At 71.5% G+C, this 40,454-nt stretch carries 42 protein-coding genes, 1 tRNA gene and 2 pseudogenes; 21 read left to right on the forward strand and 24 right to left on the reverse strand.

All coding sequences use genetic code 11. The annotated features are described in order from the left end of the window. Nucleotides 1-127: 127 nt before the first annotated feature. From ACFOX0_RS31160 to ACFOX0_RS31170, 3 genes are all read right to left on the reverse strand, one after another. Complete coding sequence (locus ACFOX0_RS31160) at nt 128-1,705, reverse strand: RHS repeat domain-containing protein (protein WP_377552713.1); 1,578 nt, start codon at nt 1,703-1,705, stop codon at nt 128-130. 228 nt (nt 1,706-1,933) lie between these two features. Continuing rightward, a complete protein-coding gene (locus ACFOX0_RS31165; protein ID WP_377552715.1) occupies nt 1,934-2,308 on the reverse strand; it encodes a YciI family protein in 375 nt (124 codons plus the stop codon). Beyond that, the gene (locus ACFOX0_RS31170) at nt 2,305-3,093 is read right to left on the reverse strand and encodes an HAD family hydrolase (RefSeq protein ID WP_377552717.1); all 789 of its coding nucleotides are present in this window, start codon (nt 3,091-3,093) and stop codon (nt 2,305-2,307) included. The genes ACFOX0_RS31165 and ACFOX0_RS31170 overlap by 4 nt, the downstream gene beginning before the upstream one ends. A gap of 108 nt (nt 3,094-3,201) precedes the next feature. On the opposite strand from ACFOX0_RS31170, the gene ACFOX0_RS31175 reads away from it, so the two are divergent. The 6 genes from ACFOX0_RS31175 to ACFOX0_RS31200 all read left to right on the forward strand — a co-directional run bounded on the left by ACFOX0_RS31175 (nt 3,202) and on the right by ACFOX0_RS31200 (nt 7,556). After that, complete coding sequence (locus tag ACFOX0_RS31175; protein ID WP_377552719.1) at nt 3,202-3,624, forward strand: hypothetical protein; 423 nt, start codon at nt 3,202-3,204, stop codon at nt 3,622-3,624. Continuing rightward, a complete protein-coding gene (locus tag ACFOX0_RS31180; protein ID WP_377552721.1) occupies nt 3,618-3,845 on the forward strand; it encodes a helix-turn-helix transcriptional regulator in 228 nt (75 codons plus the stop codon). Before ACFOX0_RS31175 ends, ACFOX0_RS31180 begins: the two co-directional genes overlap by 7 nt. Before the next feature lies 1 nt (nt 3,846). Then, complete coding sequence (locus tag ACFOX0_RS31185; protein WP_377552723.1) at nt 3,847-4,821, forward strand: NAD(P)-dependent alcohol dehydrogenase; 975 nt, start codon at nt 3,847-3,849, stop codon at nt 4,819-4,821. A gap of 140 nt (nt 4,822-4,961) precedes the next feature. Continuing rightward, the gene (locus ACFOX0_RS31190; RefSeq protein ID WP_377552725.1) at nt 4,962-6,203 is read left to right on the forward strand and encodes a sensor histidine kinase; all 1,242 of its coding nucleotides are present in this window, start codon (nt 4,962-4,964) and stop codon (nt 6,201-6,203) included. Between the two features lie 41 nt (nt 6,204-6,244). Next, nucleotides 6,245-6,841, forward strand: coding sequence for a LuxR C-terminal-related transcriptional regulator (locus tag ACFOX0_RS31195; protein ID WP_377552789.1), 597 nt, complete (start codon nt 6,245-6,247; stop codon nt 6,839-6,841). A 10-nt stretch (nt 6,842-6,851) separates the two neighbouring features. Then, nucleotides 6,852-7,556, forward strand: coding sequence for a hypothetical protein (locus ACFOX0_RS31200; RefSeq protein ID WP_377552727.1), 705 nt, complete (start codon nt 6,852-6,854; stop codon nt 7,554-7,556). 19 nt (nt 7,557-7,575) lie between these two features. Here ACFOX0_RS31200 and ACFOX0_RS31205 read toward each other — a convergent pair whose 3' ends face one another. The 8 genes from ACFOX0_RS31205 to ACFOX0_RS31240 all read right to left on the reverse strand — a co-directional run bounded on the left by ACFOX0_RS31205 (nt 7,576) and on the right by ACFOX0_RS31240 (nt 12,056). Beyond that, a complete protein-coding gene (locus tag ACFOX0_RS31205) occupies nt 7,576-8,172 on the reverse strand; it encodes a PIN domain-containing protein (protein WP_377552729.1) in 597 nt (198 codons plus the stop codon). Between the two features lie 3 nt (nt 8,173-8,175). After that, the gene (locus tag ACFOX0_RS31210) at nt 8,176-8,634 is read right to left on the reverse strand and encodes an excisionase family DNA-binding protein (RefSeq protein WP_377552731.1); all 459 of its coding nucleotides are present in this window, start codon (nt 8,632-8,634) and stop codon (nt 8,176-8,178) included. 299 nt (nt 8,635-8,933) lie between these two features. Continuing rightward, the gene (locus ACFOX0_RS31215; protein WP_377552733.1) at nt 8,934-9,128 is read right to left on the reverse strand and encodes a hypothetical protein; all 195 of its coding nucleotides are present in this window, start codon (nt 9,126-9,128) and stop codon (nt 8,934-8,936) included. Then, complete coding sequence (locus ACFOX0_RS31220) at nt 9,125-9,319, reverse strand: hypothetical protein (protein ID WP_377552735.1); 195 nt, start codon at nt 9,317-9,319, stop codon at nt 9,125-9,127. The genes ACFOX0_RS31215 and ACFOX0_RS31220 overlap by 4 nt, the downstream gene beginning before the upstream one ends. Continuing rightward, nucleotides 9,316-9,531 carry a hypothetical protein gene (locus ACFOX0_RS31225; RefSeq protein ID WP_377552737.1) on the reverse strand — a complete coding sequence of 72 codons (216 nt, stop codon included), beginning with the start codon at nt 9,529-9,531 and terminating at the stop codon, nt 9,316-9,318. The genes ACFOX0_RS31220 and ACFOX0_RS31225 overlap by 4 nt, the downstream gene beginning before the upstream one ends. A 213-nt stretch (nt 9,532-9,744) precedes the next feature. Then, nucleotides 9,745-10,977, reverse strand: coding sequence for a helix-turn-helix domain-containing protein (locus tag ACFOX0_RS31230; RefSeq protein ID WP_377552739.1), 1,233 nt, complete (start codon nt 10,975-10,977; stop codon nt 9,745-9,747). 128 nt (nt 10,978-11,105) lie between these two features. Then, complete coding sequence (locus ACFOX0_RS31235) at nt 11,106-11,417, reverse strand: hypothetical protein (protein WP_377552741.1); 312 nt, start codon at nt 11,415-11,417, stop codon at nt 11,106-11,108. A gap of 180 nt (nt 11,418-11,597) precedes the next feature. After that, nucleotides 11,598-12,056: a hypothetical protein gene (locus ACFOX0_RS31240; RefSeq protein ID WP_377552743.1), complete on the reverse strand. Its 459-nt coding sequence runs from the start codon at nt 12,054-12,056 to the stop codon at nt 11,598-11,600. Nucleotides 12,057-12,299: 243 nt separating this feature from the next. Between ACFOX0_RS31240 and ACFOX0_RS31245 the strand changes: the two are divergent. Further along, nucleotides 12,300-12,560 (forward strand): annotated as a pseudogene (locus tag ACFOX0_RS31245) (transposase); the annotation flags it as partial. Nucleotides 12,561-12,619: 59 nt separating this feature from the next. Here ACFOX0_RS31245 and ACFOX0_RS31250 read toward each other — a convergent pair. The 3 genes and pseudogenes from ACFOX0_RS31250 to ACFOX0_RS31260 all read right to left on the reverse strand — a co-directional run. Continuing rightward, nucleotides 12,620-12,739, reverse strand: a pseudogene (locus ACFOX0_RS31250) (hypothetical protein); the annotation flags it as partial. 519 nt (nt 12,740-13,258) lie between these two features. Beyond that, nucleotides 13,259-13,330 (reverse strand) — tRNA-Val (locus tag ACFOX0_RS31255). 51 nt (nt 13,331-13,381) lie between these two features. Beyond that, on the reverse strand, nt 13,382-13,873 hold the full coding sequence (locus ACFOX0_RS31260) for a TIGR02611 family protein (RefSeq protein WP_377552747.1): 492 nt from the start codon (nt 13,871-13,873) through the stop codon (nt 13,382-13,384). A gap of 349 nt (nt 13,874-14,222) precedes the next feature. Here ACFOX0_RS31260 and ACFOX0_RS31265 point away from each other — a divergent pair, with 349 nt between their 5' ends. Beyond that, complete coding sequence (locus ACFOX0_RS31265; protein WP_377552749.1) at nt 14,223-14,654, forward strand: SsgA family sporulation/cell division regulator; 432 nt, start codon at nt 14,223-14,225, stop codon at nt 14,652-14,654. 6 nt (nt 14,655-14,660) lie between these two features. Here ACFOX0_RS31265 and ACFOX0_RS31270 read toward each other — a convergent pair whose 3' ends face one another. Next, entirely contained in the window at nt 14,661-15,437 is a 777-nt protein-coding gene (locus ACFOX0_RS31270; RefSeq protein ID WP_377552751.1) for a glucose 1-dehydrogenase, read from the reverse strand. 239 nt (nt 15,438-15,676) lie between these two features. Between ACFOX0_RS31270 and ACFOX0_RS31275 the strand changes: the two genes are divergently transcribed. Beyond that, nucleotides 15,677-16,636, forward strand: a complete 960-nt coding sequence (locus ACFOX0_RS31275) for a helix-turn-helix transcriptional regulator (protein WP_377552753.1) — start codon at nt 15,677-15,679, stop codon at nt 16,634-16,636. Nucleotides 16,637-16,702: 66 nt separating this feature from the next. After that, nucleotides 16,703-16,888 (forward strand): DUF4236 domain-containing protein, encoded by a 186-nt coding sequence (locus ACFOX0_RS31280; RefSeq protein ID WP_377552755.1) that lies wholly within the window; start codon nt 16,703-16,705, stop codon nt 16,886-16,888. A gap of 76 nt (nt 16,889-16,964) precedes the next feature. Here ACFOX0_RS31280 and ACFOX0_RS31285 read toward each other — a convergent pair whose 3' ends face one another. Beyond that, nucleotides 16,965-17,897: a hypothetical protein gene (locus tag ACFOX0_RS31285; RefSeq protein ID WP_377552757.1), complete on the reverse strand. Its 933-nt coding sequence runs from the start codon at nt 17,895-17,897 to the stop codon at nt 16,965-16,967. Nucleotides 17,898-17,941: 44 nt separating this feature from the next. Beyond that, nucleotides 17,942-18,463 carry a VOC family protein gene (locus tag ACFOX0_RS31290; protein ID WP_377552758.1) on the reverse strand — a complete coding sequence of 174 codons (522 nt, stop codon included), beginning with the start codon at nt 18,461-18,463 and terminating at the stop codon, nt 17,942-17,944. Between the two features lie 59 nt (nt 18,464-18,522). Between ACFOX0_RS31290 and ACFOX0_RS31295 the strand changes: the two genes are divergently transcribed. Both ACFOX0_RS31295 and ACFOX0_RS31300 read left to right on the forward strand, forming a co-directional pair. Then, nucleotides 18,523-18,987 carry a MarR family winged helix-turn-helix transcriptional regulator gene (locus ACFOX0_RS31295; protein WP_377552761.1) on the forward strand — a complete coding sequence of 155 codons (465 nt, stop codon included), beginning with the start codon at nt 18,523-18,525 and terminating at the stop codon, nt 18,985-18,987. A gap of 58 nt (nt 18,988-19,045) precedes the next feature. Next, complete coding sequence (locus tag ACFOX0_RS31300; protein ID WP_377552762.1) at nt 19,046-20,755, forward strand: tetratricopeptide repeat protein; 1,710 nt, start codon at nt 19,046-19,048, stop codon at nt 20,753-20,755. A gap of 29 nt (nt 20,756-20,784) precedes the next feature. Here ACFOX0_RS31300 and ACFOX0_RS31305 read toward each other — a convergent pair whose 3' ends face one another. Both ACFOX0_RS31305 and ACFOX0_RS31310 read right to left on the reverse strand, forming a co-directional pair. Then, nucleotides 20,785-22,254, reverse strand: coding sequence for a sensor histidine kinase (locus ACFOX0_RS31305; RefSeq protein WP_377552791.1), 1,470 nt, complete (start codon nt 22,252-22,254; stop codon nt 20,785-20,787). A 53-nt stretch (nt 22,255-22,307) separates the two neighbouring features. Further along, nucleotides 22,308-22,964 carry a response regulator transcription factor gene (locus tag ACFOX0_RS31310; RefSeq protein ID WP_377552764.1) on the reverse strand — a complete coding sequence of 219 codons (657 nt, stop codon included), beginning with the start codon at nt 22,962-22,964 and terminating at the stop codon, nt 22,308-22,310. A gap of 166 nt (nt 22,965-23,130) precedes the next feature. On the opposite strand from ACFOX0_RS31310, the gene ACFOX0_RS31315 reads away from it, so the two are divergent. The 4 genes from ACFOX0_RS31315 to ACFOX0_RS31330 all read left to right on the forward strand — a co-directional run bounded on the left by ACFOX0_RS31315 (nt 23,131) and on the right by ACFOX0_RS31330 (nt 28,628). Further along, nucleotides 23,131-24,312 carry a LolA family protein gene (locus ACFOX0_RS31315; RefSeq protein ID WP_377552766.1) on the forward strand — a complete coding sequence of 394 codons (1,182 nt, stop codon included), beginning with the start codon at nt 23,131-23,133 and terminating at the stop codon, nt 24,310-24,312. After that, nucleotides 24,309-25,238 carry an ABC transporter ATP-binding protein gene (locus ACFOX0_RS31320; RefSeq protein ID WP_377552767.1) on the forward strand — a complete coding sequence of 310 codons (930 nt, stop codon included), beginning with the start codon at nt 24,309-24,311 and terminating at the stop codon, nt 25,236-25,238. The genes ACFOX0_RS31315 and ACFOX0_RS31320 overlap by 4 nt, the downstream gene beginning before the upstream one ends. Beyond that, nucleotides 25,225-26,097, forward strand: a complete 873-nt coding sequence (locus tag ACFOX0_RS31325; RefSeq protein WP_377552768.1) for an ABC transporter permease — start codon at nt 25,225-25,227, stop codon at nt 26,095-26,097. The genes ACFOX0_RS31320 and ACFOX0_RS31325 overlap by 14 nt, the downstream gene beginning before the upstream one ends. A 149-nt stretch (nt 26,098-26,246) precedes the next feature. After that, a complete protein-coding gene (locus ACFOX0_RS31330) occupies nt 26,247-28,628 on the forward strand; it encodes a HelD family protein (protein ID WP_377552770.1) in 2,382 nt (793 codons plus the stop codon). Here the strand turns inward: ACFOX0_RS31330 and ACFOX0_RS31335 are convergent. Then, nucleotides 28,615-28,989 carry a hypothetical protein gene (locus ACFOX0_RS31335; protein WP_377552771.1) on the reverse strand — a complete coding sequence of 125 codons (375 nt, stop codon included), beginning with the start codon at nt 28,987-28,989 and terminating at the stop codon, nt 28,615-28,617. The two genes, ACFOX0_RS31330 and ACFOX0_RS31335, sit on opposite strands and share 14 nt — an antisense overlap. 701 nt (nt 28,990-29,690) lie before the next feature. On the opposite strand from ACFOX0_RS31335, the gene ACFOX0_RS31340 reads away from it, so the two are divergent. Further along, nucleotides 29,691-30,101 carry a hypothetical protein gene (locus tag ACFOX0_RS31340; RefSeq protein ID WP_377552773.1) on the forward strand — a complete coding sequence of 137 codons (411 nt, stop codon included), beginning with the start codon at nt 29,691-29,693 and terminating at the stop codon, nt 30,099-30,101. A 121-nt stretch (nt 30,102-30,222) separates the two neighbouring features. On the opposite strand, the gene ACFOX0_RS31345 is transcribed toward ACFOX0_RS31340, so the two are convergent. The 3 genes from ACFOX0_RS31345 to ACFOX0_RS31355 all read right to left on the reverse strand — a co-directional run bounded on the left by ACFOX0_RS31345 (nt 30,223) and on the right by ACFOX0_RS31355 (nt 33,697). Continuing rightward, nucleotides 30,223-31,275 (reverse strand): sporulation protein, encoded by a 1,053-nt coding sequence (locus tag ACFOX0_RS31345; protein ID WP_377552775.1) that lies wholly within the window; start codon nt 31,273-31,275, stop codon nt 30,223-30,225. A gap of 233 nt (nt 31,276-31,508) precedes the next feature. Next, complete coding sequence (locus ACFOX0_RS31350; protein WP_377552777.1) at nt 31,509-31,781, reverse strand: GlsB/YeaQ/YmgE family stress response membrane protein; 273 nt, start codon at nt 31,779-31,781, stop codon at nt 31,509-31,511. Nucleotides 31,782-31,876: 95 nt separating this feature from the next. Beyond that, nucleotides 31,877-33,697, reverse strand: a complete 1,821-nt coding sequence (locus ACFOX0_RS31355; protein WP_377552793.1) for an ERAP1-like C-terminal domain-containing protein — start codon at nt 33,695-33,697, stop codon at nt 31,877-31,879. Nucleotides 33,698-33,725: 28 nt separating this feature from the next. Here ACFOX0_RS31355 and ACFOX0_RS31360 point away from each other — a divergent pair, with 28 nt between their 5' ends. Then, a complete protein-coding gene (locus ACFOX0_RS31360; RefSeq protein WP_377552779.1) occupies nt 33,726-34,193 on the forward strand; it encodes a GNAT family N-acetyltransferase in 468 nt (155 codons plus the stop codon). Between the two features lie 120 nt (nt 34,194-34,313). Here ACFOX0_RS31360 and ACFOX0_RS31365 read toward each other — a convergent pair whose 3' ends face one another. Further along, nucleotides 34,314-35,888 (reverse strand): DUF6119 family protein, encoded by a 1,575-nt coding sequence (locus ACFOX0_RS31365; RefSeq protein WP_377552781.1) that lies wholly within the window; start codon nt 35,886-35,888, stop codon nt 34,314-34,316. A 148-nt stretch (nt 35,889-36,036) separates the two neighbouring features. On the opposite strand from ACFOX0_RS31365, the gene ACFOX0_RS31370 reads away from it, so the two are divergent. The 3 genes from ACFOX0_RS31370 to ACFOX0_RS31380 are packed head-to-tail and all read left to right on the forward strand — an operon-like array spanning nt 36,037 to nt 40,391. After that, the gene (locus tag ACFOX0_RS31370) at nt 36,037-38,016 is read left to right on the forward strand and encodes an N-6 DNA methylase (RefSeq protein WP_377552783.1); all 1,980 of its coding nucleotides are present in this window, start codon (nt 36,037-36,039) and stop codon (nt 38,014-38,016) included. A 3-nt stretch (nt 38,017-38,019) separates the two neighbouring features. Then, nucleotides 38,020-40,026 (forward strand): type I restriction-modification system subunit M, encoded by a 2,007-nt coding sequence (locus ACFOX0_RS31375; protein ID WP_377552785.1) that lies wholly within the window; start codon nt 38,020-38,022, stop codon nt 40,024-40,026. Beyond that, complete coding sequence (locus tag ACFOX0_RS31380; protein WP_377552787.1) at nt 40,023-40,391, forward strand: hypothetical protein; 369 nt, start codon at nt 40,023-40,025, stop codon at nt 40,389-40,391. Before ACFOX0_RS31375 ends, ACFOX0_RS31380 begins: the two co-directional genes overlap by 4 nt. The last annotated feature ends 63 nt before the right edge of the window (nt 40,392-40,454 follow it).

Here is a 40,454-nt window from a genome sequence, read left to right on the forward strand (position 1 = left end):
TCGGCGTTCACCCCGGCCGGCAGGCCAGGCTCCTGCTGCTTCTTCTTCGCCACCGCGGCAGTATCCACGGCGTCAGTCGTCACGGTCATCAGGTGCGTCTCCTTGATCAGGAGTTACACCGTTCTTTTTACAGTCCCTCGGCGATCTCGTCGGCTTTCCTCTGCAGTGCGGCGATGGCTTCGTCGGCTCGGGCGATGGCCTGCTCCGCCAGCCGGATCGCCTTCTGCCATGCCTTGTACGTCTTGAAAGCCCGGTTGATTCCGGACATGATCGCCTTGCCGGCCTTGAAGACCTTGCCCCAGGGGATCAGTCCGACCAGGGTCTGGACGCAGGCGCCGATGTCGCCCTTGGTGAAGCAGTTGATGATGTCGGTGATGCCGAAGAAGTCGAGCAGGAACGCCAGGCCCTGCTCCTTGATCATGTCGAGCAGGGACTTCTTCTTGACCGCTGCCGCCCGCTCCTTCTCCGCCTTGGCGTTGGCGAGGTCGTTGGCGATCTGCTGAGGCGTGGGCGGGGTGGCGGCCGTGCCGGGGTCCGGGCTTGACCCGTTCACCTCGGTGGTCGTGCCGCCGCAGGTGTAGTCGCCGTTACCGGTGCCGCACAGTTCCCGCAGCCCGGTCGCGTCGACATAACTGGTGGGCGAGTTCGACGCGTAGGCGTAGCCGTGCATCTGCTGCGGGTCGGACGGGTCGATGATCGGGTCGACGGAGATGAACCGGCCGGTTTGCGGGTCGTACTCCCGCGCGCCGAGGTGGGTGAGGCCGGTGCCGTCCTTGGTGCCACCGACGAAGCCCTTGTCGTCCGGCCAGAACGTCGGTGCGGCGCCGCGGTCACCGCCGAAGGGCGTGGAGTAACGGCGCTGCAGGGTCTGGCTGGTCGCGTCGACGGTGACGGTGTTGGTGCCGTGGTTGTCGGCCAACTGCCAGGTGAGCTTGTTGTCGTTGGTACGGACTCCGACCGTCTGATCGCCGTGGGTGTAGAAACGGGTCGCGGTCTTGTTGCTTCCGCCGGTGGAGTTCAGTTCCATCCCGGGGAGGTAGACGGTGGTGCCCGAGCCGTCCCGGCGGGCGAGCCGGTTGCCGTCGGCGTCGTAGACGAAGGTGCTCACGACTCCGTTCTCGTCCACCTTCTCCAGGTGACCCTCGGCGTCCCAGGTCAGGGTCTGCCGGTTCGCGCCCGTGCCGGGGCGGCTGGTGGTGTTGCCGGTCTTGTCGTAGCCGTAGGCGATCGTCTTGGTGCCGGCGGGGCCCACGGTCTTGACCTGCGTCAGAGTGTGCGGTTGCGGTTGGCCGGCCGCCGGATAGGTGTACGTGGAGGTGGTGTCGCCGCCAGCGGCGTGCACGACCTCGGTGCGCCGGTTACCAGTGGTGTCGAAGGTCCAACTGTTCCAGTACTTCGCCGGGCCGCCGAGAGCGCCGACACTCCGCACCGCGTCGCAGTCGCCGTTACCGGGCGTCCAGGCTTCGGTGAGCCGGTTGAGGTAGTCGTAGGTGAAGCACTGGTGGTCGGCGGTGGCACCGACCGGGGCGTCGGATGCCTTGAGGACGTGCCCGACCGCGTCGTAGCTGTAGGTGGTGTCGGTGATGTAGTTCAGCGTGCCGGCGGTGCGGGTCGCCGCCCGGACGTTCTGCAACCGGCGGGTGCCGGGCTCGTAGAAGAATTCCTGCTTGATCCACTTGCCGTCCGCGGTGGTGCGGCCGACCACCGAGGGCTCGGCGTAGGAGAGTACGTGGTGGTGTTGACATACGTGGTCGTGCCGGTGCTGGTAGTTCCGTCAGGGTGGTGGGCAACCCGAAGGCTAGTGTCGACCCGGTTCATCCCGGTGTAGGTAGATCAAAGCGATCATGAGAAACAACTGACACCGCGTTGCGCCGTCGGTCGGGCCTCCGGAATGCCCGACCGACGGCGCCTCAGCCTTCCCGCCCCGCCGTCCTCACCATCGCCGGTCGGCCTTGCGGAGCATCGCGTCCTGCTCCTCGTCGGGCATGAGTTCCCGGACCTCCTGCGCACAGCGGCAACCGGCGGCGATCTTGGCGGCCCACCTCAGCGCCTCCTCGCGGGAGGCCACGTCGAGGATCGCGAACCCGCCGATGACCTCCCTGGTCTCCGGGTACGGGCCGTCGGTGACCGTGCCGTCCGCGCCCACGACGCTCGCCTGCTGCCGTTCCAACCCGCCGCCGAACACCCACACGCCGGCGTCCACGGCCTCCTGGACCACCGCGTGCGCGGACTTCGCCACCTCGGGCATCTCCTCGGCGGGGATGTGGTCCATCGCGCCGTCGTTGAACGAGACCACGTACCGCGTCATGCCATGACTCCCTCTGTCCCGGCGGCCCGGTCCGACCGCCTCTCACCCGTGCTACGAACGGCCCGCCCCGGATTCGACACCGTGCCGGACAGATCTTCCGGATCCGGTCGGCGGGTCCGGCCGGCGTTCCCGGCCAGTTTCGCCAGGACGACGTCCAGGGACAGGTCCGTGGCGCTGGTGAGCAGCAGGTCCGCCGCCGTGAAGCGGGCGCCGTCCGCGTACGGGTTCGGCACCGCCACGCAGGGCAGCCCGGCGGCCCGCGCCGCCGCCACGCCGTGCGCGGTGTCCTCGAACGCGACCGCCTCCGGCGCCGGCAGGCCGAGCCGTTCCAGCGCCAGCAGATATACGGCCGGGTCGGGTTTGTGGGCGGTCACCTCCTCGCCGGTCGCCAGGACCTCGAACCGCGCGCGAAGCCCGGCCCGGTCGAGCATCGCGCCCACATGGGTGAGCGGGGAACTGCTCGCCACCGCCAGCCGCAGTCCCAGCTCACCGGCCCGGTCCAACCACCGGACGATGCCCGGTGCCGGCTCCAGTGCCGCGTTCAGGTCCGCCCGGTACGCCATCCGCAGCGCGTGACTGGACGCACGGTCGTAGGCCGGCCCCACCGCCGCGGCGAGCGCGGCGTAGCGCGACTCGTTCGCGTCGCCGCCGTGGTCGGCGAAGAAGCCGTCCAGGGCGAGTTCCAGGCCGTGCCGCCGCCACTCCCAGCGCCAGCTCTCCAGCAGCGTGGTCTCCGTGTCCATCAGCAGGCCGTCGAAGTCGAAGATGAGCGCCTTGACCGTCACCACGGCAGTATGTCAACCCGGTCGGTCGATGTAAAAGAAGCTAGACATCGGGTCAAGTAAGCCTTACATTGGTGGTGTCAAAGATTCTATACATCGAAGGGCTGGGTCATGACGCACCAGGAGAAACGCGCATGGATCATGCTGGTGGTCGCGGTGATCGCGTACGCCGCGTACACGATCATCGTTCTGGGTCGCGCGGCCGGCCGGCCGCTGACCGACGTGCCCTACGCCGCCACCATGCTGTGGAGCATCGGCGCCGCGATCCTCGCCAACATCGTGCTCGACATGGTCACCGCCGGGCCGCGCCGCGCCCGGGTCACCGACGTACGGGACCGGCAGATCGGCCGCCTGGGCGAGCACATCGGACAGTCGTTCGTCGTCATCGGCGCCACGGCCGCCATGTTCATGGCCCTGGCCGGATGGCACCGGTTCTGGATCGCCAACGTGATCTACCTGTGCTTCGTCCTGTCCGCGGTGCTCGGCTCCATCGCTAAAATCGGCATGTACCACGGCAGGCTCCCCCAGTGGTGAAACCGACCCGCGTCACCAACAACATCCGCGCCCTGCGCTTCGCACACGGCGAGATGACCCAGGCCGACCTCGCCGAGCGCATCGGCGTGACCCGCCAGACCGTCATCGCCATCGAACAGGGCCGCTACTCGCCGTCGCTGGAGGTCGCCTTCCAGATCGCCCGCGTCTTCGGCGTCCCCATCGACAACGTGTTCTCCTACACCGATCCCGGGGAGGAATGAGATGAAAGCCATCGTCCAGGACCGCTACGGCTCCGCCGACGTCCTCCAGTTCCGCGACGTCGACCCGCCCACCCCCGGCACCGGCGAGGTCCTCGTCCGGGTCCGCGCCGCCGGCGTCGACCCCGGCGTGTGGCACCTGATGACCGGCCGCCCGTACCTCGTGCGCGCCCTGGGCTTCGGACTGCGCCGCCCCAAGGCCGCCGTCCGCGGCCGGGACCTGGCCGGGGTCGTCGAGGCGGTCGGTGCCGGCGTCACCGGCTTCCGGCCCGGCGACGAGGTGTACGGGACCAGCGACACCGGCTCGTTCGCCGAGTACGCCACCGCTCCCGTCAGCCGCCTGGCCACCAAGCCCGCCCGGCTCTCGTTCGAGCAGGCGGCGGTCACCCCCGTCTCCGGCGTCACCGCGCTGCAGTCCCTGCGTGACTTCGGCCGGGTACGGGCCGGCCAGCAGGTCATGGTCATCGGCGCGGCCGGCGGCGTCGGCAGCTTCGCCGTCCAACTCGCCACGCACTTCGGCGCCGCCGTCACCGGCGTGTGCTCCACCGCCAAGGCCGACCTGGTCCGCTCGCTGGGGGCGGTCGACGTCCTCGACTACACCCGCCAGGAAATCGACCGGGACCCCGGCCGGTACGACCTGATCGTCGACACCGCCGGCAACCGCCCCCTGTCGCTGCTGCGCCGCGCCCTGACCCGCCGCGGCAGCCTCGTACTGGTGGGCGGCGAGCACGGCGGCCCGCTGCTCGGCGGCTTCGACCGGGCGCTGCGCGCGCCACTGCTCTCCGCGTTCGTGGGACAGCGGCTGCGCGGGGCGATGGCCAAGGAGAACGCCGAGGACCTGACATTCCTGGCCGGGCTCGCCGAATCCGGGGCCCTGACGCCGCACCTGGACCGCACGTACCCGCTCGCCCGGGCGGCCGACGCGATCACCTATCTGGCCGCGGGTCATGCCGCCGGGAAGATCGTCCTCACCGTGTGACCTGGCGGTCCGGACCTCGTCAGGATCCGTCGCCGGGCGGGCGGTGGTCCCGGTCCCGGCCGGTTGGTAGGGCCAGGTCTACCCCAGGGGTCGATCCAGCATGCTGTCGGAGATCATGGGCGGCCGCCTAGCCTGGGCACATGACAGACACGCTGCTGCGGGCGGTGACCGGGCGACGGTTCCTGGTGTCGGCCTGGCCGTGGCGTGGGGTCGCCTACTCGGCCACGACGGCGGTGGCCGCCGGCCTGCTCTGGCTCCTGCTGGCGGTGCCGCTGACGCCGGTGCTCTCGGCCGTCGTGGTGCTGCTCGCCGGGCGTACGGTTGGTTATCTGATCGTGGCGGCGGGCCTCGGGCTGGTCGGGGTGGGTCTGCTCGCGCTGTGCGGCCCGCGGCTGGCGCTCGCGACGGCCCGGGCCGAACGGTGGCGGCTCCGGCTGGTCGGCGACGCCCCGCCGTCGCCCGGGCCCGGCGGCCGCCTCTACACCGACCCGGCCACCTGGCGCGCGGTGGCCTACATGGTGCTGCTCGGCGTCGTCGGCCCGATCTGGCTCGGGGTGCTCGGGATCGTCGGGCTGATCATCGCATCGACGCCGATCTCCGTGCACTACCGGCTGTCGGTCATGGACTCCCCGGCCGGAATCGCCGGCCGGATCGGTGGCGGGCTGCTCCTCATCCCGGTCCTGCTCTACCTGACCGCGCTGTTCGGCGGGGCGCACGCCGCGCTGGCCCGGACGCTGCTGTACCCGGAGCCGTCCGAGGAACTGGTCGAGGTGGCCCGGTCCCGGACCCGGCTGACGCACGCGTTCGACGCCGAGCGGCTGCGCATCGAACGCGACCTGCACGACATCGCCCAGCAGCGCCTGGTCGCCCTGACCATGCAGATCGGGATGGCCCGGCTCGACCTGCCGCCGTCGTCGCCGGCCGCCGCCACGCTGGCCGCCGCGCACGACCAGGCCATGACGCTGATGACCGAGCTGCGTGACCTGATTCGGGGCATCAGCCCGCGCACGCTGCGGGAGCTGGGGCTGCGGGCCGCCGTCGAGGAGTTGGCCGCCGCGAGTTCGCTGGACGTACGCGTCGACATCCCCTCGTCGCGTTTCCCGGCGGAGGTGGAGTCGGTCGCGTACGCGGCCATCTCCGAGGCCCTCGCCAACGCCGTGAAACATGCCGCCGCCACCGAGGTCACCGTCACCGTCCGGCGCCGGGCCGACCGGCTGCTGGTCGAGGTCCGCGACGAGGGCGGCGGCGGTGCCGACCCGGTACGCGGATCCGGCCTGACCGGGCTCGCCGACCGGGCCGCCGCGGCCGGGGGCCGACTGCTGCTGTCGAGCCCGGCCGGCGGCCCGACGACCCTGCGGGTGGAGCTGCCGTGCGCGTCGTGATCGCCGAGGACTCGGTGCTGCTCCGGGAGGGGCTGAGCGCGATGCTGCCCCGGTTCGGGATCGAGGTCGTCGCCGCGGTCGGGGACGCCCCCGCGTTGCTGGCCGCGGTCCGCGAACACCGCCCGGAACTCGTGGTCACCGACGTCCGGATGCCGCCGGGCTACACCGACGAGGGGCTGCGGGCGGCCATCGCGCTGCGCGCCGAGAATCCCGGGCTCGCGGTGGTCGCCCTCAGCCAGTACGTGCAGCACAGCTACGCCGGGGAGCTGCTCGCCTCGGGTTCCGGCCGGTCCATCGGCTACCTGCTCAAGGACCGCATCGGCGACGTGTCCGAGTTCGCCGGGCAACTGCGCCGGGTGGCCGAGGGCGGCACGGTGGTCGACCCCGAGGTCGTACGGCAGCTGATGCAACACCGCCGCGACCCGCTCAAACAGCTCTCCCCCCGGGAACGCGAGGTCCTCGCCCTGGTCGCGCAGGGACACTCGAACGCCGCCGCCGCCGGGATCCTGCACCTGACCGAGGCCGGTGTCGTCAAACACATCGGCAACGTCCTCACCAAGCTGAACCTGCCGGTCAGCAACGACACCAACCGGCGGGTGCTCGCCGTGCTCGCGTACCTGCGCAGCCGATCCGACTAGGAGTCCCCTTTTGCTCACCACCACCGCCCGGCGGCGTGACGCCGGGCTCCTCACCATGGCCGTGTTCCTGACCGCCGCGTTCTTCCTCGCCCCGCCGCTGCTGCTGGGCCCCGACCGGCTCGACGAGTTTCCGCGCGCCTTCGTCGCCTACTGGTCCTCGGGTGGTCCGGACTTCCCGGCCGACCTGCAGCACCTCGTCGACCACCAGTTCTCCTACCACCTGATCCGGGTGCTGATCGCGGTGCCGCTGCTCGCGGTGCTGGTGACGCTGGCCGTCCTGCTCCGGCGGTTCCGGCTGCCGATCGGGGTGCTCGCGCTCGTCGCGGCGGTGCTGCTGATCGCCAACGTCCAGGGGGCCGTGTCGCCGTTCGGCACGCTGCTGTGGATCCTGGCCGGCTCAACCGACGCCGAGGTGACCGCCGCCCTGGCCCAGATCCACGACCAGCTCGCCAACGGCCCGGCGTCGCCGGCCCTGACCGTGATGCTGGACGAGTACGTGCGTTGGCACGTGTGGAAGGGTCTGCTGGTCGGCCTTTTGGCAGCCTTTTTCATCGGCCTGTCGGTGGTGACGTGGCGCCGACGCCGGCGGTGGCTCAGCGTGCTCGCGGCGGTGGCGGCCGTGGCCGCACTGGTGGTCGTGGCGGCCAACGTGAACGTCGTGGTGAACCCCGTCCCGGGCTTCCTGATCCTCCTGGAGGTCCCGGGCAGTTGGTGAGGCGCTGCCGATTCGTCGGTCACCTGTCGGGGCGGCGTCCTAGAGACGTGACTGGGACGTCGTCCACAGGCGGCACGTCTTGCCGAACCGCCGCAACGAACCGACGCGCCCCAGCGTTCGCCAGGTAGTCGAGCACCTGCTGAACCGTCAGCTGGTTACCGCGACGGCCGGTGCTTGCCGCCTGTTCGCCGAGAACTCTCAGCAGGGTCCGTCGCTCACGGGCCCACAGATCCAGCAAAACAGCGTCGGGATGCTCGGCGACCACCCCGTGGGGCCGGCAGGCGTCAAGCGGGAAGTCGCGGAGGTTGCAGGTAATGATCGAGTCCGCTCCGCAGGCTACCGCCGCGGCCAGCACGTGACGGTCCTTTGAATCGTTGCGCATTTGGTCGATCAACGGCTCATAGCCGGTGACCAGGGCGTCTTCGAACGCGGCGTTCATGAACGCGATGCGCCGTTCGATAGCCGCCACCGAGACCGGCACATGCCGTCGAACCTCATCGAGTATGGCCGTTGACCATCGCGGTTGGTACAACTCTTCCTCGGCCAGCCGCAGCAGGAAGTCACACAATGCGTTGGGGATCAGAACGTTGGCGTCCAGGACGGCGATCGTTGTCACGTGTCAGGCCGCGTCGTCCGTCTCGGCCGGTGCGGGCTGGCCGTACATGCCCATTTCGACCGCGTCCGCGGTCAGCTCGTCGAGGATCGCCCGGCGGGCTTGACCGCGTCTGTCTCGGTAGGCCAAGACTTGGTCGAGCGGAATCCTGCGGGACGAGTTGGGCCGCGAGTAGCCGATCTCACCGGCTTCCAGCAGCTTGATCAGGGTCGGACGGGACACTCCGAGCAAACCTGCCGCCTCAGTGGTCGTCAACTCCCGGTCCACCGGCACGATCGCAACCCCACGCCCGGACGCCAAGACGTCGGCAATCCTGGTCAACACGTCCCGCACCGACACCGGAACCTCAACCTGAGCCGCACCACGGCGGACGGCCAGCTCTCCCGAGCCCTCATGAAGCAAACTGGCCAACTCGGCCAGCGAAGCACCTTCATCATCCGCTGGCACAACCGCGTCCGTGGCCATGGCCCCTCCTCTCATCCCACGCCAACCACCATCATCCCTCGAAGTGAAAAAAGTGCAACCGCCTTGCCAATTCAGGCGCCGGCTTCACCGTTCGGATGGGTGGGCGTTCGCGTCGCTCGTATCCTCCGCTCGGTGGGGGTGAACGACGCAGGGCCCACCCAGCTTCGTCCAGGCCGGCCCCGTGGGCGCGTTTCGGGCCTACCGACTGCCGCCGGTACCGCGCACGTCCATCACGGTGCCGACCACGACCAGCACCGTGAAGATCAGCAACATCACCCAGAACGGCACCCGGTCGCGCGTCACAGCCTCTCCGTTCGGATGATCGCCGCCGGTGCCGGACCGGCATGCTCTTCCAGGTACCGCCGGGCTGTGGCCCGGGCCTCGCAGTTGTGAACCCTGCAGATCGGGCAGCCGTCCGGCCCGGACCAGTGCTCGGTGACCATCTTCTTCGCCGCCTTGACCAGGTCGGCATGCACCTTCGACGGGTCACTCACGACGCCAACACCCGGGCCGCGAGCCGGTCCAGGTACCGGTGCGCCGACTCCAGCCGGGGGCATCCGTCGTCGGTGCAGTCACCGCAGACCGGTCGCCAGGCGGTGCCCGGTCGCTGCCAGTGTTCGTCGACGGTGGCGTTGGCGGTGGCGACCAGGTCGGTGATGCTGACCGGCACGACCATCGCGGTCACCGGTCGCCGCCGATCCGGCCGGTCGGCGTGGGAGTCCGGTCGCCGTTCTCGGCGCGGGCCAGGCGCAGCAGGCGTTCCTTGGCCTTGGCGGCTTCCTCGGCGTCGGCCTGGCGGGCCGCTCGCAGGATCTTGTCCGGCGTGGGTCGCCGGCTGAACAGTCCCCTCGCGCTCTCCCGGGTAGCCGGGGGCGCGGCGGTGGAGGAAAGGACCACTCCGGATCGAGACGGAGGGAGCACACCGCCGCGCCCCGACGGCCGGGCACGGAGCGTCACGCCGCGAAGCGAGGCGCCGCACCCGGTCTAGGGGCGACCAGCGCACCTATCCGCTGGCCGTGGCTCAATAGTCCGGGTGCGGCGACAGAGAGTGAATGTACGGGCCGTACCGGACCGGACTGAACGTTACGAAGCCGGTACAGTACGTACCAGTTACGCCTCGGCACCCACCAGCGACGCCAACTCGGTCAGCTCGGTCGACATCGCACGCCGCCGAGGCCGTGCAATCGTCTCGACGATGTCCCGCGCGTACCGCTGCTGCCGCAACCACGCCGGCGCCGAGCGCTTGATGCCCGACAGGACCTCCGTCGCGTCAGCGTGCTGGCCCATCTCGGCGTGCGCCCACGCCACATCCAACAGATGCCGATGCCAACTCGACGTCACCGCCGTGCCGCCCCGGACGTCGCCGGCCAGTTCCAGCACCCGACCCGGCTCGCCCGCGACGGCCGCTGTTTCGACCCGCTGCATCTCGACCCGCTGCCGGTCGAACCCGGACACCATCATCAGATGCGCGCCGTCGGGATGCCGTTCACCGATCCGTACCGCGGCTGCGGCCGCTGAGTCGATCATCGTGCTCGCGTCGTCCGGCCGATTGTCGCGCGCCGCAGCGGCAGCGGCGCTCATGAGCAGCCACCCCCACGCCGCCAAGTCATCCGGCCGGGCACGGGAGAACCGCGGTTCGATCGCGTCGGCCGCGCTGACCGCGACGTCCTCCGCCTCACGTAGCCGCCCCTGCCGCAGCAGCAGCCACGTCATGCCTTGCAGCACCGTGGCGCTGATGACCTGGTCGCCGGACCGTTCGGCCGCGTCCAAGGCGGCGGTCAACGCGGCGTACGCCAGGTCACCGGCCCGCAGTTGGATCAGCAGGTTCCCGGTCAGGTGATGCGCCCGGGCGACCAGCGCGTACGCCTGCTCGCGGTGGGTGTCGTCGGCCTCGCCGGCGGCGGTCCGGGCGGCGGTCAGCAGGCCGGGCAACGCGGTGATCGTGGCCGCGTAGTCGTTGCGGTGGTACGTCTGGTCGACGCGGCGCAGCTCGGCCCGGACCGCGTCGAGCGTCGGTGGCTGGTCGGGCTGCGGGCCGGCCGGCCGGTGTCCGGCAAGCCCGCGTGCGGGCATCAGGACGCGGCGCAGTTCCAGCAGTGCCAGCGGTCGCTGGGTCGGTTCGGCTCGGGCGGCGGCCGAGGACGCGTCGCCGATCAGGGCCGTGGTGGGGACGTGGAGTGCTCGGGCGATCCGATGGAGGGTTTCCATCCGGGCCGAGGTGCGTTCGTTGCGCTCCAGCTTGCGGATCGTCTCGACGGAGATGCCGGCGTTCTCGGCCAACTGCTCTTGGGTGAGTGGTAGTGCCCTTCGTATGCGGGCAAGGTTCTCGCCGATCGTCGGCATGGCGCACGCTCCCTGCGATGGTGGACCGGCTCCCGCACGGCCCGGTCCCTCTACTTCGCACGGTACGACCCTGGCTTCAGGGCTGCCAGCCGCTGCGTGGTGTCGCCGTTAGGTGGTCGCGTACGCAGTCAGCCGATCTGCGGGCGTTCGTTTCCCTGCTGTACCGCGCGTTGGTGATCGGTCTTCTCCACCAAGGCCAGCAGGCTCCCGTGGAAAGCTTCATGGGCCGGCCGTTCATCGGCGAAGGTACGGCTGTGATGCACGAGGCGCTTGGCCTCGCCCAGGTCCACGCTCAGCAGCTCGCGGACGGCCTTGATGCACGGGATCATCGGGTATCCCCGCGATCGCATCAGCGAGAGCACAGCCTCGATATCGTCGGCACGGTCAAGCATGTCACGCCCCGCAGCAAGGGCTTCATCGAAGCTCGCCGACCCGTCCATCCGGCAAGAGTACGACCGGTTCGTGTGGTAGCCCTACCCCTCCGACGCCGTGCCACGCTGTGCTTCGCTGCTGTACGGCTCGCCGCTAACGGCATCGTTGGTCTGATTGCCTCGGCTGGGCCCGATGCCGGTGTGCTCCGCTGCTGTGCCGTGGGCAGGGCTCGGACTGGCACTCCTCCGCTATCCGAGTGTCTTGTTGATGAACTCGTCCCGGAAATCCTCGAAGAGCGCGGCCGCGAAGCGCACGCATTCGCGGAGCTGCTCCGCGTTCGCGAATGGAAGCTTGGGCGAGAAGGGCTCCGGAGTGAAATCCGGATCCACCGCCTGGACCACCTGTCGGGCGAGCCTCGGGTACGGGCCGCCGGCGACCACGTCACCGGCGGTCACATAGAGCATGAACTCGGCCGACGAAGTCCGGAACGAGGCCGTCATGACGATCTCGAAGCCGCCGTGCGTCTCAGCGTGCTCGAAGAAGCACTCCCGCGCGGAGTAGACGAAGTCGAGACCGGTCTCCGCCAACACCGCCGCGAGCTCCGCCCGGTCGGGATGGTGGCCCTGCCTGCCCGCCCGTTCATCCAGGCTGGCCAAACGCTCGTAGTAGCGGCGGCCGAAATTGATCCGGCCGGCGAGCTCGATCACTCTGTTGACGAGTTGGTGCGGATCTTGACCTGCACCCACCGCGCCCTCCTCCGTTCAGCCGACCGGACCAGACTATTAATCCAGCAGGAGATCCGTTCTGGCCTGCTCTGACGGTGTGGTTTTGTCCGTGGACGGCAAGCAGCCACCGTCGAGCCTGAGGTTGTGTGGACCAAACAGGATACGGCGGTGGCGGCCGCCTACAGAGTAGACGCTGCACGGTGGTCTGGGCTGTTCGACGAGCTGATGGATGCGATCGGGTCGCGTTCTAGCCGGTCTGAGCCCCGCAGGCGGGTGCGGGACTTCCTGGCCGGACTGCTGGCGCCGTTGCCGACCAAGAATTGCTGGACGATCGCGGAGCACGCCGGTGACGACGGTCCGGGCGGTATGCAGGATTTCATCGGTCGGGCAAGCTGGGACGACGCCATGGTTCGCGCGGACGTGCAGGACTTTGTCGTGGCTCGTCTCGGGCACCCCGACGGTGTCCTGTTGATCGACGAGACGGGTGCGAGCAGGTTGGCGAAGGAGTAGTTCGAGGTGTTGTAGAACGGCCGGCTGGTCGCCTTCTTGACCTCGACCCTCAGCCGGTTCGGGTTGTCGTACTTCGCCGCCAACTCCCGCACCGTTTCCCGGTCTGGCTCGAGGATGCAGTCGAGGCGGCGCAAGATCGTGAGAGGGAGGATCACTTGCCGTACTGGTTGGGGCGGTAGGGGCCCCGAAGCTGGTCCGCGATCGACCAGATGAAACTACCGAGGGTGCTCACGAGGCTCGCTCAACGAAATCTTGGACGCCCAGCGCGAGCCCGCGCGCCGTCCGAACAGGCGTCGCACAGTCTACGACCGATGCCCTCGCGCGACGGGTCCGTCATGGTGCTCTGATCCCCGAACGCTGCCTTTCGCCCCATAGCTCGATACACGACCCCGCCGTCTGGAGCGGCGAATAGACAATCCACCGAACCGGCGGCCGCCAGCAGGCCCGTAAGCCACAACTGGCGCCCCATGATGAGCGCCGGTAGCGGTAGTCCGACTCCTCAAGAGACCAACCGGCGCGCTGATGGGTAACGCCCGGCTGCCGGATGGGTCCAACGCAACGCACACCAGCGCCGGAGGCCCTGCTCCCAATCTGCTTCCAATTAAGGGGTAAGACGTCAGGAGCCCGTTACCGGCTACTCCGGTGACGGGCTCCTGACCTGCATACATGCACGGTGGGCGATACTGGGATCGAACCAGTGACCTCTTCGGTGTGAACGAAGCGCTCTCCCGCTGAGCTAATCGCCCTCAGCGCCGGGAACTCTACCCGATCGCCCCGCCCGCGCGCACATCCGGGGGTCAGTGTGTTGCCAGGTACGCCAGCGCGCGCTGGACCACGTCGATGCCGAAGCTGTACTTCAGGGATGCCCAGACGACCGCCGCGACGAAGGCGAGACCGACGGTACCGAGCAGCGCCCGGACCGGAATGGACTGTCGACCCACCCATTTTGTCCAGCCGCGCACGTTTCGTCGGGTGAATTCGAGCAATCGGCGGGCCCAGATGAATTCGACCGCCCAGATGGCCAGGCCGGCGATGACGATCAGCCAGCCCGGACCGGGCAACGGGATGAGGGCCAGGCCGACCGCGACCACCAACGCTCCGAGGACGGCCACCGTGATCTTGAGCACCACCCGGCCGGTCGGGTTGGCCCGGAGCAGGTCCAGGGTGATCCGTACCCGGCCCCGGCGGGGCTCCCGGCCCGGCGCGTCCCGGACGGTCGTGCCGGAGCCGGCGCCGTCCGGGGGCGGCGTCGACCGCTCGCCCCGGTCGGCCCGCTCATGATTCGACACGTCTCCCCCGCCCCCAACCGCCGCTCGCGGGCCGCGTGACTCTAGGTAAATGCTCCATTGAGGAGATTCATCGCCATTTCCCAGGCCAGTGTCGGCCGCGCCCGTCACTCGACGGGACGACTGGACGTTACCGGAGTGAGTCACTGTCCGGACCACCCACTCCGGGCGGGCTCACCAACTTGGGCAAAACAGATACTTTACATGATTCTTTCCATGCGCACGGCGTTTCCGGACCGCCATCCCACCACCGGGTGAGATCAGAGCATGGCGGAGCGTAGCCACGAGTATCACCTGAGTATGGAAACGCGGAACACGCGCGTTCCGCAGCGGTGCCGGGGGGAGAACGTCCATGAGTGTCATCCGACCGACGACCGTCGAGGTCGAGACGTCGCTAAGGCTTGTCGCGCCTGACGCTACCGCGCTGCCGGTACGCGCCAGTCTACGCTACGATCCTTCTGATCCGTATGCGGTTCATGTCCTGTTTCATGCTGAATCGGCCGGTGGCGAGGCGGTGAGCTGGTCCTTCGCCCGGGAGCTGCTCGTCACCGGGCTCGACGAGCCGGCCGGGATCGGCGACGTCCGGGTCTGGCCGTGGGCCACCCCGCGCGGCGACTTCGTCGCGCTGGCCCTGTCCTCGCCGGACGGGAACGCCCTGTTCGAGGTGCCGCGCAGCGTGCTGGTGCGGTTCCTGCGGCGCACCTACGTGGTGGTGCCCCGCGGCCGCGAGGCCGACCACCTCGACGTCGACACGGCGGTCAACCGCCTGCTGGCCGGTCGCTGACCCTTCTCAGCCGTGCGTGGTGATCCCCCCGTCGACCGGGATCACCGCGCCGGTCAGGTACGAGCCGGCCCGGGACGCCAGGAAGATGGCCGCGCCGGCCATGTCGTCCGGTCGGCCGATCCGGCCCAGCGGGACCTGGTGCTCGATGGTGGCCCGGGCGCTCGGGTCGTCCAGCGCGAACGCCATCATCTTGCTCTCGAATGGTCCGGGCGCGATCGCGTTGACCGTGATCCGTTCCGGCGCCAACTGGTGGGCCAGGCTGCGGGTGAGCATGTGCACCGCCGCCTTGGTCGCCGAGTAGGCGTACACCTCCATCCACGGCACCCGGATCCCGTCGATGGACCCGATGTTGATCACCCGGGCCGGGTCGTCGGCGCTCGCCGACGCCCGCAGCGCCGGCAGCAGGGCCGTGGTGAGGGTGAAGACCGCCTTGACGTTCACCGCCCAGAGCTTGTCGAAGGCGCTCTCCGGGTACGCCTCCAGCGGCGCGCCCCAGGTCGCTCCGGCGTTGTTGACCAGGACGTCCAGCCGGTCGTGCCGGGCGAGCACCCGCTCGGCGAGCCGGCCGGCGCCCTCGACGGTGGACAGGTCGGCCGGGATCGCCTCACACGTCCCCACGGCGGACAGTCGCTCGGCGACGGCCTGGCAGACCTCCGCCTTGCGGGACGACACGATGACGTGCGCGCCCGCCTCGGCGAAACCCTGGGCGATCATCAGTCCGATCCCGCGGGACCCGCCGGTGACCAGCACCGTCTTGCCGTCGACCGCGAACAGGCCAGGCATGCGCACCCTCTCTCCACCACCGGCGACCCGGTGGAACCGGCGACCTGGGCGGGCGGTGGTCGGTCCGCCGGAACTCCGACTACCGCTCGGTAACCTAGTCCGGGCGGCCGGCCCGGACAAGCTGTCCGGACATTACCGGACGCTTTCGTCCGGACCGGACGTGCCCCGTCCGGGTGGACCTGCCCGGTTCGGTCGGCGATCCGCTGCGGGGGCGCCGGCCGGCGGCTACCGTCGGGCGGATGGTCAGCTCAGGTCGCCTCTCCCCCGACGTCGACGGGCGGCCGTCCGCGTCGGACCGGACCGGTCCCGGGCTCGACACGACCACGCTGCGGGAGGTGTCCCCCCGGCCGGGACGCCCGCTGCTGCTCGACCGGCACGCCCTGCTGCTGGTCACCGTGGGGCACGGCACGCACGAGGTGGACTTCCAGACGTACCAGTGTCGACCCGGCACCCTGATCCGGGCCCGGCCCGGGCAGGCCGTCCGGTACGGCGGCCAGCCCGGCCTCGACGCGGTGCTGCTGGCCTGGGACGCCGACCTGTTGACCGGCCTCGGCCCGGACGTGGACGAGCCGGCCGGCCGGACCCACTGGCAACTCGCCGGCGAGGACGAGGACGCGGTCATCAGCGAGGTGAGTCAGCTGGTGGTCGACCGGCAGCGGCACGTCGACGGTGGCCGGACCGCCGACCTGCTCCGCCACCAGTTGGCGGTGCTGCTGCTGCGGCTCGACCTGCTGCCCGGCGGCCGGTACGAGCCGCCGGCGTCGTACGCCGAGAGCGTGACCTTCCACCGGCTGCGCCGCGAGTTGGAACGGACGTACCGGCGGACCCGGCGGGCGGAGGACTACGCCGAGCGGCTGGGGTGTTCGGTCCGGACCCTGACCCGGGCCTGCCTGGCGGCCACCGGCCGCAGCGCCAAGCAGGTCATCGACGACCGGGTGGCGTTGCAGGCGATGCGGCTGCTCGCCGCGACCGACCGGTCGGTGGCCGAGATCGGCCGGCAGCTCGGCTTCCCCGAGCCGACCAACTTCGGCCGGTTCTTCCAGCGTCAGGTGGGTCGGACCCCGGGCGCGTTCCGCGCCGACCGGGGCCGGCCGGCCGCCGCGCACCTGCCGGGGCAGCGCCCGCCCACGCCGGCCGGTCCGCCGGCGGTCGGCATCGGACGGCCGACGCTGGCCCGCGCGTCCGATCAGGACGTTTGACGAACCGGCATTCCGGGCACTTGTGGGGCCAGCCCCGGTAGACATGCTGACGAAGGGAGCACAGCGATGGGTCTGATGTTCCGCAAGCGTAAGAAGATCGGTCCGCTGATCCTCAACTTCACCGAGAACGGTTTCTCGTCGTGGAGCTTCAAGGTCGGTCCCTGGTCGTGGAACTCGCGCGCCAAGGCCCACCGCGTGGACCTGCCCGGCCCGCTGTCCTGGAAGCAGGACAAGAACAAGTCCCGCGCCTGACCCGGCCCGGCGGACGTAGGTGATGCCCGGCGAACCGCCGGGCATCATCTTTTTCGTCGTACGGATCCCCGCCCGGTCAGTTCTCGGCGGGGGCGGCGGTGGGGGTGATCAGCACGTCGCCGGCGAGCCGGCCGTGCTCCGGGGACCGGGTGACCAGGCCGGCGGCGAGCAGCGCCGTCAGCACCCGGTTGGTGTCGGCGGGCCGGTAGACGGTCTCCGTACCGGTGAACGAGCGCAGCTCGGTGACCGTGCCGGGACCGGTCGCGGCGAGGTGGGCGAGCAGTTCGCGGCGCAGCGGGCCGGGGTGCGGGGTCAGCGAGACGTCCAGCAGGTGCCCGGCCGGGTCGCGCGGGTCGCGGTAGCGGACGCCGGCGAACTCGTCGACCGCCCACATGGCGTCCTTGAACGCGTCCAGGCCCCGACCGGACGAGGTGCCGAAGGCGACCAGCTCGACGTCCCCGTCGGCGACCAGCTCCACGGCGGTGACCAGCGGATGGCCGCGCTCACGCAGCACCGCGCGGGGGTCGAGCGCGGTCCGGGCCGGGTCACCGAGCAGGAGCAGCGCCTCGGCCGCGCGGCCGGCGGCGAACGCGGCGAACGCGGCCGGGGCGGGGGCCGGCCGGTCGGCGGTCGCCAGCACGGTCAGCGTCGGTGCGCCGGCCGCCCCGGCCGCGGCCAGCACCGCCGGCAGCCGGCCGACCTCGCCGGTCACCACGTGCACGGCCAGGTCCGGTGGGGTACGCAGGGCGCGTTGGACGGCGTCCAGGCGGCCGGCGAGGCCGTCGTCGGTGGCGGTGAGCACCACCAGGGTGAGCCGCCGCCCGGCCAGCAGGTCGTCGAACTCGGCGAGGGCGCGCAGGGCGCCCTCCGCCAGGCCGCCGTCGTCCTCGCCCGCGTGGGCCAGCGCGACGGTGACCCGCCGCGAGCGGTGCAGCGCGGCCGGCGCCCACGCGTCCAGGTAACGCACCAGCAGCTCACGTCGGACGGCGGCGATCCGCGGGTTGGCCATGCCCGGAGTTCTACCGGACGCGCGGGGTCGCCGCGACGACCGGGTCACGCCGGTACGGAGATCCCGACGCCGCCCCGGGTCTGTCCGCCGTACCGCTGCTTCTCCGCCGCGAGGTCGAGCCGGCCGATCCGCTTGCGGCCCGCCAGCGCCGAGGAGTCCAGCAGGTCCTTGGGAATCAGCCAGACGATCTCGAACTCCAGACCGTCGGGATCCCGACCGTACAGGCTCTTGGTGGTGCCGTGGTCGGAGCTGCCGACCAACGCGCCGGCCTCGGCCAGCCGGGTCGCGGTCGCCTCCAGCTCGTCCAGGGTGTCCACCTCCCAGGCCAGGTGGTAGAGGCCGACGGTCTGCCGGCCGGCCGGCGAGGGGCCGGCGCCGGCGCCCATCTCGAACAGGCCGAGGTCGTGGTCGTTGGTCGATCCGGCGGCCTGCAGGAAGGCGGCTCCGGCGAAGCCGTCCGGTGTCATCGGGACCGGCCGGAAGCCCAGCACGTCCTGGTAGAAGGCGACGCTCCGGGCCAGGTCACTGACGAAGAGCACGGCGTGGTTGAGTCGATGGATGCCCATGCACCGACCGTAGCGCGATTTAGTTGAACATTCAACTACAGGCGGATAGGATCACACCCATGACCCGGTGGCTCGAACCCCACGAACAGCACACCTGGCGATCCTTCGTCGCCGCGACCCGGGCCCTGATGGACGCCCTGGACCGACAACTGCAGCGCGACGCGGGCATCCCGCACGCCTACTACGAGATCCTGGTCCGGCTCTCCGAGGCCCCCCGGCGCCAGCTGCGGATGAGTGAACTGGCCGAGGCGACCAGTTCCTCCCGCAGCCGGCTGTCGCACGCCGTGGCCCGGCTGGAGGAGTCCGGCTGGGTCCGCCGCGAGGACTGCCCCACGGACCGGCGCGGCCAGATCGCCGTCCTGACCGAGAAGGGCTTCGGGGTGCTCTCCGCCGCCGCGCCCGGCCACGTCGAGAGCGTCCGGGAGAACCTGTTCGACCTGCTCAGCCCCGCACAGGTCGACCAGCTACGGGACATCACCGAGACGATGGTCGCGAACATCGACCCGAACCGCGCCACATCTTGACCAAACTGTCCGGTGATCGCCTCTTGTACTCAACGTCGCCGGAACAGCACGATGAGGCGTGTCCTCGGGCTTCGACGAACTCACCAGACGGGCGCGGGACCTCGTCGTCGCCGGCGACCTGGCCACCGCCCAGGAGCTGCTGGGCCAGGCGCTGGCCGACACCGACCCCCGACCGGAGGTTGCCGACCCGGAGCTGACCGACGCCGCCGGGCTGCAGGCCCGGGTGCTGCTCACCCTCGGGGAGCCGCACGCCGCCCACGGCTGGGCGCTGTTCCACCACGCGGCGTCGACCCGGTTGTACGGCCCGTCCGACCAACGGACCATCGCCGCGGCGGCCACCCTGGCGGCGGTCCTGCACCGGACCGGTGACGATCCCGAGGCCGCCCTGCTCTACCGCGACGTCGTCATCGAGCTGACCGCGATCGACGGTCCGGAGTCGCTGCGGGTGCTCGCCGCCCACGCCGACCTGGCCACCGTCGAGTACGCGCAGGGTCAGTGCCGGTTGGCCCGGCACCGACTGGAGGACGCCTGGCAGTTGCACCGCGAGGTGTACGGCGACGGCCATCCCAGCGGCATCAAGATGCTCGCCCGGCTCGGCGCCATGGAACGGGACTGCGGCCGCTTCGACGAGGCGCACGAACACCTGGAACTGGCCCGCGAGTTCTGCCGGACGCACCTGCCCGCCGACCATCCGCTCGCCGCGCAGATCGCCGCCCTGTCCCGGGCACCCGCCGATCCCGGGCACGTCTGCACCGACGTACCCGATCCGGCGGCGGACGGTCCGCACCCGCACCCGCACCCGGACGCGACACCGCCGCAGCCGCCCCCTCCCGACGACGCCACCATCCCGGACCCGGAGGCCACCGACCGGGAGGCCACGCTCCACCCCGAACAGACGAATCCGTACCCGACCGGGTCGGACCGGGACGACCTGCCGGGAGGACCGGAGGAGCGGTGGTGGCCACCGGATCCCGACCCGGCCTGGCCGGACGACCCGGCCGCGTTCGGGACCGCCGTGGCCGGGACGCCGCCGGATCACGGGCCGCCGCCCGGGGAGACAACCCCCGGCGGTACGCCGTCGGCGGCGGATGACTCGTACTGGTCGCAAACCGGGATCGGGGCGCCCTACGACGTCGGCCCGGCGTCGGGAGCCGATTACCCGACGGGCGGCAGGGCCTGGCGGCCCGAGGGGTCCACCGGCGGGGTCTGGCGGCCCGAACAGTCCGGCGGGACGGAATCCGTCGGCCTCCCGGCGGTACGGGAACCGGCCGACCGGCGGCTGCCGGCGGTGTACCGACCGGAGCGGTCGGGCCGGCGGATGCTGCCGATCGTGCTCGCCGGCGCGGTCGTCGTACTGCTCGGCACCGGGGCGGTGATCGCCGGCTTCGCGCTGCTGGACGACGGGTCACCGCCGCCGCGACCGGCCGCCTCGGGCACCGCGGGCCCGGCCCCCACGACCGGCCCACCACCCGCGCCACCGGGCTCGCCACCGACCAATGTGACGGTGAGCGACAACCGGCAGAGCGTCACCCTGTCCTGGACGTATCCGGCCGGCGCGGAGGGTCCGGTCGTCGTGGCGGGCGGCCGCAGCGGTCAGGAGCCCCGCGCCTTCCAGGAGTTGCCGGCCGGCAGCAACGGCTTCACCGTCTACGGCCTGAACAGCAACCAGGACTACTGCTTCACGGTCGCGGTGGTCTACTCCGCCGACACGATCGGCCGCAGCCCGGCCGTCTGCACCAGCCGGGCGGCCCGCTCCCCCGGCCGCTGACGGCGTCCATCGATTAGGCCCACCCGCGATCAGGCCGACGTGGGCTGATCGGCGGTCGCCACCGCCGGGCCGGGCGTGACCGGCCCGGACGGCGGTGCGCCGGGCGTGACCGGCCCGGACGGCGCTGCGCCGGGCCTGACCGGCCCGGACGGCGGGGGGCGGAACGGGAGCCGGACCTCGGCGCGCAGGCCCGGGCCGGCGTCCGCGAGCTGCACCGTGCCGCCCTGCCGCCGGACCAGCTCACGGACGATGGCCAGCCCCAGGCCGGCGCCGCCGGCGTCCCGGGCGCGGGCGTCGTCGAGGCGGGTGAAGCGGTCGAAGACCCGGTCCCGGTCGGCCGGCGGGATGCCCGGCCCGTCGTCGGTCACCGTCACCTCCTGGTACGCCCCGTCGCCCGCCGTCGCGGCGGTGAGCACCACCCGGCTCGTCGCGTGCCGGACGGCGTTGTCCAGCAGGTTCGCCACGATCCGGCGCAGTTCGTCGGGCTGACCGGCGGTCCACAACGGCCGCCCGGGATGGACCAGGCGCACCGGCGGACTCGGGAACCGTTGCGCCACCTCGGCGAGCAGGTCGCCCAGTTCGACCGGTCCGTCGGCGAGCGGCGGGCGGGGTTCCGTGTCGTCGGAGCGGGCCAGCAGCAGCAGGTCGTCGACCAGCCGGCTCAACCGTTCGGCATCCACCAGCAGGTCGTCGGCGACGGCCGGCCAGTCGGTCCGGGCGCCGAGCCGCTGGGCGACCTCCAGCTGGGTCCGCATGTTGGCCAGCGGGCTGCGCAGTTCGTGGGCGGCGTCCGCGACGAAGGTGCGCTGCCGGGCCCGGGCCGACTCCAGCCGGTCGAGCATGCCGTTCAGGGTGACCGCCAGCCGGTGGATCTCGTCCCGCGAGGCCGGCACCGGCAGCCGACGGGACAGGCCGCTGCCGGTGATCTCCTCGGCCCCGGTGCGCAGCGCCTCGACCGGGCGCAGGGTCGCGCCCACCACCCGCCAGGCCACCGCCGCGAGCGCGCCGACCAGCAGCGGGAAGCCGATCAGCAGGGTGGTCCGGAGCAGGTCGACGCTGTGCCGTACGTCGGCCATCGACTTGGCCACCAAAACGGTACGCGGATCACCCGGCGACCCGGCCGGTACGGCGACCACCCGCACCGGGCCGCGCATGCCGAGCCGCTGCGGCGGTACGAAGGTGCGCAGCCGCCCCTGCTCGGCGGTGGCCGCGGTGAGGTCGCGCAGCTCGGCCGGGTACAGGATCGGGACCAGCCGGTCGGCATCGATCGAGGCCGCCTGGACCCGGCCCTGGGCGTCGACCACCTGCACCCGGACGTCGCCGCCGGCCACCGGGAGCGGGTCGGGCAACGCGTCGGCGGTGGTCAGCAGGGCCACCGCGTCGGCGGTCTTGAACGCCTCGCTGTCCACGTTGCGCTGCAACGCCCAACCGAGCGCGCCGAGCAGCAGCACCCCGCCGGCCAGCAGCCCGACCGTCAGCCCGGCGACGCCCAGCAGCATCAGCCGGGCCCGCAATCCGCGCGGCAGCAACCGCGGAAAAGCCCTCGACGCGGTCACGGCGTGAGGCGGTAACCGGCGCCACGGACCGTCTCCAGCCGTTCCCGGCCGATCTTGCGGCGCAGGTAGCCGACGTACACCTCGACCACGTTCGGGGCGGTGTCCACCGCCGCGTCCCAGACGTGATCCAGCAGTTCGATCTTCGACACCACCTGGCCGGGGCGGCGGATCAGGTACTCCAGCAGGGCGTACTCGCGGGCGGTCAGGTCGATCCCGGCGCCGGCCCGGGTGACCCGTCGCCGGGCCGGGTCCAGGCTGAGGTCGCCGGCGGTCAGCACCGCGGGGCGCTCCGGCGCGCCCCGGCGCAGCAGGGCGCGCAGCCGGGCCAGCAGCACCACGTACGAGAAGGGTTTGGTCAGGTAGTCGTCGGCGCCGCAGTCCAGGCCGTCGGCCTGGTCGTACTCGCCGTCCTTGGCCGACAGCATCAGCACCGGCAGCCAGTTGCGGTCGGACCGCAACCGGCGGACCACCTCGTAGCCGGACAGGCCGGGCAGCATCACGTCCAGCACCATCGCGTCGTAGCCGCCGTGCCGGGCCAGGTCCAGCCCGGTCGGCCCGTCGCCGGCCAGGTCCACGACGAACCCCTCGGCCTGCAGGCCACGTTGCAGGGCCCGGGCCATCCGGGCCTCGTCCTCCACCACCAGCAACCGCACCCGACCAGCCTGCCACCGTCCTGTGAACGGACACAGCCTTTCTCAGCCGCCTCACAGTGCCGATCCGGCAGGATCGTCCCAGTAAGCCGAGAACCGGTCCCCGCGACCGGTTCCACGAGGGGTGGAGCGCGGTCCGCCGGGACCGGCTCCAGGAGGGGTGCAGCAGATGTCGATTTTCACCAACCGACCCGCCCTGCGGTGGGCCGTACCGGTCGCCGCGACCGCCGTGGTGATCGGCGGCGGCGCGGCGGTGGGCACGTTCGCCGCCGCGGCCGAGCCGCCGCTGCCGGCCCGCAGCGCCGCACAGCTTCTGGTCGACCTGCAGACGGCCCGGCTGGACGGGCTGTCCGGCACGGTCGTGCAGCGCGCCGACCTCGGCCTGCCGGCGGTGGTCGGCCTGGCCGGTCAGGTCGGCCAGGGCGGCACCGAGCTGACCTCGCTGCTGGCCGGCACGCATACCCTGCGGGTCTGGTACGCGGGTCCGGAGCGCCAGCGGATCGCCCTGATGGGCACGCTCGGCGAGACCGACGTGATCCACAACGGCAAGGACGTCTGGACCTGGAACAGCCAGCGCAACGAGGCGACCCACCGGACGATGACCGGCAAGGACGGCGCCGCCGACCGGCACGCCGTACCGGACGGGCTGCCGGCCACCCCGCAGCAGGCCGCCGAGCGGGCCCTCGCGGCGGTGAACCCGACCACCGAGGTCACCGTCGGACGGTCGGCCCGGATCGCCGGCCGGGACGCGTACGAACTGGTGCTCGGGCCGCGGGACAAGACCTCCCTGGTCGGGCAGGTCCGGATCGCGATCGACGCCAAGGAGCACGTGCCGCTGCGGTTCGAGGTGTACGCCAAGGGCACCGACCAGCCGGCGTACGAGATGGCCTTCACCCAGGTCGACTTCAGCCGGCCGGACGCGGCGCAGTTCGCGTTCAACCCGCCGCCCGGCGCGAAGGTCACCGAGTCCGACGCCGTCGAGGCGAAGGAGTCCGCCCCGACGGCGGCGCAGCGGCAGCAGGCCGAGGCCGCGGCGAAGCAGGCCCGGCCGACCACCGTCGGCACCGGCTGGACCACCGTGCTGGTGGCCCACCTGCCCAAGGACGGCACGCTGACCGGCGACAAGGCCGGCAAGGCCGACAAGGCCGGTGCCACGGCCGGCGCCGACAAGGGCGACATCGGTCAGCTGACCGGGCTGCTCGACAAGCTGCCGAAGGTGAGCGGCGCCTGGGGCAGCGGTCACCTGTTCAGCAGCAAGCTGGTCACCGCCCTGCTGACCGACGACGGGCGGGTGCTGGTCGGCGCGGTCGCGCCGGAGAGGTTGTACGAGGTCGCCCAGGCGAACAAGTGACGTACGCGGTCGAGTCCACCGGGCTCACCAAGCGGTTCGGACGCCAGGTCGCGGTGAACGCCGTCGACCTGGCGGTTCCGCGTGGCGCGGTGTACGGCTTCCTCGGGCCGAACGGGTCCGGCAAGACGACCACGATCCGGATGCTGCTCGGCCTGGTCCGGCCCACCGCGGGCGGGCACCGGCTGCTCGGCGAGCCGATGCCGGAGGCGGCCACGGCGGTGCTGCCCCGGGTCGGCGCGCTGGTCGAGGGGCCGGCGTTCCACCCGTACCTGACCGGGCGGGAGAACCTGCACCGGCTGGACGCGGCCGACCGTACCGCCGATCCGGGCAGCGCGGCGGCCCGGATCGGCGCGGCGCTGGACCGGGTCGGGTTGACCGCGGCGGCCGGCAAGCGGGTCCGCGCCTACTCGCTCGGCATGCGTCAGCGGCTCGGGCTGGCCGCGGCCCTGCTCACCCCGACCGAGTTGCTGATCCTGGACGAACCGACCAACGGCCTCGACCCGCAGGGCACCCGCGAGGTGCGGTCGCTGATCGCGGCGCTGGCCGCCGAGGGCGCCACCGTGCTGCTCTCCACCCACCTGCTGTCCGAGGTGGAGCAGATCTGCACCGACGTGGGCGTGATGCACCAGGGCCGGTTGGTGGCGCAGGCGCCGCTGACCCGGCTCCGCGCCGGCACGGCGCCCCGCGCCCGGGTCCGGACCGGCCGGCCGGCCGACGCCGCGCGGGTGCTGCGTGAGCAGGGGCTGACCGAGGTGGCGACCGGGGCCGACGAGGCGTCCGGCGTGCTCGGGCCGGTACGGCCGGAGCGGGTGGTCGCCGCGCTGGTGCACGCGGACGTGCCGGTACGCGAGTTCGGCGTGCTCGCGCCGGACCTGGAGGAGATGTTCGTCTCGCTGACCGGGGAGGGGTTCGATGTCAGTGGTTGACCGGCCGACGACGGCGCACCCGGTCCGGCGGGCACGCCGGCCGAGCAGCCGGTTCTTCCGGTCCGAGTTGCGGCTCATCTACGGGCGGCGGCGCAACCAGGTCGGCCTCGCCGGGCTGGCCGCTGTCCCGATCGTCATCGCCGTCTCGATCAGAATGTCCGGCTCCGACAACGGTGGCGGCGGCGGTCCGTCGGACTTCGTCGGATCGGTCACCTCGAACGGCTTCTTCGTGGCGCTGGTCGCCCTGACCGTCGAGCTGCCGCTGTTCCTGCCGATCGCGGTGGCCGCCATCGCCGGTGACAGCGTGGCCGGCGAGGCCAACCTGGGCACGCTGCGCTACCTGCTCGGCGTGCCGGTCACCCGCAACCGGCTGCTGGCGGTCAAGTACGCCGCCGTCGCGACCTTCGCGCTCTCGGTCACCCTGCTGGTCGCGGCCGTGGGGGTGGGGATCGGGCTGGCGCTGTTCGGCGGTGGGCCGGTGACCCTGCTGTCCGGCACCCAGGTCGGGCTCGGCGACGGGCTGCTGCGGCTGCTCGGCATCTGCGCGTACCTCACCGTCTGCCTGTGCGCGCTCGGCGCGCTCGGGCTGTTCGTCTCCACGCTGACCGAGCAGCCGATGGGTGCCACCATCGCGGTCACCATGCTCACCGTGGCCAGTTGGGTGCTGGGCCAGATCCCCCAGCTCGACTGGCTGCACCCGTACCTGCTGACCCGGCACTGGCAGGACTACGGCGAGTTGCTGCGGGACCCGGTCGACCTCGGCGCCCTGCTCCCCGGGCTGCTGTCGGCCGGCGCGTACGCGCTGGTGTTCCTGACCGCGGCGTGGGCCCGGTTCGGCTCCCGCGACGTCACCAGCTGAGACCCGGCCGATCACCCGCGCCGGGCCGCTCGTCGGCCCAGCGCGGGCGAAAGCGTGTTTGTGGGGCGTGGTTTTGGTCCACGGGCCGAAAACGCGCTATCTTGAGCAGTCCTGAGCAATAAAAAAGAACGGCACAATAAGCCGTTCGAATGCAGCTTAGCCATGGGGAGACAGTTTTGTCAACGCATTCCGGCGCCGGGGACGACGGACGGCACGCCGACGAGATCGGCCACGAGCAGAAGTACGTCTCGATGCTCTACGACCGGCTCGACGACCTACGGCGGCAGGCGGCCCGGCGGTTGGCCACGGCGTTGCGGAACACCGGTGGCACCCGGCAGGAACAGTCCCAGCGCGACAGCAACGTCGGCATGTACGCCGAGCAGGTGGATCGGTACGGCGCGGTGGAGAACGGGCTGTGCTTCGGGCGGCTCGACTTCCACGACGGCGAACCGCTCTACATCGGCCGGCTGGGCATCTTCGACGACTCCCACGACTACGAACCGTTGCTGTTGGACTGGCGGGCCCCGGCGGCCCGACCGTTCTACCTGGCCACCGCCGCCGCGCCGGAGGGCGTACGTCGGCGCCGGCACATCCGCAGCCGGCTGCGCACGGTGACCGGGCTCGACGACGAGGTGCTCGACCTGGACGCGCCGCGGTCCAGCCGGCACGAGGAGTTGACCGGCGAGGCGGTGCTGCTCGCGGCGCTGAACGCGAGCCGTACCGGCCGGATGGGTGACATCGTCGAGACCATCCAGGCCGAGCAGGACCGGGTGATCCGCTCCGACCTGGCCGGGGTGCTGGTGGTGCAGGGTGGCCCGGGCACCGGCAAGACGGCCGTGGCGCTGCACCGGGCGGCGTACCTGCTGTACACCTACCGGGAGCAGTTGGCCGGGCGCGGGGTGCTGATCGTCGGCCCGAACCCCACCTTCCTGCACTACATCTCGCAGGTGCTGCCCGCGCTGGCGGAGACGGGCGTGCTGCTGCGTACCGTCGGGGATCTGTTCCCGGGGGTGGGCGCGGACCGGACCGAGCCGGACGAGGTCGCCGAGATCAAGGGTCGGGTGGCGATGGCCGAGGTGCTGGCCGCGGCCGTCCGGGACCGGCAGGTGGTGCCGGACGAGCCGCTGGAGATCGTCTTCGACCAGGAGCGGTACCTGCTCGACCCGGCCACCTGCGCCGCGGCGCGGGACCGGGTACGCCGGACCGGCAAGGTGCACAATCTGGCCCGACCGCTGTTCGAGGTGGAGATCGCGCACGCGCTGGCCGAGCTGGTCGCCGACCGGATCGGCATCGACCCGTACGCCGACGACCCGCTCGGCGGCGACGACGCGCCCGGCGACCCGCAGATCCTGGCCGAGGCGGACCTCGCCGAGATCCGCCGCGAGCTGCACGCCGACCCGGAGGTCCGCGCCGTGCTGGACCGGTTGTGGCCGGTGCTCAGCCCGCAACGGCTGCTGACCGACCTGTTCGGCTCGGCCGAGCGGCTCGCCACCGCCGCGCCGCAGCTGACCGACGCGGAACGCGGGCTGCTGCTGCGTGGCCCGGACTGGACCGGCTGGACCGAGGCGGACGTGCCGCTGCTGGACGAGGCGGCCGAACTGCTCGGCGAGGACGAACGGGCGATCCAAGCCCGGCAGGAGCGGGAGCGCCGGCAACGGATCGAGTACGCCGAGGGCGCGCTGGAGATCGCCCGCGGCTCGCAGTCGATCGACCTGGAGGACGCGCCGGAGGATGAGGCTGAGATCCTCACCGCCACCGACCTGATCGACGCCGACCGGCTGGCCGACCGCCAGGAGTACGGCGACGGCCTCAGCACCGCGCAGCGGGCCGCCGCGGACCGGCGCTGGGCGTTCGGGCACATCATCGTGGACGAGGCACAGGAGTTGTCCCCGATGGCCTGGCGGCTGCTGATGCGGCGGATCCCGAGCCGGTCCATGACGCTGGTCGGCGACGTGGCGCAGACCGGGTCGCCGGCCGGCACCGCCGCCTGGGACACGGCTCTGGAGCCGTACGTGGGCGGCCGTTGGCGGCTGGCCCAGCTCACCGTCAGCTACCGGACCCCGGCCGAGATCATGGCGCTCGCCGCCAAGGTGCTGGCCGAGATCGACCCGACGCTGGAGCCACCCCGCTCGGTCCGGGAGACCGGCGAGCAGCCCCGCGACGAGACGGTACGCCCGGCCGCGCTGGCCGGGCGGCTGGTCGAGCTGGTCCGGGACGAGGCCACCCGCCTCGACGACGGGCGGCTCGGCGTACTCGTCCCGGCCGGCCGGGTCCACGAGCTGGCCCGGGCGGTCGCCGACGCCGTCGCCGACGCCTCGACCGGCAACGCCGCCGACCTGGCGAGCCCGGTGGTGGTGCTGACCGTGCGGCAGGCCAAGGGGCTGGAGTTCGACTCGGTGCTGGTGGTCGACCCGGACCGGATCGTCGCCGAGTCACCCCGGGGTCACCGCGACCTGTACGTGGCGCTGACCCGGGCCACCCAACGTCTCACCGTCCTGCGTGCCACGCCGGAGCCGGTCAGCGGTCGGTGAAGTTGCCGATCTGGCTGGCCTCGCCGGACTGGTCGCTGGTCGAGCCACCGGCCGGGGTGCCGCTGCCGCCGGTGGTCGCGTCGCCGGTGGTGGTCGGCGCGGCCCCGCGCCGGGGGCGGCGGTGGACGCTCGCCGGGCCGGCCCGGCGACCGCCGGTGGTGGTGGCGACGCCGCGGTTGCGGGTCGGCCCGCCGTCGCGCAGCACGTCGGGGTCCTCGTCGGCGGGGATGGCCTCGGCCAGCCGCCGCTCCCGCCGGACGTCCTCAGCCGGCAGGGTCACCTCCTCGGCCGCGTCCGGACCGTAGTCCGCGGGGTCGAGCTGTTCGTCGGCGCCGCGCGCCGGCCTGCGATCTTCGCGCACGCCCACTCACCTCCCAGATCGTCCTCCCCGCCAACTCCCCGACCGAACCAGCAATAAACACCCGGCCCTGCACCGACCCCATAACCAGCCCCCGCCCCAGACCCGGCCCCAGACCCCCATCCGCCCCCACTCCCACCCCCGACCCAGACCCTCGCCCCACCCCCCACCCTGGCGCCCACCCCGCCCCACTCCCGGTGCGGGCGCCGGGGTGGAGTTCGGATCGCGTGGGGGCGGGGTGGGAGTGGGCGCGGGGGTGTGGTTGGCCGGAAACGCGAGATCTTGGCGCGAATTGGCCCTCGGATGGGCCACCTCGCGCCAAGATCCCAACCGCCCACCTTCAGAGATCGGACAAACAACGCCAAAAGTGACCGCCCAGGGCGCGATACCCAGGCCGGAGACAGCAATGTCCCGGATATTGCTGTCTCGACCTCGGGATGAAGCAGCAAAATCCGGGACATTGCTGTGATCTTGGTGCGCCTCAGGCGCGGGTGGGGCGTCAGGTGGGGGTGGGAGAGGGGGCAGCGGTGGCCCGGGGTGGTGGGGGGCAGTAGGTCGGTGGGGGCCGGGGCGGCGGGGGGCTGGGCGGGTGTTTGGCGGAGAGTGCGGAGGGTAGTCAGCGGGTGCTCACGCCGTAGTCGGAAAGCGCGGCGGACGGTGCGGGCGGACCGCAGATGGAACTCATCGAATCCGAGGAGGAAAAGATGAGCACGCACACTGCGACCAACCAGCCGGGCACCCGGCAGATGCCAGACACCCAGACCCGGCGGATGCCAGACACTCAGACCCGGCAGATGGGCGACATGCAGACCCGCCAGATGCAGAACATGGCGCCGAGCACCCGGCAGATGCCGGACGGCCGGCGGGCCAGGCGGGTACTGGGTAACGAGACCAAGCCGTCGGTGCTGTCGACCGAGTTCTGGATCTATCTGGCCTCGGTGGGTGCGGTGCTGCTCGCCTCGTACCTGGTCGGCCAGAACGCCTTCGGTGTGGACATCTTCCGTGCCCCGCAGGCCTGGCAGATGATCACCGTGCTGACGGCGGCCTACCTGGTGAGCCGTGGTATCGCCAAGGCGGGTAGTTCCTGGCGGCACTCCGACCGGCACGAGCAGTGAGTGTCCGGCATGGACGCGGTAGACCGATGACAGCGTGAACCGGCTCGCGGTTCCCGGGATTCCCGGAGACCGCGAGCCGGCCCCTGTTCGTCCGACATCCGCCGCGCCGGGCGGGTGTCGTTCACTCCTCGTCGAAGCCGAAGCCGCCGTCGTCGCCACCGTCGTCGTCGAAGACCTCGTCCAGCACCTCGCCGGCCACCAGGCCGCCCGCGACGCCGAGCGCACCGGCAGCCACCATGCCACCGACCCCCGCACCACGACCGTGGTGCCCGTGCCCATGGCCGTGCTGGCCGTAGCCGGGTCCGTAACCGGGCTGGCCGTAGCCGGGGCCCTGACCGTAGCCGGGTCCGTAACCGGGCTGGCCGTAGCCGGGGTGGCCGAGGCCGTGCCCGTGCTGGCCGTAGCGGGAGATGGTCTGGCTCAGCCAGCCGTCCACCTGGGCCACCCAGTCCACCCGGTCGGCGTCGGCGTGCTGGACGGTGAACCGGCCGATGCTGTCGTGCCCGCCGGTGAACAGGCCGCCGCGCTTGTCGCACTCGACGATGACGTCCACGCCGTACTGGTTGGTCACGAAGGTCAGCTCGACCTCGTTGACGCTCTGCGCGTACTGCGGCGAGGCGAAGAACTCGATCTCCTGGTAGAACGGCAGGGTCTGCTGCACACCCTGGATGTAGCCACGCTCCAGGTCGGCGTTCTTGAACCGGAAGCCCAGCCGCAGCATCGCCTCCAGGATCCGCTCGTGCACCGGCAACGGGTGCACGGCCACCTGGTCCAGGTCGCCCTTGTCGACCGCGCGGGCCACCGAGAGTTCGGTCCGCAGGCCCATCGTCATGCCGTGCAGGCGCTGCCCGTACAGGTCGGTGATCGGGGTTTCCCACGGCACCGGCAACTGGAACGGCAGCGACAGTTGCTGGCCCGGCGCGAGCTGGAACGGCCCGCTGACCGGCATCCGGTGGAACTCCATGAGTCCCGCGTACTCGGCGGCGCCGCTCTCCACCTCGACCCGGGTCACCAGCGAGATGGTGACCTGCTCGATGGTCGCGGCGCTGTCACCGCCACGCATGTTGACCTGCCCGTCGAGGCTCAGGCCGGGACGGGTGTTGGGATTGACCAACACCGTGTCCACGCTCGGTCCGCCGACGCCGAACGCGCTCAGCATCTTCTTGAAGACCATTGGACTGCTACTCCTGACGGGGTGGGGCTACGACTGAGAATCGCGCCACCGCGCTCCATCATGGAGTGCCCGACGCGAGTCCGGATGCTATCCACGCCGGCTGGGAGATTGCTGAAAGCGCGCGGACGGTCGACGTACCGCAATTGCCGCCTGACATGAGACGGACACGGAAAAGTGGCCGATCCGAAACCGGTCGGCCACTTTGCCTGGTGCGTGTATGTGTGCGGCGCCGGTCAGACGTGTCGGCGGCCGGTGTACAGCTTGGCGGCCAGGAACACGCCGATCGCGGCGAACACGATCTGGATCAGCAGCTCGATCCAGTCGATGCCAGCGGTGTCGCCCACGCCCAGCGCGCCCGCGACGATGGTGCCGAGCAGCGCGGCGACGATACCGATGACGATGGTCAGCCAGATCGGCAGGTTCTGCTTGCCGGGTACGACCAGGCGACCCAGGGCGCCGATGATCAGACCGATGACGATGGCGAGCAGGAAGTTCGTGATTTCCATCGGGGTGTTCTCCTTCAATCGGGGGGTGCTGACGGTTTATCCGGATCCCCGCGACACCAAACCCCCGCCGTCGACCAGACCGGACCCCGACCGGCTCAGGTGCGGGCCCGGGCGGCCAGGGCGCGGCGCAGGTCGTCGGTGGCGTCCCCGATGACCCGGCGCAGCGTCGGGTCCAGGTCGGCGCGGGCCAGTGTCGATCGCGCCCGCGACACCGTGGCGGGCTCCACCGCGTACCGGGGAAAGGCCTGTGCGGCCAACTGGCCGGCGGCCACCGACCAGGTCCGGTCGGCGGCCGGCAGGTCGGTGAAGTACCGCGCGACGTAGCCGGCGGTCAGGTCGGCCTGCTCGGGCTGCCAGAAACCGGCGGCGGTCGCGGCGACCAGCCGGACCGGGGTGGTCCGGTCGTTCACGACCGTCCCCCAGGCGCGGGCCTTCGCCTCCGGGTCCGGGATCGCGGCCCGGCACCAGGCGGCGTGCAAGGCGCCCTGCGCGCTGGGGTCGGACCCCCGCAGGTCGGCGATCTCCCGCTCCCCCGCGCCGCCGAGGACGACCAGCCGGCGCAGCGCCGCCCAGCGCAACTCGACGTCCAGCTCCAGGCCACCCAGCGGAAGCCGGGTCATCCGGTGCACCCCCGCCAGGTCCGCGGCCGCGGCACAACCGAGCCAACCGCGGGCCGCGGCCAGCCGCCGGCCGTCGCCGTCCGACCCGGCCGCCTCGACGACCGTCCGGCACACCGCGGCCAGGTCCCGCAGCGCCCGCGGCCGGGCCGCGGCCGGCAGGAAACGACGGACCACCTGCTCGTACGCGAAGCCGAGCACCTCCTCGAACACCGGCCCGTCGGTCTCCGCCGGTAGGGCGGCCGTGGCGAGCCGGAGGAACTCGGCCGGCGACCATTCGGCGTCCCGGGTGGCGTCGACGGCGGCCGCCCAGATCAGCGCCCGGGCCAGCGGATCGGCCAGCCCGTCCAGCGCGGACCGGGAACCGGCCGCATGCGCGTCGTCCCGATGGCTGATCGGGGCGGCGCCGGAGCCGGTCAACGCCGCCCGGCTCGCCGGGTCGAAGCGCACCTTGGCGAAGGTCAGGTCGCCGTCGTTGAGCAGCAGGACACGTGGTTGTCCGGTCCCGACCAACTCGGGCACCTCGGTCCGCCCGCCGTCCACCGCCGGGTCCAACTCGACCTCGACGGCGCCGTCGCCGTCGCCGTCGCCGCCGTAACCGGCTACCCGGATCCGGTGCGGTCGCAGGGTCGGATACTCCGGCGGTGCGGTCTGCACCACGGTCACCCGCTGGTAGCGGCCGTCCGGGCCGACCGTCACCTCGGGGCGCAGCGTGTTCACCTGCGGCCGGCGCAGCCACGCCTCGGCCCAGCCGGTCACGTCCCGGCCGCTCGCCTCGCCGAGCGCGGCCAGCAGGTCGGCCAGGGTGGCGTTGCCGTGCGCGTGCGCCCGGAAGTAGCGCCGTACACCGGCCAGGAACGCCTCGTCACCGAGCCAGGCGACGAGCTGCCGGAGCACGGACGCGCCCTTGGCGTACGAGATGCCGTCGAAGTTCTGCAGCGCGTGCGCGGTGTCCGGCACGCCCTCGGCGGCGACCGGGTGCGTCGACGGGCGCTGGTCGGCGGCGTACCCCCAGCTCTTGCGTCGGACGCTGAAGCCCGTCCAGGCGTCGCGGTGGCGGTCCGTCTCCGCCGCCAACCGCCAGCCCATGTACTCGGCGAACGACTCGCTGAGCCAGAGGTCGTCCCACCACCGCATGGTGACCAGCCTTCCAGCGCGGGTACGCCATCGGGTTGCAGCCGACGTCCCGCACGCCGTACTTGCTGACGTCCAGACAGTGGTGGGTGTACTGCCAGGCGTTCCGACAATGTCGGGGACTTTGCTGCATCGCGCGGTCCTGGAAGCAACAAAATCCCCGATTTTGCTGCTTCGCTTTTATGATCATTGGGTGATTGACGGCGGGGTGAGGGTGCGGCGGGCGTCCGACGCGGATGCGCCCGCCCTGGCCGGGCTGCGCTGGCGGCGGGCCACCCAGGAGCGCGGATATCAGGGCGACAACCTGGACGAGTTCGTCGCGACGCTCGGCGACTGGATGCGCGGCCACCCCGAACACCGGGCGTTCGTGGCCGAGGCCGCCGGCGACGCGGTCGGGATGGCGTGGCTGGCGGTACTCGATCGGGTGCCCACGGCCGACAAGTACGCCCGGCGCGGCGGCGACGTGCAGTGCGTCCTGGTCGCTCCCGAGATGCGCGACCAGGGGGTCGGCGCGCTGCTGATGTCGGCCGTGCTGGACGAGGCCCGTCGCCTGGACCTGGAGCACGTGACGGTGCACTCCAGCAGCCGGGCGGTGCCCTTCTACGAGCGCAACGGCTGGAGTCACGGTCGGGAGTGGCTGAGTTGGACACCCGAGGAGTAGCACCGGGCGCAGCCGAACCGGGTCGTGGTCGGACCGAACCGCTGCCGGCCCGGTCAGACGGTCACGAAGGCCACCGTGGTGGGCCGCACCTCGTTGTGCGGGACACCGACGGGTCGAAGGTCAGCGGGTGGGGATGCCGACGACGGCGACTTCCATGCCAAGCCGCTCCAGGTGCCGGGCGGCGCGGTGCAGGGTCACCTGGGAGAAGGTGAACAGCGAGTCGGGGGTCAGCTCCCCCTTGGTGAGCTGGATGCCGAAGACGAAGTCCGGCCGGCGCGGCATCGCCGCGCGACGCGGTTCGGGCAGTCGGTCGAGCAGGCCGGACCAGGTTTCGTCACCCTGCACGATCGCCTCGGCGGCGACGATGGCCTGGCCGAACAGGTGGCTCAGCGCGGCGGACCGACCGGCCCGCTTGACGCAGATCAACTGGTTGTCCGGGCTGACCAGGTCGCACACCTCGATGCCCTGCGGGTGGACACGGCTGGTCACCAACCCCCGGTCGAGGCAGACGAAGCCCCGGCCACCGGCCTCCTTCTCGTTGTAGTCACGCTCGGACATCCCGACCGGCCAGGGCGGCAGGGTCCAGCCGATAGGCTGGGCCATCAGCCGCTCGACCTCCTTGCGCAGGGCCTGCCGGTAGGAGTCGGTGAGGACGTAGAACCGGCCCTGCTGGAAGACGTACCGCTCGCCGTCGATGGTCAGGTCGGCGACGAGCCACTGGCCGAGTGACGTCTCGGCCGGGACGGTCTGCCCGTCGACCGTGGCCAGCACGGTGGCCTCGCGCAGCGCGGCGTACCGCTGGTCGAGCCGGACCGGCGCGAGCAGCCGGCGGATCAGGAGCAGGTCGACGGACTCGACCTGCTCGGTGCGGCCCTGGAAGAGCACCGTCAGGCCGGTCACGTCCGCGCCGAGCAGTTCGACCGGCAGGGAGACACCGACCGGGTCGCCGGTCCGGCCGCCGTCGGGAGGGGCGGCGATCCGGGCCGCGAGGGCGTCCTCGGCGGTACGCAGCCGCGACCCTCCGGTCAGCGGCCGGATGCCCTCCATGAAGGCGAGGTCCGGCACCGGCTCCGACTCGGCGGCGGCCTGGATGGCCCGCAGGTCACGGACCAGGCCGGCCGGGTCGGGAGTGAGCCGGATCTTCAGGGCGTCCCGGCCGTCCAGCCGGACCCGACCGCCGCGGCCACCCGTCCAGCCGAGGTCGAGGCTGTCGGCGTGCCCACCGATGTGCTTGACGAGGTCGGTGTGCTGCTCGATGCCGAACTCCCGGACGCCCGCGCCGGCGGGCACGCAGGTCAGGTCGAGCCGGGCGCCGGTGTCGAGCGCGGTACGGGTCACCTCGGCGACCCGGCGGGGGCTGAGCGTCCGCAGGGCGACCCGCAGCCCGAAGTCCCGTTCCCAGGCGTACCGGTCCAGCAGGTGCCGGCCGTGGCCGAAGCTGATCGCGAAGGACGCGTCGCCGAGGTCGACCAGCAGCAGCGCGCTGGCCGACCGGACCGCCTGGTCGAACGGCAGGCCGGTCATCTCGTTGAGGGTGTCGGCCCAGTCGGGCGGGTGGTCACCGGACACGCGGTCGAGCCGCAGCGCCCGGTGCCCGGCGAGGTCGAGCTGATGGGCCTGGACGGATTCGAGGCCGGGCCGGATCGCGGCGTCCAGGTCGGGCCAGTTGAGGCGGTAGATGCTCACGGTGGTCACGGTCGCTCCCCTGTGGAGTGAGGACGGGTATGGCACATCTAGAGTGAACTAGCCAGGCGACTCAGTCAAGCTGAAAACTATGTACACACGCTGCACTGTCGGTTTACTTACGCTTCACAAGATCCACCGATCGTGCTTAGGATGTGGTGTGACCAGGCAGACGGACAGCGCGGCAGAGGTGACGGCCGCCCAGGTTGCTCGACTCGCGGGGGTCGGCCGGGCCGCCGTGTCCAACTGGCGCAGGCGGCACACCGACTTTCCGGAGCCGGTGGGCGGCACTCCCGCGAGCCCGACGTTCCGGCTGACCGACGTCGAGAGCTGGCTCCGGGCAACCGGCAAGCTCAACGCGCTCGCCGCCGAGGACCGGCTCTGGCAGGAGCTGCGGGCGCTGACCGACGAGCGCCGCCTGGTCGACACCCTCGCCGACCTGGCCGCGTTCCTGGCATTCCTCCAGGACAAGCCGGCGCGCTGGCGCCCGTTGGCCCGCGGCACGGACACCGACCTGGCCGGACGACTGCCGGACGCGGTGGCCTTCTGGGCCGAGTCGGTCGGAATGCCCGGCGGGCGCGCGTTCGCGGCGGGCCTCCAGCCGGGCCAGGTGCCGTTCTGGCGATCGGTGGCGGACGCCGCCGGCACCCAGGGCCCGGAAATCGTCTTCGAGGAGCTGCACGGCCGGTACGTCGACTCGGCCGGACGCAGCACCGGGGTCACCCCCCTCGACCTCGCCGCGATGATCACCGGCATGGTCGGCGGGATACCCGAGGGTGTCGTCTTCGACCCGGCGTGCGGCAGCGGCAACCTGCTGCGCGCCTTCCAACGCCGGCTCGGTGCGGGCGCCCACCTGGCGGGTCAGGAACTCGATCCGGCGCTGGCCCGGATCGCCGCCTACCGGCTGGACTGGTCCGGCCAGCACGGTCCGGCGACGACGATCCGGCAGGGCGATTCGCTGCGGGACGACCAGTTCCCGCTCCCGCCGGCCGGTGAACCCGACGCGGGCGCCGCCCTGGTGGTCTGCGACCCGCCGTTCGGCGACCGCAACTGGGGGCACGAGGATCTCGCCTACGACCGTCGGTGGGAGTTCGACCTGCCGACCCGGGCCGATTCGGAGCTGGCCTGGGTGCAGCACTGCTACGCGCACCTACGCCCCGGCGGCACGGCCATCGTCGTGCTGCCGCCAGGCGTGGCGTCTCGCCGCAGCGGCCGGCGGGTCCGCAAGGAGATGCTCCGGCGCGGGGCACTGCGGCAGGTGGTCGCCCTGCCGACCGGAGTCGCCGGTGGGCACAGTCTCGGCCCGCACCTGTGGATCCTGTCCCGACCCGGTGACGGCCGATCTCCCGCGAACTCGGTACGGATGGTGGACGGCACCCGGTTCGACCGGGAGCGGTTGCGCCAGATCGAGGGCGACTGGTGGCACGAGTTCCGCGACGAGCCGGGCGTCACCGCCGACGTACCGCTGATCGAGCTGTTGGACGACGACGTCGACCTCTCCCCCGGCCGGCACGTACAGCGGACGCCGGACCATCTGCCGGCCGAGCACGCCCGCGCGCTGGCCGCGCTGGAGCCGCTGCTGGCCGGCGTCGCGCAGCGCCGGCCGCGCGCCGCGACGGCGGTCGCCGGGCCGGCCCGGCTGCCGATGGTGTCGATCGCCGACCTGGCCCGGTCCGGGGCGGTCGCGGTGATCCTCAACCGCGAGATCCCCCGCACCGACGTGGGCGGGCTGCGGCCGGGCGACGTGCTGGTGCCGGTGCACGACCGCAAGGAGGCACCGCTGGTGGTCACCGACGAGCGCGGCGACCCGACACCCGACCGGCACCTGCTGCGCTGCGACCCCGACCAGCTCGACCCGTACTTCCTGGCCGGGTTCCTCCAGGCCGAGGCGAACACCCGGCAGGCCGTCACGGGCACCGGCAACTTCCGGTACGACGTACGCCGGGCCCAGGTCCCCCGGCTGCCGCTGGCCGACCAGCGCCGGTACGCTGCCGAGTTCCGGCGGCTCGCCGAGTTCTCCGCGCTGCTGCGCCGGGCCGCGGCGGTTGGGGATGATGTCGTACGGCTGGCCGTCGACGGCCTCACCTCGGGAGTCTTCGTGCCGACCGAGGTCCACCCCTCCGAGACGAAAGGCGACTGACGCGTGCCCACGCACAATCAACTGGCCGACCTGATCTGGAAGGTCGCCGACCTGCTGCGCGGCGACTACAAGCGGTCCGAGTACGGCAAGGTGATCCTGCCGTTCACGGTGCTGCGGCGGCTCGACTGCGTGATGGCGCCGACCCGGGAGGCGGTGTGGGAGCGGGACAGATCGCTGACGTTCGCCAACAAGGACTCCGTCCTGCGGGCGGCGGCCGGGCTGCGCTTCTACAACCTGTCGCAGCAGACCTTCGCCGACGTCGGTGCCGTGGCGGAGAACGTCTTCCAGAACCTCAACGACTACCTCAACGGCTTTTCGCCCAACGCCCGGGAGATCTTCGAGAAGTACGACTTCCACACCCAGGTCAACCGGCTGGAGGCCGCCGGCCTGCTCTACCAGGTGGTGCGCAGCTTCACCGACGTCGACCTGTCTCCCAAGCTGGTCGACAACCACCAGATGGGCTACGTCTTCGAGGAGCTGATCCGCAAGTTCTCGGAAATCTCCAACGAGACCGCCGGTGAGCACTTCACCCCACGCGAGGTCGTGGAGCTGATGGTCAACCTGCTGGTGGCCCCGGACGGCGGCCGGTTCAACACCAGGGGCACGGTGATCAACGTCCTCGACCCGGCCTGCGGCACCGGCGGGATGTTGTCCGCGTCCGAGGAGAAGATCAAGAGCCAGAACCCGGAGGCGAAGGTCTTCCTGTTCGGCCAGGAGTTGAATCCCGAGTCCTACGCGATCTGCCGCTCCGACATGATGATTACCGGCCACGAAGAGGAGAACATCGCCCTCGGCAACTCGTTCAGCGACGACCGGCACGCCGACGGAAAGTTCGACTACATGTTGGCCAATCCGCCGTTCGGAGTGGAGTGGAAGAAGGTCCAGCAGCAGGTCACCGACGAACACAACGACAAGGGTCACGCCGGCCGGTTCGGCGCGGGCCTGCCCCGGATCAACGACGGCTCGTTCCTGTTCCTGCAACACATGCTGTCCAAGATGGAGCCGGTCCGGGACGACGGCAGCGGCGGCAGCCGGCTGGCCATCGTCTTCAACGGCTCGCCGCTGTTCACCGGGGCGGCCGGCTCGGGCGAGTCGGAGATCCGCCGCTGGATCCTGGAGAACGACTGGCTGGAGGCCATCGTCGCGTTGCCGGATCAGCTCTTCTACAACACCGGCATCTCCACGTACTTCTGGATCCTGACCAACCGCAAGGCGCCCGAGCACAAGGGCCGGGTCGTGCTCCTGGACGCCCGCGGCTACTGGGCCAAGATGCGCAAGTCGCTCGGCGAGAAGCGCAAGCTCGTCACCGAGGACCAGATCAGGGAGATCACCGAGCTGTACGCGCGGGCGCTCACCGTCGCCGACGACCCGGACGATCCGCTGCACGGCAAGGTGAAGGTCTTCCGCAACGAGGACTTCGGCTACCAGCGGATCGCGGTGGACCGTCCGCTGCGGCAACGCTTCGAGATCACCGACGAGACCCTGGCCGCGCTCGCCGAGGCCAAACCCCTTTCCCGGTACGCCCACCGGGACGCCTTCCTCGACGCGGTGAAGCCGCTGCGCGGCACGGTCTGGCGGACCAAAGCCGAGGCGAAGGACGCGCTGATGTCGACGGTGGCGGCGGCCGGCGTGCTGTGGCCGGTGCCGGCGGTTGAGAAGGCCATCTGGGCGGCGGTCGCGGTCAGCGACCCGGACGGCGAGACGCAGACCGACCGCAAGGGCAACCCGCTGCCCGACCCGGACCTGCGCGACTACGAGAACGTCCCGCTGGTCGAGGACATCGACGACTACTTCGACCGCGAGGTCCGCCCGCACGTCCCGGACGCCTGGATCGCCGAGATCAAGGACCCCAAGACGGGTACGACCAGCCGCGCCCGGATCGGCTACGAGATCCCGTTCACCCGCCACTTCTACGTCTACACGCCGCCGAGACCGCTCGCCGAGATCGACGCCGAACTCCGCGAACTAGAAGCCGAAATCCAGAAGCTGCTGGCGGAGGTGACCGGATGAGCGACAGGATCGCGCCGTGGCTGGCCAACTCCCGCTGGCCGACCGTCCCCATCCGCTACGTCGCCCGCCTCGGCACCGGCCACACCCCGAGCCGGCAGCACCCCGAGTACTGGGAGAACTGCACGGTCCCGTGGGTGACCCTCGCCGACGTGTGGCAGTTGCGCAGCGGAACCGTCGATGTCATCCGCGAGACCAAGGAGAAGATCAGTCCACTGGGGATCGCCAACTCGTCGGCGGTCAAGCACCCGGCGGGCACGGTCATCCTGTCCCGCACGGCGTCGGTCGGCTTCTCGGGCATCCTGGAGCCTTTTTCAAAAGGGTCGGGTGGACCATCGATAGATCTCCAGCTTCGTAACAGTGCGTAGCACTCGTGGGAAGTCGTGGAGAGACCGGCGGTAGCCGGTCTTGAGGATCTTCCAGTTCTTGAG

The organism is Micromonospora zhanjiangensis, assembly GCF_042650605.1.
GTDB lineage: Bacteria > Actinomycetota > Actinomycetes > Mycobacteriales > Micromonosporaceae > Micromonospora_J > Micromonospora_J zhanjiangensis.

Bases quoted from the DNA above. Each gene is read 5' to 3' on its own strand.
- ACFOX0_RS31190 (WP_377552725.1), top strand. From the start codon at position 4,962: ATGACAGACACGCTGCTGCGGGCGGTGACCGGGCGACGGTTCCTGGTG.
- ACFOX0_RS31270 (WP_377552751.1), bottom strand. From the start codon at position 15,437: ATGCCTGGCCTGTTCGCGGTCGACGGCAAGACGGTGCTGGTCACCGGC.
- ACFOX0_RS31315 (WP_377552766.1), top strand. From the start codon at position 23,131: ATGTCGATTTTCACCAACCGACCCGCCCTGCGGTGGGCCGTACCGGTC.
- ACFOX0_RS31185 (WP_377552723.1), top strand. From the start codon at position 3,847: ATGAAAGCCATCGTCCAGGACCGCTACGGCTCCGCCGACGTCCTCCAG.
- ACFOX0_RS31295 (WP_377552761.1), top strand. From the start codon at position 18,523: ATGACCCGGTGGCTCGAACCCCACGAACAGCACACCTGGCGATCCTTC.
- ACFOX0_RS31340 (WP_377552773.1), top strand. From the start codon at position 29,691: ATGAGCACGCACACTGCGACCAACCAGCCGGGCACCCGGCAGATGCCA.
- ACFOX0_RS31290 (WP_377552758.1), bottom strand. From the start codon at position 18,463: ATGGGCATCCATCGACTCAACCACGCCGTGCTCTTCGTCAGTGACCTG.
- ACFOX0_RS31195 (WP_377552789.1), top strand. From the start codon at position 6,245: ATGCTGCCCCGGTTCGGGATCGAGGTCGTCGCCGCGGTCGGGGACGCC.
- ACFOX0_RS31345 (WP_377552775.1), bottom strand. From the start codon at position 31,275: ATGGTCTTCAAGAAGATGCTGAGCGCGTTCGGCGTCGGCGGACCGAGC.
- ACFOX0_RS31305 (WP_377552791.1), bottom strand. From the start codon at position 22,254: ATGCTGCTGGGCGTCGCCGGGCTGACGGTCGGGCTGCTGGCCGGCGGG.
- ACFOX0_RS31330 (WP_377552770.1), top strand. From the start codon at position 26,247: ATGCAGCTTAGCCATGGGGAGACAGTTTTGTCAACGCATTCCGGCGCC.
- ACFOX0_RS31280 (WP_377552755.1), top strand. From the start codon at position 16,703: ATGGGTCTGATGTTCCGCAAGCGTAAGAAGATCGGTCCGCTGATCCTC.
- ACFOX0_RS31210 (WP_377552731.1), bottom strand. From the start codon at position 8,634: ATGGCCACGGACGCGGTTGTGCCAGCGGATGATGAAGGTGCTTCGCTG.
- ACFOX0_RS31275 (WP_377552753.1), top strand. From the start codon at position 15,677: ATGGTCAGCTCAGGTCGCCTCTCCCCCGACGTCGACGGGCGGCCGTCC.
- ACFOX0_RS31325 (WP_377552768.1), top strand. From the start codon at position 25,225: ATGTCAGTGGTTGACCGGCCGACGACGGCGCACCCGGTCCGGCGGGCA.
- ACFOX0_RS31380 (WP_377552787.1), top strand. From the start codon at position 40,023: ATGAGCGACAGGATCGCGCCGTGGCTGGCCAACTCCCGCTGGCCGACC.
- ACFOX0_RS31230 (WP_377552739.1), bottom strand. From the start codon at position 10,977: ATGCCGACGATCGGCGAGAACCTTGCCCGCATACGAAGGGCACTACCA.
- ACFOX0_RS31175 (WP_377552719.1), top strand. From the start codon at position 3,202: ATGACGCACCAGGAGAAACGCGCATGGATCATGCTGGTGGTCGCGGTG.
- ACFOX0_RS31165 (WP_377552715.1), bottom strand. From the start codon at position 2,308: ATGACGCGGTACGTGGTCTCGTTCAACGACGGCGCGATGGACCACATC.
- ACFOX0_RS31350 (WP_377552777.1), bottom strand. From the start codon at position 31,781: ATGGAAATCACGAACTTCCTGCTCGCCATCGTCATCGGTCTGATCATC.
- ACFOX0_RS31285 (WP_377552757.1), bottom strand. From the start codon at position 17,897: ATGGCCAACCCGCGGATCGCCGCCGTCCGACGTGAGCTGCTGGTGCGT.
- ACFOX0_RS31265 (WP_377552749.1), top strand. From the start codon at position 14,223: ATGAGTGTCATCCGACCGACGACCGTCGAGGTCGAGACGTCGCTAAGG.
- ACFOX0_RS31235 (WP_377552741.1), bottom strand. From the start codon at position 11,417: ATGGACGGGTCGGCGAGCTTCGATGAAGCCCTTGCTGCGGGGCGTGAC.